The following is a 49,737-nucleotide window of genomic DNA, read 5'->3' as shown; positions in this document are numbered from 1 at the left end:
GCTCCTCTGGGGAGACTGCTTCCTTGTCCAGCAGCAACAACTGCCCATTCGTCGCGGTCAGTTGCGTGGTCGCCGACAGGAGCACCGCGTCGAGCTGACCGGCGGTCGTGGTCAGGGACTCGATGGACCCGAGGAGCGCCTGACCGCGGGCCACGACCGAGGGTTGCTCATCGGTCGTGGCCACCGTCGCGCACGCCAGCGCGACATCAGTGAGTGCCTGGACCATCGCCTCGTCCACGCCGAGGTCGCCCAGGGCAACCCGCAGACGTCCCGTCGCGTCCGTGCCCTGCTCGTCGGTGGCCTTCCCCCGACTGCGGCCATCAGAACCGGCGTCAGCTGGCTGCTCCGGGGGCAGGAGGTCCGCGAACGACGTCACCCACAACTGACCACTGAACCCTGACGCGGCACTGGCCTCCCGCACGGCGGGCGGACGGCGCAGACACTGGCGGATCTGCTCCCGCACAGCCACGGTGTCCATCACGTCCCCCTTCCGCCTCATCGCGGAGCCTGCCAACTGAGACCAAACTTAGCACAGGTGTACGACAGAGTTGCAAGGGCGCGCCGCGCCTGTGGAAACAAGTCGCACCTGCTGGGCGTCGTCCTGCAGCAGTTGCCCGCACAGCCCTCGGGCCAGGGTGGCCGACCGTGTTGTCGTGGTGCAGCAGCTGCCCGAACAGCCCTCGGGCCAGGGTGGCCGACCGTGTTGTCGTGGTGCAGCAGGTGGCCCGGCACAGCCCTTGGGCAGGGGGGCCGACCGTGTTGCCGGCGTGCAGCAGTCACGGTGGTCGCCAAGGTCCCTCGCCGCGTCGCAGACTGGAAAGTGTCGACAGGGACACCCGACCTGCAGTGCCCCAGACCACGGCAGAGCGCCGGCACCCCAGTTGGGATGCCGGCGCTCAGCGGGTCAGCGAGGCGTCAGCTCAGCCGCTCGAGGATGACGGCCATGCCCTGGCCGCCGCCGACGCACATCGTCTCCAGACCGAACTGCTTGTCGTGGGTGCGGAGCGCGTTGATCAGCGTGGTGCTGATGCGGGCACCTGTGGAGCCGAAGGGGTGGCCCAGGGCGATCGCGCCTCCGTGGACGTTGAGCCTGTCGAAGTCCATCCCGAGGTCGTCCGCACTGGGGAGCACCTGGGCGGCGAAGGCCTCGTTGATCTCATAGAGGTCCATGTCACCGATCGACATGCCGGCGCGGGCCAGTGCCTGGCGCGAGGCCTCGACCGGGCCTAGGCCCATGATCTCGGGCGAGAGGGCGGAGACGCCGGTGGACACGACGCGGGCGAGCGGCGTCAGGCCGAGCTCCTTGGCCTTCGTGTCGCTCATGATCACCAGGGCGGCCGCACCGTCGTTGAGGGCGCAGCAGTTGCCGGCGGTGACGGTGCCGTCCTCGCGGAAGACCGGTTGCAGCTGGGAGACCTTCTCGAGGGTGACGCCCGCTCGCGGTCCGTCGTCGGTGCTGACGACGGTGCCGTCGGCGAGGGTGACCGGTGCGATCTCCCGCTCGAAGACCCCAGCGGCGATGGCGGCCTCGGCACGGTTCTGGCTGGTCACGCCCCACTCGTCCTGCCGCTCGCGGGAGATGCCGCGAGCGGTGGCGACGTTCTCGGCGGTCTGCCCCATGGCGAGGTAGATGTCGGGCAGCAGCCCCTCCTCGCGCGGGTCGGTCCACGTCTGGTTGCTCTCGGCGATCGTGGCGCTGCGGGCGATGGCGTCGGCGAACGTCGGGTTCTGCCACTCCGCCTTGCTGCCCCCGGCGCCGGAGAAGTCGGCATACCGGGAGACGGCCTCGACACCGGCGCTGATGAAGACGTCGCCCTCACCTGCGCGGATGGCGTGCAGCGCCATGCGGGTGGTCTGCACGGAGGAAGCGCAGAACCGGTTGATGGTGGCGCCGGGCAGGGTGTCCAGGCCGAGCAGGACCGAGACGACGCGGGCCATGTTCTGGCCGTGCTCTCCCCACGGCTCGGCGCAGCCCAGGTAGAGGTCGTCGATCGTGGTGGGGTCCAGCGCCGGCACCTGGTCCAGGGCCGCCCGGATCGCGCCGGCGGCGAGGTCGTCGGGGCGGACGGTGGTCAGGGATCCCTTGAAGGCACGCCCGATCGGGGTGCGGGCGGCGGCAACGATGACGGCCTCGGGCATGGTTCCTCCTGATAGTCGGTGCTCCTGAGTCTAGGAGGCGCTGTGCCGTGGCCCGTCGGCGGTCCCACCGGGTGGAACGGCGCTGGTATGCCGTCACCTGGGCCTGCAGGGCGGCCCACCGTGGGGTGGCTGCCCCGGGCCGACCAGCGTGGCTGCCCCGGGCCGACCAGCGTGGCTGCTGGTATGCCGTCACCTCGGCCTGCAGGGCGGCCCACCGTGGGGTGGCTGCCCAGGTAGATCAGCGTGGCCGTCCCGGAGGATCAGCGAGGCTGCTGGTGGTCGTCCTGGTAGACGTCCGGGATGCCGTCCTGGTCGGCGTCCGTCGCCTCCTCGGCGGCGAGGGTGGCGTAGTGCCGGTTGCGGGCGGTCAGGATGACCGCGCCGGCAACGGCCGCCAGGAGCGAGGCGAGGAAGATGCCCACCTTGGCGTGGTCGCCCATGTCGGTGCCCACCCCGAAGCTGAGCTCGGCCACGAGCAGGGACACCGTGAAGCCGATGCCCGCGAGGCCGGCGACCCCGACGACGTCGATCCAGCGCAGCGACGGGTCGAGGCTGGACCGCGTCACCTTGGTGACGAGGAAGGTGACACCCGTGATGCCGATGATCTTGCCGACGACGAGGCCGAGGACGATGCCGAGCGTCACGGTCGAGCCGAGTGCCGAGGCCAGTCCCTCGCTCCCGCCGATGGCTACGCCGGCTGAGAAGAAGGCGAACACCGGCACCGCGAACCCCGCGGACAGGGGTCGGATCCGGTGCTCGAAGACCTCGGCCAGGCCGTGGTGCCCCTCCCCGGCGGGCTCGCCGCGGTCTGCACGCAGCCGTGCCGGGACAGTGAAGCCGAGAACGACGCCGGCGATGGTCGCATGGATGCCCGACGCGTGGATCAGCGCCCAGAAGCACGCACCGATGGGCAGCAGCAGGAGCCAGGCGGGCAGGTGCCGGTAGCGGAACAGCAGTCGCTGCCGCCGGGCCAGGAGGGCGTAGGCGGACAGCGGGATCAGCGACCACAGGAGCATGCTGAACTCGATGCCGGAGGAGTACACGAGCGCGATGATGAGGATCGCGATGAGGTCGTCCACCACCGCGAGGGTCAGCAGGAAGATCCGCAGCGCCGGAGGCAGGTGGGAGCCGATGATCGCCAGCACGGCGACCGCGAACGCGATGTCGGTGGCGGTCGGGATGGCCCAGCCACGGAGCGCCTCCGCGTCGCCCCAGTTGATGACGGCGTAGATCACCGCCGGCACGAGCACCCCGCCGAACGCGGCCGCGACCGGCACGATGGCCCGGTCCCACTGGCGGAGGTCGCCGATCATGATCTCGCGCTTGAGCTCGAGCCCGACCAGGAAGAAGAAGATCGCCAGCAGCCCGTCGGCAGCCCAGGCACCGATGCTCAGGTTCAGGTGCCACGGCTCGTAGCCGATCGTGGTGTCGCGGATCGAGAAGTAGCTGTCGGCGAAGGGTGAGTTGGCCCAGATGATCGCGATGACGGCGGCGCCCACCAGCAGCATGCCGCCGACCGTCTCCCTCCGGAGGATGTCGCCGATGCGGACGACCTCGGAGTAGCTCCCGCGACCAAGGGTCGTGCGAGGCGCCAGCTCGGTGGGCGGGGGGCCGGAAGTGTCAGACAACGGTGTCTCCTGGGGTCGGTCAGCATGACGCCGACCAGACTTCCCGGCACACCACTGTCCACTGTAACGGCACAGGGCGGTCCCTCCGACCACGGCAGGTCGCCGTGCGCTGGCGCCCGCTGCGCGAGCCGGGTGTGGCGCTGGCCGGTCAGGCGGTATGCCGAGGGGTCCGGTCAGGTGTGGCGCTGGCAGGTCAGGCGGTATGCCGAGGGGTCCGGTCAGGTGTGGCGCTGGCCTTTCAGGCGGTATGCCGAGGGGTCCGGTCAGGTGTCCCTGTCGCCGGTCCCGGTGGCTGGCTCCTCACTGCTGCCGGTCACCGCTCCCGACGCGTCGTGGGCGGGCGTCGCAGTGGAGACGGCGGCGTGTGCCCCGACCGGCTCCGTGGGGGCGGAGTCCGGCGTGCGGTGCCTCCTCAGGAGCTGCGCCCAGCGGCCGCGCTCGCTGCGGGAGCGGCCGTCGACGTCCACGGCGCTGACCTCGCTGCCCGGGTCCAGGACCGCGCGCTCGGCGGCCTCGGGGAGCGGCTCGACGCGCTCGCCGCGGCGGTGGTCGGGCGTCCGGCCGGTGTCCAGCGTGCGCAGGCCGAGGGCGTCCACGACGCTGGGCAGCAGGGCGGCTGCGGCCCGGGCATAGCCGGCCGAGGAGGGGTGCAGCCCGTCCGCGCTGAACATCTGGTGGGGGGACTCCCGGAAGGTCGGGCCGAGCAGGTCCCCGGTCGACACGGTGCGTCCGCCCGCCTCGACGACCGCGACGGTCTGCGCGGCGGCCAGGTCGCGGCTCCACCGCTGCACCAGGGCGCGGAGCGGCTGCGGGATCGGACGGACGGTGCCCAGGTCGGGGCAGGTGCCCACCACGACCTTCACCCCCTGGCCCACGAGCCGGGTCACCGTCTCGCTGAGGGCCCGGACCGACACGGCCCGGTCGATCCGCTCCTTGACGTCGTTGGCGCCGATCATGATGATGGCCACCTCGGGCTCGGGCATGTCCCGCAGACCGCGCTCGAGCTGACCGAGCAGCTGCGGGGAGGTGGCGCCGCTGCGGGACACGTTGTGCAGCTCGACGGGGTGCCCGCTGAGCGCAGCGACGCCCGTGGCGACGATCGCGCCGATGGCCTCCTCGGGGCGGCTGGCGCCGACACCCGCCGCCGTGCTGTCACCCAGCACCAGGATCCGGTGCGGCTCGCCGAAGCCGGCGCCGTAGGTGCCGTTGCGGACCTGTGCCTCGCCGGGGCCGTCACCGATGACCTTCTTGGCCACGAGGACCTCGGCCCGCAGCAGTGCCCAGCCCGCGAGGCCGGCAGCGGCGACCCCACCGCCTCCGTAGGCGGCAGCAGCCGCGACGCGGCGTGCGCGTGATGCCCTGCTCATCCTCGGCCCCAGTCCCTCGTGTCATCGCCACCGCACGGGTGGCGGCGGAGGCGGTGGGTCGCCTCGGTGCCGCCATCGGTGACTCCGGCGGGACCCACGCTACTGGTTCCGTGACGCGGAGGCAGCAAGCAGCTCCAGACCCTCGTCGAGGGTTACCCGCGGCGTCCAGTCCAGCACCCGGCGGGTGTGCCGCTGGTCGAACCAGTGGGCGGTGGAGAGCTGCTCGGCGAGGAAGCGGGTCAGGGGCGGCTCGGTGATCTCCGGCACACCGGGCAGGACGTGCGACAGCGCCATGGCGCCCTCGACGGCGGCACCGGCGGCCCAGGCGACCCGGGCCGGTATGTGCAGGCGCGGCGCGGGGACGCCGCCGGCAACGCAGATGTCCCTCATCAGCTCACCGATCGGGCGGGGCTCGCCGTTGGTCACCACGAGCGCCCGGCCCCGGGCGACGTCGGCGCGATCGAGGGCGGCGACGATGGCATCGGCCGCGTTCGTCACATAGGTCGTGTCGACCAGGCTGGTGCCGCGCCCCAGCACCGGCAGCCGACCCGCCCGCGCCCGCTCCAGGATCCGGCCGATGAGCTGGGTGTCGCCCGGGCCCCACACCAGGTGCGGCCGGACGGCGGTCACCACGAGATCGTCGCTGTCCGCGCCCAGCGCGATGAGCTCGGCGGACGCCTTGCTGCGCGCATAGTTGCCCCGGGCCCGGTCCGGGTCCGCCGGCTCGGCGCCGGCGCCGGCGAGGGAGGAACCCGCGTGGGCCACCGACGGTGACGAGACCTGCACGAAGCGCTGCACGCTCCCGCGGCAAGCCCCCTCGACGAGGGTCCGGGTGCCCTCGATGTTGGCGCGTCGGTAGCCCTCCCAGGGGCCCACGACATCGACCTTGGCCGCGAGGTGGACGACCCCCTCCTGTCCGGCCAGGGCACGGGTGACGGCGGACTCGTCCGCGACGTCACCCAGCAGCTCCCGGTAGGGGCTCCCGGACGGCCTGCGCTGCAGGACCGTGACCTCGTCGCCGCGGCCGGCCAGGGTGTCGGCGACGGCTCGGCCCAGCATGCCGCTCGCTCCGGTGACCAGGACGCGCATCAGCGGCTCCGGCGGCTCGGCGCCCTCGACTGGCCACCGAAGGCCTCGCGGGCGGCCCTCGGACCGTGCAGCAGCGTGGTCGCCCAGCGGGCCAGCTCGGTGCGGTCCACCTTGGCGGCGTGCCGGATGTCGACCGGCAGCCAGTCCCTCCGTAGCACGGCCGCGACAGGCACACCCGCCGCGGTGCGCACACGTGCGGCCACGTCGGCGGGCACGTCGGTCTCGGCCCCGCGCAGGCCACGGACCCGCTCCCACAGCGCGGCCCGTCTCCCGGAGCCCGACGGCGCGGCACCCTCGGGCACCACGACCGCCACGACCTGCTGGGTGCCGGTCGGGCCGACCCCGACCACGGCGGCCCTGCGCACACCCGGCACGGACTCGATCGCCTGCTCCACGGCATACGGCGCGACGGGGCCGTCCGCGGTGGTGACCACGTGGGTCAGCCGACCCTCCACCCAGAGCCGGCCCCGGGCGTCGAGGTGTCCCACGTCGCCCGTGCGGTGCCAGCCGGCCGGCCGTGCGCTGGCGCGCTGGGTGCCCCAGAGCCGGTCGTAGCGGTCCTTCACGTGCGGTGCGCGCACGACGATCTCACCGAGCTGCCCGGGCTCGTCGGTCAGCTCCTCGGAGGCGGTCCCGTCCGGCAGCAGGGCGGCGGTCCGCACGGTGACGCCCGGGAGCGGGGCACCGACGCACACCCCGCGCTCGCGGTCCGCCGGGTCGTCCGGGTCGAGCGTGGTGGGGTCGGTGGTGGCGACGGGCAGTGCCTCGGTCATGCCGTAGGGCGTGTGCGTCGCCGCGGCGGGGAGGAGCTCCTTGAGCCGTCGTAGCAGTGCTGCCGGGACCGGTGCCCCGGCCGACAGGACCAGCTCGGGGCGGCGCAGCTGCTCGCGCTGGCCCGCCGTCAGCTCGCTCGCCGTGGCCACGACGTTGGACAGTGCTGCGGGGGAGGCGAACACGATGCTCGCCCCGACCGCCTCGACGGCATCCGCCAGGGCCGCGGCAGTGAGGGTGTCGGGGGCGGTGACGTCCATGTCCGGGACCGCCGAGGTGAGTCCGAGCGCCGGACCGTAGAGCGCGAACGGCGCGAACGCGGCGACGAACCGGCCGCCCGGACGGAGCGCGAAGGCGTCGCGCAGCAGCGCGACCTGTGCACCGACCTGCCGGCGGGTGTAGACGACGCCCTTGGGTGGCCCGGTGGCGCCGGAGGTGAACAGCACCGCGCCGTCGAGGTCCAGCTCCGCCGTCGGGCTGAACAGCTCCGTGGGGCTGAGCGGGTGCCCCAGTCCCTCGGCGATCAGCCCCGCGACGTCGTCGCGACCGAGCCGGATCCACTGCCCGGGGATGCCGGTCGCGAGCACGAGGGCGCGCGCGGCGGGGAACCCGACCACGTGGTCGGGCGCCGCTCCGCGCAGCGCGGCCCCCAGCCGGCGACGCCCCAGCCCCGCGTCGGCGACCACGGCGACGGCACCGAGCCGCCACACGGCATACAGCACAGTGGTGAGGTCGATCCCCGGCCTGACCAGCAGGGCGACGCGCTGCCCCCGCCGGACCCCGCGGGCGTGCAGCCCCCGGGCGAGACCGTCGACGCGCTCGGCCAGGGCGCCGAAGGTGATGTGCCCGCCCTCGCCGGTGAGCTCCACGATGGCGGTGCGTCCGGGGACGGTCGCATCGACCTGGATCGGCACCACCTCCGCGGAGGCGGCCGCGACCTCCGTCGGGCGGCTCGTCAGCCAGTCCCAGATGAGCGAGACACCCTCGGGACGGTCCTCGAGCACCAGGTGGGAGGCGTCGGGATAGGTGTGCACGTCGGCGTGGGGGAGCCGTCGTTGCAGGTCAGCCAGGTAGCGGCCCGAGAAGACGGGGTCCGACAACCCCCAGACCATCAGGGCGGGCACGTCGGCCAGGGCGTCCAGGCCCTCGGCGATGGCGGTGAGGGCGGCGTGGCTGGGGTGGCTGGCGGAGACCGGGATGTCGGCCACGAAGTCACGCACCGCGGTCCTGCGGGCCGGGCTGGAGTAGGGCGCGGCGAAGGCGTCGCGGACCGGTGTCGGGAGGGCGGGGCGACAGGTCGCTGTCGCGGCCCGCACGAAGCCGGGCGTGCGGCGGGTCACCAGGTCCAGCAGCGGAGGCGTCCGGGCGGCGGCGATGGCGCCGGGCAGCGGCGAGCCCGCGGGCTGGTGCACCGCAGTATTGGTGAGCACCACGCGAGCCAGCTGCTCGCGGTGTGCCAGCGCCCAGCCGAGACTGATCGGCCCGCCCCAGTCGTGGGCCAGGATCGCGACCGGCCCGTCGATGCCCAGGGCGGTGGTCAGCCGCGACAGGTCCTCCACGCGCTGTGGAAGGCTGCGGGGGGTCTCCGTGCGCTGGGAGTAGCCCATGCCCAGCTGGTCGACGGCGACCACGCGCCACCCGGGCGGGGCGGACTCCAGGACCCGCCGCCACAGGTAGGACCAGGTGGGGTTGCCGTGCACGCACAGCAGCGTCTGCTCGGTCGGGACGCCGGCGGCGGCCAGCTGCGGGCCGTTGTCCAGGACGTGCCAGGTGCGGGGGGTGCCCTCGGCGTCAGGGGCCTCGAGGGTGCGGGACCAGGCCGGGTCGACACCCGGGAGCCCGCGCGGGAGTGGTGACCCGGCGGTCACCAGGCCAGTTCCAGGCAGGTCATGTTGAGCCCGGAACCGATCCCCATCATGAGGACGCGGTCCCCGGGCGTGAGGTTCTCCACCTGCTTGGCCAGGGTCACGGCCACCGCGGCCGGACCGATGTTGCCGAACGTGGGGAAGGTCAGCGGGATCCGGTCCTTCGGCAGGCCCAGCACCTGTGCGGTGCGGCCCGTGTGCACGGTGGAGACCTGGTGCACGACATAACAGTCCATGTCGGTCCAGTCGAAGTCGTCCTTGGCGTCCTCCCAGAGGTCGCCGGCCAGCTGCATACCGGCGCGGAGCAGCCCCTTGGTGTCGGTGCTCATCTTCTCGTAGTCGCCGACGCACAGCTCGTGGTGCTGGGTCGCGGCGCGCGAGGCGCCCCCGACGACCCGGTGCCCCTCGGGGTGGTCGCTGGCGCGGCCGAGCACCATCGCGGCGGCACCGGAGCCGAGCGTGAGCGTCGCGAACTCGTTCTGCAGATCCTCCGCGGTCGCCTCCGGGCTGGCCAGCCGGGCCAGCGCGCTCTCCTGCGCGGGGCGGGAACCCTCACCGTCGACGATCACCGCGTAGTCGATCTGCCCGGCGTCGATCATGGTGGCCGCCAGCTGCATGCCGTTGACGAACCCGAGGCAGGCGTTGGTGAGGTCGAAGTTGAGGCAGCTCGACGGCAGGCCCAGCTCGGCATGGATCTTGACCGCGATCGAGGGCTCGAGGTGCTCGCGGCTCACCGACGTGTTGATCATCAGGCCGATCCTGGCCGGGTCGACGCCAGCCTCGGCGATCGCCTTGGCCCCCGCCTCGATGGCGCCGTCCACGAACGTGGTGCCCTCCGGCCACCAGCGACGTTCCCGGATCCCCGCCAGGCGGGACAGCATGCCCGAGCGCATGTTGGTGCGTCGGTAGGTCTCTGCGAGCCGTTGGTCGAACTCCGCCGAGGTGACCACCACCGGTGCGTCGACGGCCGTGACGGAGAGCACGGCCGTGTCGTGGTGCCGGAAGATGGTGTTGCCGTTCATGGAACCTCAGGGCTCTGCGAGTCGTCAGTCAGTTGGATCAATAAGAACACAGCCCAGCCGGTGGCTGTGAAACCATAGGGTGCTCAAGGCAGCTGATGCCGCACCGGAGGGAAGGCACACATCATGCGTAGGAACACCACGACGTGGGGGATGATCGCCGCCAGCGGAGCCCTCGTGCTCACGCTGGCCGCGTGCGGCGACGACTCGCCCGAGGTCGAGGAGCCGGACACGAACACCCAGGCCCAGACCGAGGATGACACCGACGCCGGTGCCGAGACCGAGGGCACGGACGCGGGGGCGGAGACGGAGGGCACTGACACCGGTGCCGAGACCGAGGGCACCGACGCGGGCACCGAGACCGAGGGAGCCGAGGGTGGGGACGCCGGTGGCGACGCCGCGGCAGGCTCCGAGATCACCCCGGCCGACTTCGTCACCCAGCTGAAGAGCCCGGGCATGGAGAACCTGTCCTCGTTCACGATGGACATGGACATGCAGATGGAGGGCCAGGCGGTCACCATGGTCGGCAAGGCCGACTTGGGTGGTGACACCCCTGCCATGGACATCACGATGGAGATGGCCGGGCTCGGCAACGTCCACATGATCATGGTCGACGGCCAGGCCTACATGTCCATGCCGGGCGTCACCGAGGAGGGCCAGTTCATCCAGATGCCCCTCGAGGAGATGATGGGCGAGGACGCCGACCAGTTCACCAACCAGGTCGACATGACCTCGCAGTGGGACGACTGGGAGGCCGGCGCCCAGAAGGTCACCTTCGTCGGTGCCGAGGACGTGGACGGTGAGTCGCTGAACCACTACGAGCTGCTCCTGGACACCACCAAGATCGAGGGTGGCGACACCGCCGGTATGCCGCCCGAGCTCACCTACGACGTGTGGCTGGACGACCAGAACTACATGCGGCAGGTGACCTTCGACATCCAGGGCGCCGAGACCGTCATGAAGATGGCCGACTGGGGCCTGCCGGTGGACGTCACCGCGCCGGACCCCTCCTCGATCGTCGAGATGCCGGGGATGCCGACCTCCCCGTGACCGGACGGTCGGGGTGACCCGGCCCCGCGTCATACGGCCGGAGCCTTTCCCTGCCGCTGACGCGCACGACCGAACCGCCCCCGCGACCTCACTGGTCGCGGGGGCGGCTCCGTCTCCCGGGCTTCCCGGGCCGTTCGGGGTAGCGTGGGCCCTCGCGTCCGACACGGTTGCCTGGCCGGTCCTCGGGGCGTCGACTAGCGAGTAGTCACCCGAACGTGGCACCGTCAGTACGCACGCCTGCTACCGGCCCCGCACCCGACCGAGTTGGAGACGGATTGTTCTCTCGTATTGCCATCGTCAACCGTGGTGAGGCCGCGGTCCGGCTCATCCACGCAGTGCGGGACCACAACGCCGCCGGGGGACCGCGGCTGCAGACGATCGCGTTGTACACCGACGCCGAGCGCACTGCCATGTTCGTCCGCGAGGCCGACATCGCCCACCCGATCGGCCCGGCCTCGGCCCGCCCCTACCTCGACCTGGCGGTGCTGGAGCGCGCCCTGGTCGACACCCGCGCGGACGCGGTGTGGGTGGGCTGGGGGTTCGTGGCCGAGGACCCCGCGTTCGTCGACCTGTGCGACCGGTTGGGCGTCACCTTCATCGGCCCCGGTGCCGACGCGATGCGCAAGCTCGGCGACAAGATCGGCTCCAAGCTGATCGCCGAGGAGGTCGGTGTCCCGGTCGCGCCGTGGAGCCGCGGGGGCCTGGACACGCTGGAGGAGGCCCTGGCCTCCGCGGACCGGATCGGTTACCCGCTCATGCTCAAGGCGAGCGCCGGCGGCGGCGGGCGGGGGATCCGCAAGGTGGCTGACGCCACGGAGCTGCGCGATGTCTACCAGCGCACCCGCGACGAGGCGCAGCGCGCCTTCGGCAGCGGCGTGGTGTTCCTGGAGAGCCTGGTCACCGGGGCGCGGCACGTGGAGGTGCAGGTCATCGCGGACGCCCACGGCACCGCGTGGGCCGTCGGTGTGCGTGACTGCTCGGTGCAGCGCCGCAACCAGAAGATCATCGAGGAGTCGGCCTCGCCGCTGCTGACCACCGAGCAGGCGGACGAGCTCAAGAGCGCCGCCGAGCGGCTGGTGCTCGCCGTGGGCTACCAGGGTGCTGGCACCGTCGAGTTCCTCTATCAGCAGGAGAGCCGGCAGTTCGCCTTCCTGGAGGTCAACACGCGCCTGCAGGTGGAGCACCCGATCACCGAGTCCACGACCGGGCTCGACCTGGTCCAGGCGCAGCTGCACGTCGCGGCCGGTGGACGGCTGGAGGGGGAGCGGCCGGTCGAGCGGGGCCACGCCGTCGAGGCCCGGCTCAACGCCGAGGACCCGGACCGGGACTTCGCGCCCGCGCCCGGGCGGATCACGCTGCTCGAGCTGCCCACCGGGCCGGGCATCCGCGTCGACACCGGCGTCGGTGAGGGAGACAGCATCCCCGCGGACTTCGACTCGATGATCGCCAAGATCATCGCGCACGGCCGCACGCGGCAGGAGGCGCTGGCGAGGCTGCGCCGGGCCGTGGCCGAGACCACCGTCGTGATCGAGGGTGGCGCGACCAACAAGAGCTTCGTGCTGCAGCTGCTCCGCGAGCCGGAGGTCGTCGGTCCGGATGCCAGGGGTCTGGGGGCGGAGCCCTCAGCGGGGGAGTCCGGGGGCGGAGCCCCTGGATGGGCTGACACCGGCTGGATCGACCGGGTCCGTGCGGATGGCCGCCTGGTCAGCCACGAGCACTCTGGGGTGGCCCTGGTCCAGGCGGGCATCGACGCCTACCTCGACGAGCTGCAGGTCGAGATCACGCGCCTGATGGAGACCGCGCGCGGTGGCCGCCCGCAGGTGCAGCACCAGGTCGGACGACCGGTCGACCTCAAGCTGCGCGGCGTGACCTACCAGGTCACCGCGGTGCAGACCGGACCCCACCGGTTCCGGGTCACCATCGTCGGAGCCGGCCAGGAGCAGACGGTCGACGCCGACGTCGAGCGGCTCGGCACCTTCCACGGCCGCCTGACGATCAACGGCCGGCGGCACCGCATCGTCAGCGCGATCCACGGCCCGACCCACCTGGTGGAGGTCGACGAGGTCATCCACCGGGTCAGCCGTGACGAGGGCGGCGTCGTGCGGGCCCCCTCGCCCGCGCTCGTGGTGGCCACGCCCGTCGCCGTCGGTGACGAGGTCGCTGCCGGGGCGCAGGTGCTGGTGCTCGAGGCGATGAAGATGGAGACGGTCGTCCACGCGCCGTTCGCTGCCCGCGTCCGGGAGCTCATGGTCCGCACCGGCAGCCAGGTGGAGACCGGCGCCCCGCTGGTCCGCCTCGAGCCCACGGGTGAGGAGGAGCCCGAGGTAGGGGCGGCCACGACCGCCGAGGGGCCCGACCTCGACCTGCCCTGTGAGCCGGTGGCGCCCTCACTGCGGGACCGGGCGGACGGCATACGGGCTGCCCTGGTGTCCCGGGTGCTCGGCTATGACGTGCCGCCGGGGGAGGACCGCGACCTGCTGGCCACCTATCTGGAGGTGCGCAGCGAGCTGCGTGAGCAGGGGATCGACCTGCTCGAGGGCGAGATGGAGCTGCTGGCGACCTTCGCCGACCTGGCGGAGCTCAGCCGCAACCGGCCCAGCGAGGCCGAGGAGCGCACCGAGCTGCGGGTGCACAGCCCCCGGGAGCACTTCCACACCTACCTGCAGAGCCTCGACCTGGAGCGCGGGGCGCTCCCCGAGACCTTCAGCGCACGGCTGCGGCAGGTCCTGTCCCACTACGAGATCACCGAGCTCGAGCGCACCGAGGCGCTCGAGGACGCGGTGTTCCGCGTCTTCCTGGCCCAGCAGCGCACCGCCAGGGACCTGCAGGTCGTGACCGCACTGCTGCAGGCGTGGCTGGCCGAGCCGCCGCCCCCCAACGGGTTGGCGACGGAGGCGCGCGCGGTCCTCGAACGGCTGGTCCGCGCGACACAGCTGCGGCACCCCGTCATCGGCGACATGGCCCGCAGCATCCGGTTCCGCTGGTTCGACCAGCAGATGGTCGACGCGGTGCGCACCGAGGCGCTCGCGGGCCTCGACGAGGAGGTCGCTGCGCTCGCGGCGACCGAGGACGCCCCGCACCGCGCCGCCCGCATCGAGGCGATCGCTGCCATCCCCGTGCAGATTGCCGGGATCCTCTCCGACCGGCTCGAGCAGGGCGTGCCCCGCTTGGAGCCGTTGCTCGAGGTGCTCGTGCGCCGGCACTACCGGGAGTTCGACCTGCACGACGTGCAGCGCCGCACCGCCGCCGGCCGCGAGCTGGTGCTGGCCGACTATGTGCTCGACGAGCGGCCGACCCGCCTGATCACCACCGTCGGCACCCTCGACGAGCTGCGTGACCCCGGCTCGCCGCTCGTCGCGGCGCTCACCGAGCAGGTCACCGCCGGGCACGAGGTCGGCGAGGTCGTCATGGACCTCTACCTGCACTGGCCCGGTATGCCGGAGGCTCCCGACAGTGCGAGCGCGCAGCTGGCGGGGGTGCTGGCCGGGCTCGACTTCGCGTCGGACTGCCGTCGCGTCGCGGTCGGGGGCTGCCCGGGAGGCGGCCGCGAGGTCGAGTACCTCACGTTCCGTCCGGACGGGACGGGCGGCACCCGCGAGGACATCCTGGTGCGCGGCGTCCACCCCATGGTCGGCCGCCGGCTGGACCTGTGGCGGCTCCGGGAGTTCGACATCACCCGCATCGACGCACCGGACGACGTGCTGCTCTACGAGTGCGTGGCCCCGTCCAACCCCGCCGACCGACGACTGGTGGCGCTCGCCCAGATCCGCCAGCTGTCCGTCATCCGCGACGAGCACGGTGCCGTCGTGAGCATCCCCCAGGGGGAGCGGGCGGTCGAGAGCTGCCTGGAGGCGATCCGCCGGGCCCGCACCGCGCGCGGCGCCGAAGGGGTCCAGCTCGACACCAACCACGTGTGGGTGCAGGTGTGGCCGGTGATCGAGGCCGCCCCGGAGGAACTCGCCGCGCTGCAGCACAAGATCACTCCGCTGACCGAGCGGGCCGGGCTGGAGGAGGTCGTCGCCCAGGGGCGGGTGGCCCGTCCCGACGGCCCACCGGTCCCCATCGCCATCCGGTTCCACGCCAAGTCGGGTGCCGGGGTGGTGGCCTCCTTCGAGGCACCGCCGACCGAGCCGCTGCAGCCGCTGGACGACTACGCCGGCAAGGTGCTGCGTGCGCGCCGTCGCGGGCTGGTCTACCCCTACGAGCTGGCCGACGCGCTCACGGGACCGACGGGCAGCCTGGTCGAGCACGACCTGGACGGGCACGGCACGCTCGTGCCGGTCGACCGTCCGCACGGGCTCAACCGGTCGGCGATCGTCGCCGCCGTCGTGAGCACGCCCACGGACCTGCACCCCGAGGGCATCACGCGGGTCGTGCTGTGCGGTGACCCGACCAAGGCGCTGGGCGCGCTGTCCGAGCCCGAGTGCGCCCGCGTGATCGCGGCCATCGACCTCGCGGAGGAGCTGGGGGTGCCGCTGGAGTGGTACGCCCTGTCCGCCGGTGCCCGGGTCTCCATGGACTCCGGCACCGAGAACATGGACTGGGTGGCCGCCGCCCTCAAGCGGATCGTGGAGTTCACCCAGGCCGGTGGCGAGATCAACATCGTCGTCGCCGGGATCAACGTCGGCGCCCAGCCCTACTGGAACGCCGAGGCGACGATGCTCATGCACACCAAGGGCATCCTGGTGATGACGCCGGACAGCGCGATGGTGCTCACCGGCAAGCAGTCGCTGGACTTCTCCGGTGGCGTCTCGGCCGAGGACAACTTCGGCATCGGCGGTTATGACCGCGTGATGGGGCCGAACGGGCAGGCGCAGTACTGGGCCCACGACCTGGCCGGGGCGGTCGACGTGCTCATGGCGCACTACGAGCACACCTACCGCGCGCCGGGGGAGGCCGGGCCGCGCCGCATGCCCACGACCGACCCCGCGGAGCGGGACGTCACGGCCTACCCGCACCAGCACCCGGCGGCGCCGGACTTCACCACCGTGGGCGACATCTTCTCCGCGGAGAAGAACCCTGACCGCAAGAAGCCGTTCGACATCCGCACGGTGATGGCGGCGCTGGTGGACCAGGACCTGCCCACCCTGGAGCGGTGGGCCGGGATGGCGGACGCGGACACCGCGGTCGTCCAGGACGCCCACGTCGGTGGACACCCGGTGTGCCTGCTAGGCATCGAGTCGCGGCCGGTGCCGCGGCACGGGTTCCCGCCGACGGACGGTCCGGACACCTACACGGCCGGCACGCTGTTCCCGCGCTCGTCCAAGAAGGCGGCGCGCGCGATCAACGCGGCCAGCGGCAACCGGCCCCTGGTGGTGCTTGCCAACCTGTCCGGGTTCGACGGCTCACCGGACTCGATGCGTCACCTGCAGCTGGAGTACGGCGCCGAGATCGGCCGTGCGATCGTCAACTTCGACGGCCCGATCGTCTTCTGCGTGATCTCCCGCTACCACGGCGGCGCGTTCGTGGTCTTCTCCAAGCGGCTCAACCCCCGTATGACGGTGCTCGCCATCGAGGGCTCGTTCGCCTCGGTCCTGGGCGGGGCGCCGGCGGCGGCGGTCGTCTTCGCCGGCGAGGTGGAGAAGCGGGCGGCGGCCAGCCCCGAGGTCCGGGAGCTCCAGGAGCGGATCGACGCCGCCCCGCAGGACGAGCGGGCTGCGCTGATGGTCGAGCTGACCGAGGTCCGCGCCGGCCTGCGTTCGGACAAGATCAGCGAGATCGCCGCCGAGTTCGACAGCGTGCACAGCATCCACCGGGCCGTGCAGGTCGGTTCGGTCGATGCCGTCATCGCGGCCGCCGACCTGCGGCCCGCCGTGATCCGCGCGATCGAGGGCCGCCCCGCATCCTGACGCCTTTCGTCCGCAATGGCCCCTACCGTGGCGACATGGCGCGGGATCAGGTGACGAGCTGGTTGTTGGCCGGTGACCCGGCGATCCGGTGGCAGGTGCTGCGGGACCTGACCGGTGCCTCGGCGCAGGAGGTGGCCGCGGAGCGTGCCCTGGTGGCAGGCACCGGCTGGGGGAGGCGTCTGCTCGACCTGCAGGCGGACGGTCAGTGGGCCGGCGGCGCCTGCTTCCCGAGCCGGGACTGGCGGCCGCCGGGGCAGGCCGTCGGTGACCCCGAGGGGCAGCCGTGGACCGCCACCCTGCCGACCCTGCGGCTGCTGCGCGAGTGCGGCGTCGACCCCGCCGACCCGACGGTGCGGGCGGCGGTGGAGGGGGTCCGGGACCACTGCCACTGGGAGTACGCAGGTGAGCCCTTCTTCGACGGAGAGGTCGAGCCGTGCATCAACGGGGGCACGGTGGCGCTCGGTGCCTACTTCGGGCAGGACGTCGAGGGCGTCGTCAGCCGGTTGCTGACCGAGCAGCTCCCGGACGGTGGCTGGAACTGCGAGGCGGAGAACGGCTCGGTCCGGTCCTCCTTCCACACCACCCTCTGTGTCCTGGAGGGGCTGCTGGAGTACGAGCGTGCGGGTGGTGTCCAACCGGCCGCTCCCGCGCGAGAGCGAGGAGAGGAGTACCTGCTCAGCCGGGGACTGTACCGCCGGGCGAGCACGGGCGCTGTGGTCGATCCCGACTGGCTGAGGTTCTCCTTCCCGCCGCAGTGGCACTACGACGTGCTGCGCGGGCTCGACTACTTCCGAGCGGTGGGCGGCACACCGGACCCACGCCTGGCCGACGCGGCGGACCGCGTGCGGGACCGGCGACAGCCGGACGGCACCTGGCTACAGGAGAACACCCATCCCGGCCTCGTCCACTTCGAGCTGGAGGACGGTGACGGCGCCCCGAGCCGGTGGAACACGCTGCGCGCGCTGCGCGCGTTGCGTTGGCACGACGCCACCTGACCTGAGCGCTGGGGCGCCGGTCGCTCTGGCGCCGGTCGCTCTGGCGCCGGTCGCTCTGGCGCCGGTCGGTGCGGGGACCGAGCGGGGTGCTCAGCGGGAGACCGGGACCGCGGCACGCCTCGCGACGAGCGAGGTGACCGTGGCGACGACCATCGAGAGCACGATGACGACCAGGGAGAGCCAGGTCGGCACGGTCGGCACCCAGAGGAGGGGCTCCCCGCCGTTGAGGAACGGCAGCTCGTTGTGGTGGAGGGCGTGCAGGGTGAGCTTGACGCCGATGAACGCCAGCAGGAACGCGATGCCGTAGTGCAGGTAGACGAGGCGATCGAGCAGGCCGCCGAGCATGAAGTAGAGCTGACGCAGCCCCATGAGAGCGAAGATGTTGCACGCGAACACCAGGAACGGGTCCTGCGTCACCGAGAAGATGGCGGGGATGGAGTCGACGGCGAACAGCAGGTCGGTGGTGCCGAGCGCGATGAGCACGAGCAGCATCGGCGTGAAGGCGCGCATCCCGCTCTCCTGCACCCGGACCCGGCCACCGTGCCAGTCGTCGGTGAGGTTCACCCGCCGACGGAGCAGGCGCACCAGGGCATTGTCCTGCAGACCCTCGTCCTCGTCGGGCCCGAAGGCCTGTCGCCACGCCGCATAGATCAGCCACGCCGCGAAGAGATAGAAGATCCAGGACAGGTTCTCGATGAGCTGCACACCGAGCAGGATGAAGATACCGCGCAGCACGATCGCGATGATGATGCCCGCCATCAGCACCCGCTGCTGCAGCACGCGGGGCACGCCGAAGCGCGCGATCAGGATGACGAAGACGAACAGGTTGTCGATCGAGAGGGAGTACTCCAGCAACCAACCGGTCAGGAAGTCCCCGCTGTGCCTGCCTCCCGCCACGAAGAACAGGATGCCGGCAAAGACCAGGGCGAGGGAGACGTAGAACGCCACCCAGAGCGAGGACTCGCGCATCGAGGGCACGTGCGGGCGGCGGACGACGAGCAGCAGGTCCAGGGCGAGGATGAGCAGGAGGATCGAGAGCGAGGCGATCTCAAAGATCTGGTAGGCAGTCACGAAGGAGCTTTCCGGTGGAGGGACGTCGGGCACGAACGTCTCTCCCACGCACCGTGTGTACGCCGCCGCGACCGGGAGCCGTGGCTCCGTAGTGACGATCGCGGTGTGTCGGGATACTCCCTCTCGCTGCCCCGAGGATACCCGAGCCGACGCCGCGGACCCGAACGCACATCCGCCGGGCGGCCCCGCATGCCGTGCTGTCGGGGGGCCCCGCACGCCGTGCCGCCGGGCGGCCCCGCACGCCGTGCTGTCGGGTGGGTGCGGGGCGGCCCTGGCACACTGTGACCGATGGGCTGGTGGAGTGGGTGAGTGCCGACCTGCGCCGGATCGGTGAGGGGCTGCCGTTCGCTGCGTCGCTCACCGACCTGCGGGAGGCGGTCCGGGAGCGGGGCGCCGCCGTCGTCCAGGCGCCGCCGGGGACCGGCAAGACGACGCTCGCACCGCCGGCTCTCGCGGACCTGGTGACGGGCCGGGTCGTCGTGGTCCAGCCGAGGCGGGTCGCCGCCCGCGCGGCGGCACGGCGCCTGGCCACGGTCACCGGCACCCGGCTCGGAGGGTTCGCCGGGTTCACGGTGCGCGGCGAACGGGCCGTGGCCGCGTCGACGCGTGTCGAGTTCTGCACGCCGGGGGTCCTGCTGCGCCGGCTGCTGTCCGACCCGGACCTGCCCGGCACCGACGCGGTCGTGCTCGACGAGGTCCACGAGCGGTCCCTGGAGACCGACCTCCTCGTGGGGATGCTCGCCGAGGTCCGCAGCCTGCGCGAGGACCTCGTGCTGGTGGCGATGTCGGCGACCCTGGACGCCCCGCGCTTTGCCGCGCTGCTCGGCGACGCGGAGCTGGGCAGCGTGCCCGTCATCGCCTGTCCCTCGGCCCTGCACCCGCTCGAGCTGAGGTGGGTTCCGCCGCCGGGCCCGCGCACCGACGCCAGGGGAGTGGCAGACGTCTTCCTCGACCACGTGGCCGGCGTCGCCGCCGACGCGTTCGCAGCTGGGACAACCACCCTCGGGCTGACCACGCCCCCCGACGCCCTCGTCTTCCTCCCCGGTGTCCGCGAGGTCGACCGCGTCGCCCGACGGTTGCGCCACCTCGTGCCGACGGCCGAGGTCCTGGAGCTCCACGGGCGGCTCGACCCGCGGTCGCAGGACCGGGTGACCGGCGGTCCCGGCCCGGGTGACCCTCCGCGCATCGTCGTGTCGACCGCCCTGGCCGAGTCGTCCCTGACCGTGCCCGGCGTCCGCGTCGTGGTCGATGCGGGCCTGGCGCGAGTGCCTCGCCGTGACGCCGCCCGCGACATGTCCGGTCTGGTGACGGTGGCGACGTCCCGGGACGCCGCGATCCAGCGTGCCGGCCGGGCGGCCCGTCAGGGACCCGGGCTCGCGGTCCGTTGCTACGACGAGACGACCTTTGCCGCGATGCCTGCCCACGTCACGCCGGAGATCGCGGTGGCCGACCTGGTCGGAGCCGCGCTGACCCTGGCCTGCTGGGGCGCGCCCCGCGGCGAGGGTCTCGCCCTGCCCGACCCGCCCCCGCCCGCCGCGGTCCGCGACGCCGAGAGTGTGCTGCGCCGTCTCGGTGCCGTCGACGGGGAGGGACGTGCCACCGACCTGGGTCGCCGCCTCGCCGGGGTGCCCGCCGACCCACGCCTGGCCCGGGCGCTGCTCGACGGGGCTGAGCTGGTCGGCAGCCGCACCGCAGCCGAGGTGGTGGCCGCGCTGGCCGACGACCACCGGCCCGAGGGCGCCGACCTGGGCGCACTCCTGCGCGCCCTGCGACGCGGCACGGCACCGGGAGCGAGCCGCTGGAAGGACGAGGTGCGGCGCCTGCGCGACCTGGCCGAACGGCATACGAACAGGTCCGGGACAGACCGTGCTGCTCCGGGGTCTCCCGCCGGGACCGGGTCCGGGTCACCCGAGACCAGGTCCGGGACACGGGTCGGCCTCAGCACATCCGCCGCCGGTGCCACGGGACTGGTCGTCGCCCTTGCACACCCGGACCGGGTCGCGCGCCGCGTGGGCGAGGTCTATCTCCTCGCCTCGGGCACCCGGGCCGCGCTCCCGCCGGGCAGCCTGCACGGTCACGAGTGGCTCGCCGTCGCCGAGGTCGCCCGGGCGCAGGGGCGGGTGGCTGCCGGGACCGGTGCGGTGATCCGTGCCGCTGCGCCGCTCGACCCGGAGGTCGCGGAGCTCGCCGCGGCAGCACTGCTCACCGACCGCACCTCGGCGACCTTCCGCGACCACCGGGTGACCGCCCGGCGGGTCCGGGCCCTCGGCGCGATCGAGCTCTCGTCAGTCGCAGTCCCTCCCGGCCCGGAGGACGCCCGCCGGGCGGTGGAGTCGGCGCTCGCGACCCACGGGTTGGGGATCTTCACCTGGTCGCCGGCAGCGGCGGGACTGCGCCGGCGCCTGGCTCTGCTGCACCGCCTCCACGGGGCACCGTGGCCGGACGTCTCGGACACCGCCCTCGTCGCGCGGTGGCCGGACTGGCTGGGCCCCGAGGTCGACGCGCTCGCCGGCGGTGGGCGCGCGGACCGGATCGACCTGCACGACCCGCTGCGCAGGCTGCTGCCCTGGCCCGAGGCGGGCCGGCTGGGCGAGCTCGCACCGGAGCGACTGGGGGTCCCGAGCGGACGTGACGTGCGCATCGACTACCCGGAGGTGGGCGATGCCGACGGCCGGCCCGTGGTGGCGGTGAAGCTGCAGGAGTGCTTCGGCTGGGCGGAGACACCGCAGGTGGCCGGGGTGCCGGTCCTCTTCCACCTGCTCTCACCGGCCGGGCGGCCGCTCGCGGTCACCGACGACCTCGCCTCGTTCTGGTCGGGCCCCTACGCGCAGGTCAGGGCTGAGATGCGGGGACGCTATCCCCGGCACCCCTGGCCGGAGGACCCGTGGACGGCACCAGCCACCGCCCGCGCCCGGAGCCGACGCTGAGACGGCCAGCACCGGTGGCACACTCGGGGCCCGGGTGACCGGACCCGGTGCATCACGGGGGCCCTGGTCTCACTTGTCGATCGTCAGCGTGTGGTCGTCACCGTGCAGCACCGTGAGTGGCCCCTCCGCGGGCACCGGCACCTCGAAGTGGTCGAAGTAGGCGGCGGCCACGTCCTCGGACAGCCTGAAGTCGTCGGCGTGGTCGACCCCGCGGGCCCGCACCCGGCTCAGGCACGTGCCCCGGTCGGTCGCGAGGTAGATCGTCTCCGGCTCGACACCGAGCGGGCGCAGCAGTGCGCGGTAGTCCTCGCGCATCGCCCGCGACCAGAAGGAGAAGTCCAGGACGACGTCAGTGCCCTGCGCCACGAGGTCCGTGAGCCGCCGCCGCAGGTGGGCCTCGATGTCCTGACGGGTCCGGTCCGGCAACGGCATCGTCCGGATCCCGCGGGACCACGCCTCCTCATCGAAGGACAGCCGCACCAGGCCCTCCCGCTCGAGCCGGCGCGCGACCGTCGACTTGCCTGAGCCGGCGGGCCCGCACATGAAGATGACACGACCGGGGTGGGCCGGTGCCGTGCTGCCCGACCCCACCTCCGCCGACTCCCCGCCGAGGCTCACTCCCGGCCGAGCACCGACTCCTGGCTGGGCAGCTGGTCCTGGCGCACGAGCCCCACCGGGCAGGTCAGGCCGTTCGGGCCGTGGTTGCAGTAGCCCATCGGGTTCTTGTGCAGGTACTGCTGGTGGAACCCCTCGGCGTAGTAGAACGGGCCGACCTCCGAGGCCGGCGCGAGCTCGGTCGAGATGTCGCCGTAGCCGTTGTCCGTGAGCACCTGCTGGAACGCGTCGTGGGTGGCCAGCGAGGCCTGCTCCTGCTCCTGGCTGGTCCAGTAGATCGCCGAGCGGTACTGCGTGCCGCGGTCGTTGCCCTGCCGGTCCTGGGTCGTGGGGTCGTGGTTCTCCCAGAACGCCTTGAGCAGGGTCTCCGGGTCGGTCTGCGAGCGGTCGTAGGCCACCAGCACCGCCTCGGCGTGCCCGGTGCGGCCGGAGCAGACCTCCTCATAGGTCGGGTTCGGCGTGACTCCGCCCATGTAGCCCGCGGCGGTCGTGAGCACGCCCGGCAGCTGCCAGAAGATGCGCTCGGCACCCCAGAAACAGCCCATCGCGACATAGAGGATCTCGGCGTGCTCACCCCACGGACCGTGCAGCGGCGTGCCCAGGACCTCGTGCGTCACCGGGACGTCGGGGAGCGCCTCGGGGCGACCGGGCAGCGGCGGACCAGGGATCTCGGGACGGGAGGTGCGCATGCCCCCAGTATGCGCCGAGCGCGACTCGCGAACACCCTCGGCCACCGGGCCCGGACGGTGGTCGAGGTGCGCGTGCCGGTGGGTCCCGGCGTGATGGACCCCGTATGCCGGACACTCCCGTCGCGGTGGCGGCGCACCTGTGCCTGTGGCAGGTTTCCCCCATGGACGTTGCGCTGCGGTTCGGGCTGCCGGTGCTGTTGATCCTCCTCGGTGCGGGACTGTTCCTCTGGGGCCGCCGCGAGCGGGACCGGGTCCGGTCCGAGATCGGCACGAGGGGTGGCTTCGGTGGCCCTCCGGGCACGCTGGACATCGGCACCGAGATCGGGTTCGGGGTCGAGGGCCCGGGCCCCGACCCCGCGGCCGCGCGCCCCAAGATCCTGGGTGGCCTGGTCCTGATGGCCGTCGGTGCCGCGCTCCTTGTCATCATGGCCGTGTGGCAACTGCTGGACTGACCCTGCTCTGCGTCGACGTCGGCTCGACCTTCACCAAGGCTGCGCTGCTCGGCCCCGACGGTGAGCTCCGCGCCAGAGCCGCGACGCCCACGACCCTGGACCGGGACGTGCTCACCGGGGTGCGCACGCTCGCCGAGGGCTTCGAGGCGGCCGGGCACGACGTGCCGGACCTGACGGAGCGGGAGCGGGTCCTGCTCTGTTCCAGCGCGGGTGGCGGGCTGCGCCTGGCGGTCGTCGGCTACGAGCGACAGGTCACCGCCGAGGCCGGGCACCGGGTCGGCCTGAGCGCCGGCGCCAAGGTGGTGCACGTCGCCGCGGGTGCCCTGCGCACCGCCGACGTCGCGGCCCTGCGCGCCGACCGCCCCGACATCGTCCTGCTGGTGGGCGGCACCGACGGCGGCAACGCCGAGGTGCTCCTGCACAATGCGCGGCGCCTGGCGAGCTCGCGCGTGGGCGCGCCCATCGTGGTGGCCGGCAACCGGGAGGCCCGGGAGGCGGTCGTGGCCGAGCTGGAGCGGACCGGCCGGGCCTTCGTGCTCGCCGACAACGTGCTGCCCCGCATCGGGGTGGTGGAGCCGGCCTCGGCGCGCTTCGCGATCCGTGAGGTGTTCCTCGAGCACGTCATCGGTGGCAAGCGACTCTCGAAGGGTCCCCTGTTCGGCTCCCTGGTCCGGGCCGCCACCCCGGACGCCGTGCTCACCGGGGTCGAGACGCTCGCCGACGCCAGCGGCAGCGACGTCATGGTGGTCGATGTCGGCGGTGCCACGACCGACGTCTACTCGGTCATCACACCGGAGGGCGAGGACGCGAGCCTGCGCAAGGAGGTGGTGGCTCCGCTCTGGCACGCGCGCACGGTCGAGGGCGACCTGGGCATGCGGTGGAACGCGCCGGGGATCCTCGAGGCGGCCGAGGTGGAGGCGCTCCCGCCGCAGCAGCGGGCGGCGCTCACCGAGTGGGTGCTCCGGGTGCACGAGCGACCGGCGTCCCTGCCCGGTGAGGGCGACCCCGCGCGGGCCGCGGCCGAGCAGCAGCTGGACCTGGAGCTGGCCCGGCTGGCCGCGACGACCGCCGCCCGGCGACACGGGCGACCGGCGCACCCGGGAGGTGCCCCGCGGCCACTGCACAATGTGGGACACCTGCTCGGGTCCGGAGGCGTGCTGCGGCACGCGCAAGAGGGCGGCGCGGACGCGGTGCTCCGCGCGGTCCTGGCCGACCACGGCGGCGGGTGGCGCCCACCGGAGGATGCCCGCCCGGCGGTCGACACGGCATACCTGGTCTTCGCTGCCGGTCTGCTGGCCGCCGACCACCCCGAGGTCGCCCGCCGCGTGGCCGGGCAGATTCTTGACGAGTCCGTGGACGCCATAGGTGTCGACGAAGAAGGCCGGTCGGTCACACTCCGGGTGGCCACTGGCGCATCAATCGGCCTCGCCGAAGGGTGAGGTCGACTCCCGCACGGCGAGGTGGACTGCCATCTCAACCGTCCGGGGCTCCACCGAGGCGTCAGCCAGACCAAGACGCACCGCCGCCCGTCCCATCTCCCTGAGGGGTAGGTGCACGGTCGTCAAGGCGGGGTGGGCATCGACCGCGCCCGCAATGTCGTTGCACCCGACCACCGACACGTCTTCCGGCACCGACAGGCCACGGACGCGGAGCGCGGCCATCGCGCCGATTGCCATCTGGTCGGCAGTGCCGAATACTGCATTGAGACCGCAGCGGCTCCGACCTGAACCTGCACCCCATGTGTGAGAAAGGGCCTGGTCGAGCAGCACACCCAAGGCTTGAGCGCCCCCATCGCGAGTTGCAGCCGGCACATCGACCGCCAGCACCTCCCCACCAGCCGCAGTCACGACCGAGGTCAACCCCGCCAGCCGGTCAGTCGTTGATGTGACCCGGCGGTCCCCGACGAGGGCACCCACCCTACGTCGACCGAGTCGGACGAGGTGCTCGCCCACCAGTCGGCCGACCAGGACATTGTCAACGAGTATCTGGTCAGCCTCGCCGAGCGGGTGACGCCCGATGGTGACCATCCGGTTGCCGTTGGCTCGCAATGCCGCGGCCCGGACCCTGACCCCCTCTGCGTAGGCGGGCACGTCCAGCCCGCTGCCAGCCACGATGAGCGCCCGACAACGCTGGGCCTGAAGGAGGCGGAAGTAGGAAAGCTCGGTCTCCGGGTCACGATGGGTGGCACAGATTGTCACCGGGTAGCCCTGCAGGGTGGCTGCTTCCTCGACTCCCTCGGCCATCGCGTTGAAGTACGGATCGGAGAGCGATCCGAGCACCAGGCCGATCGTCCGCGTACTCCCGACGTGGAGCGCCTGAGCGGAGGCATTGGGCACATAGTCGAGGCGGCGTGCCACGCCCTCGACCTTCTCGCGGAGGTCGAGGGCCACTGGGTAGTCGCTGCCGGAGAGGACCCGTGACGCGGTCGAGAGCGAGACGCCAGCCTCGGCCGCAACTTGTCTCAGGGTCACCACGAGGTCAGCCTAACGCGCCGTAAGAAAACGTTTCGCCTCAGGTCTTGACAGAGGTGGAGAAAGGCGATTAGCGTCCCGTCCCGACTACTGAGAGAAGGTTTTCTGAATGGCGACACAGACCTCAGCGACCACGAGCGCTGTCAGGCCGAGCGGCGTGCTCGGAGCCCTCGGGCCCACAGTGATCACCGCCGCCCTCATGTTCGGTCCGGGCTCCATCACGCTGGCCAGCACCGCAGGCGCGCTCTACGGCTACCAGCTCCTCTGGGTGCCAGTCGTCGCCACGATCCTGATGATCGTGTTCTGTGACCTGGCAGTTCGGATCGGCCTCGGGGCCGCGATGGGGGCTGACGAGGTGCTCCGACATCGCTTTGGCGCACCCCTGGCTGTACTGGCCGCACTGAGCGCCGCTCTCGTTTGCTCCTCGTTCCAGGCGGGCAACAGCATCGGGACTGGGATCGCTGCCGGCATCGCGGTGCCCGGTGACATCCGCATCTATGCGGGCATCTTCACGGCACTGGGTATCGGAATGGTGTGGCTGCCCCGCTTCTACACCGCTCTTGAGCGGCTGATGACCTGGATCGTGGGTGTCATGCTCGTCGTCTTCATCATCACCATGGTCGCCGCCACTCCCGACCTGGGCGGCATCCTCGGTGGGCTCGTGCCCAGCGTGCCCAGTGCAGGCGTCGCGATCGTCGTCGGCATCACGGCCACGACGTTCTCCGTGGTCGGTGCGCTTTTCCAGATCCAGCTGGTTCGGGAGAAAGGCTGGACAGCCGAGGACTACCCGACCGCCCGGCTCGGCGTCGTCGCCGGCATCACGATCCTCGGGCTGCTGTCGGTGATCGTCATGATCACCGCTGCAGCGGTCCTCCACCCCGTCGGCCACGTGGTCCAGTCGCCTGCGGACCTGGCCGAGATGATGCGCCCCGTCGCGGGCACGTGGGCGGCTGTGCTTTTCGCGGTAGGACTGTGGGGAGCAGCGTTCAGTTCTCTGGTCGGCAACGCCACCATCGGCGGCGGCATGCTATCGGCCGTGTTCGGATGGGGGCAGGAGGTCAACGCCACCCGGGTTAAGTCCTGCATCACCGTAGTCATGGCGGTGGGCGGAGTGGTCGCGATGATCTTCGGCTCGGTGCCGCTGGAGCTCATCACCACTGCGCAGGCGGTCACCATCTTCGGAGTGCCTCTCATCGGCGTCCTGCTCGTTATCCTGGGTCGGAGCTCGGTGATCCGTCAGTTTCGGGTTGGTACGACGCAGTGGGTGCTCTCAATCATCGGGGTCGTTTTCCTGCTCTACCTCGCCAGCACCTATGTCCAGAAGTTGCTCGCGTGAGTGCCATGAACGCGGAATCCCCGACGGACGACCGGGCGCTCGAGGATCTGCTCAGCAGGCCGCGGGACCGCGTCGGTGCCTCTTTGGCGGAGTTGGACGGTCCCCTGGTCGTGCTGGGGGCCGGTGGCAAGATGGGGCCGACATTAGCCCTGATGGCGCGGCGTGCGCTCGTCGAGGCTGGAAGTCGTTCCGAGGTCATCGCGGTTTCCCGGTTCAGTGATGCGGCGGTGCGCAAGGCACTGGAGTCCCAGGGCGTCTGCACGGTGGCTGCTGACCTCACTGACCCCGGTCACGTGGCCGACCTTCCCGATGCTGGCGGTGTGGTCTTCATGCTTGGCATGAAGTTCGGCAGCACGGGCCAGGAGCCCGAGACATGGTGGTCCAATGCCGCCGTCCCGGCATTCGTGGCTTCCCGGTATCGGGGTGTGCCGACTGTCGTCTACTCGACGGGCAACGTCTATCCAATGGTGCCCCTCCACCGCGGGGGCAGCCGCGAGGGTGATCGGCTTGCCCCTGTAGGAGAGTACGCCCAGTCCTGCCTTGCGAGGGAACGCCTGTTCATGCGCGCCGCCCAGGACTGGGAGACACCGACCGTCATCTTTCGACTGAACTATGCCTGTGAACTCCGCTACGGCATCCTGGTCGACTTAGCGCTCCAGATCAGCCGCGGCGAACCGGTCGACATCACCATGCCGGCGGTGAACTTGGTGTGGCAGCGGGATGCGGTCGCCTGGTCCCTCGCGGCCTTCGACATGGCGGATGTGCCCGCCAGGGTGCTCAACGCCACTGGGCCGGAGCAGGTGCCGGTGTCGCGCCTGGCAACCTGGTTGGGAGAAGACCTCAACCTCGACATCAAGACCACAGGCACTCCAGCTGCCGATGGTCTGCTGTCGGATGCCTCCCTGTGCGTGGAACGCTACGGCTATCCCTCTGTCCCCCCGCGCCAACTCGCCCGGTGGGTTGCCGAGTGGGTCCGCTCGGGTGGAAGTCAACTCGACAAACCGACGAAGTTTCAGCAGCGGGAAGGACGGTTCTGATGACCGACTCGGCGCCGTCACCGACTTCTCACCATGGGTCAGGACCGATCTCCTACGACCTGTTCCCAGAGGGAACCGTCATCCCGGCCCACCCTCTGGCTGTCACCTCGGCCGGCAACCTCGATGAGGAGGGCCAGAACGCGCTGACGGACTACTACCTGAGATCTGGTGTGACCGGCCTCGCGGTGGGTGTCCACACCACCCAGTTCGCGCTGCACGAGGATCAGACCCTGCTGAGGCACGTATGGCAGATGGCGGCCGAGCCGAGCAGGAACGCCGGGGTCACACTCGTCGCCGGGGTTATGGGCGACACGGCTCAGGCCGTGTCGGAGGCTCAGGTCGCACGTTCACTCGGTTACGAGGCCGTGCTCCTGGCGGGGGTGGGTGCGGATCAGGACGAGTCGCGCCTGCTCGAGCGGGCCATCCACGTCGGCAAGGTGCTCCCTGTGGTGGGCTTCTATCTGCAGGAAGCCGTCGGTGGCCGGTACCTTTCGCCAGCCTTCTGGGGGCGATTCTTCGACATCGAGTCCGTCGTCGGCATCAAGACTGCCCCCTTCGACCGCTACCGTACGCACGAGGCCGCACAGGCGCTCCTGGAATCAGACCGGTGGGCGCAGATCGCGCTCCTGACGGGCAACGACGACACGATCGTTCCTGACCTGGTCACGCCCGTCCGGCGCGAGGTCAGCGGGACGACGCGTGAGGCGTGGTTCCGGGGAGGTCTGCTGGGGCAGTGGGCGGTCGGCACCCGGGCCGCTGCGCAGTTGGTCGCAGCGATCATCCGCACCCGCCGCGTCGGCGTCGCTGCCGAAGTGCTCGCTGCTCACTCAGCCCTGGTCGAGGTCAATGCTGCACTCTTTGATGTGCGGAACAACTTTGCGGGTTGTGTCGCCGGCGTCAACGAATGTCTGCGCCAGCAGGGGCTCATTGGAACCGCGCGGTCGCTCGGTGACCTCGAGATCCTTTCCGAGGGGCAGGCGGAGTTGATCCGCGATGTTCGTCAGCGGTTCCCCGATCTGCTCGACGAGCCCTCGGGCCAGGCCGCGGGACAAGCTGCCGGCTGGGTGGCTACGGCAGGCTAGCCGTAGCTAGGAGCCGCCGGGCCCCCGGCCGTTGTGCGCCGGGCAGCCTCCCCGAGCGCGGTGAGCGCGGTGGCGATGAGAGGCTGCCGCCGGCTGCCGCGGCGGATGCTGCTGCGGATGTGCCGCGCCGGCGTCGGGTCCCCACGCAGCGGCACGCGGGTGATCCGGTAGCCACCCGGCAGCCGCGCCAGACGCGGGACCAGCGACACGCCCAGTCCCGCGTCGACCAGCGCGGCACCGGTCTCCCACTCGGCGGCCTCGTGCGCGACGAAGGGGGAGAAACCGGCCGTCGCACAGGCGGTCTGGGTGAGCTGGTGGAAGGTGCTGCCCGGACGGTCCAGGATCCAGGACTCGTCGGCCGCCTCCCGCAGCAGGACCGACGACCTGGCCGCCAGCGGGTGGTCCGCCGGCACGAGCAGGTCGAGCGGGTCGTCCAGCACGCTCTCCTGCTCGAAGCGCGGATCGGTGGTCGATGGCAGACCCGGGACCGCGATCACGACCGCGAGGTCGGCCTGCTCGGCGAGCAGCAGGTCGAAGCACTCGGCGGGGTCGGCCTCGATGATCCGCGCGGTGCTCTGCGGGTGGACGAGGCGGACCCGCGCCGCCACCGACGGGAGGAGGGCGGCCGCGGCGGTGGAGAACCCGCACAGGCGCACGGCCCCGGAGGCCTCCGGGTCGGCCTCGGCCACCTCGGCGTGGATCTCCTCCCACCGGGCGTAGAGCTCGTCGGAGCGCTCCAGCAGGATCCGGGCCGCCGCGGTCAGTCGGACACCGCGCCCGTCCGGCTCCAGCAGGGTCACCCCGAGGTCGCGAGCCAGCCCGCGCAGCTGGTGCGAGACGGCCGAGGGTGTGTAGCTCAGGTCCCGCGCTGCTGCTGTCACCGTGCCCCGGGTGGCCACGACGCGGAGCACGTGGAGCCGCGAATCGATCATGCAAGATGATTGCACGATCTCGTGCGATTACCTTTGATTCCCTTCAGGAGTGAACGCCGTCACACTGGCGGTGTGGAGCACCTGGACCCGCTGCTGGAGCCGTTCCGGCTGAAGAACCTGACGCTGCGCAACCGCGTCGTCAGCACCTCGCACGAGCCGGCCTACGCGGAGGACGGTCTGCCCAAGGACCGTTACCGCCTGTACCACGTCGAGAAGGCCCGCGGCGGCGTCGGGCTCACCATGATCGGTGGCTCGGCCGTCGTGTCGCCGGACAGCCCCCGTCGTTCGGCAACCTGCTGCTCTATCGGGACGAGGTGGTCCCCTGGCTGCGCCGCCTCACGGACGACGTGCACGAGCACGGCGCCGCGGTGATGACCCAGGTGACCCACCTCGGCCGGCGCACGAGCAACTTCTCCGGCGACTGGCTCCCGCTGGTCTATCCCTCCGCCCTGCGCGAGCCGGCCCACCGCTCGTTCCCGAAGATCGCGGAGGGCTGGGACCTGGACCGGATCGTGCAGGACTACGCCGACGCCGCCGCCCGCTGTGCAGAGGCCGGTCTGGACGGCATCGAGCTGCAGCACTACGGCCACCTGCTCGACGCCTTCCTCTCCCCGGCGACCAACCAGCGCACGGACGAGTACGGCGGGAGTCTCGAGCACCGGATGGCGTTCCCGCGCAGGGTGATCCAGGCCGTGCGGAAGGCCGTGGGCGAAGACTTCGTGGTGGGGATCCGGATGTCCATGGACGAGGACCGCGCCGACGGGCTGCAGCGGGAGGAGGCCCTGGAGGCGCTGCGGCGCTACGTCGCTGACGGCATCGACTTCCTCAGCGTCATCAGGGGCACCATCGACCGGGACGCCACGCTGGCCCGGGTCATCCCGTCGATGGGGACACCCGCCGCACCGTTCCTGGACTTCGCGGGCGAGATCCGTCACGCCGTGCAGGTGCCCGTGATGCACGCCTCCCGGATCTCCGACGTGGCCACGGCCCGGCACGCCGTCCGGGCGGGGCTGCTCGACCTGGTCGGCATGACCCGTGCGCAGCTCGCCGACCCCTACCTCGTGGCCAAGCTCGCCGCGGGTGAGGAGGACCGCATCCGTCCCTGCGTGGGCGCGAACTACTGCCTGGACGCGATCTACGAGTCCGGTGACGCCAAGTGCCTGCACAACCCCGCGACCGGCCGCGAGGGGGAGCTGCCGCACCGCATCCGGCGCAGCACGGGTCCCCGGCGCCGGGCGGTGGTCGTGGGCGCCGGCCCCGCCGGGCTCGAGGCGGCGCGGGTGCTCGGGGAGCGGGGACACCAGGTCGTCGTGTTCGAGGCCGCGGACACCCCCGGGGGCCAGCTGCGGCTGGCCGCCTCGGCGCCGCGCCGCCGGGACCTGATCGGGATCGTCGACTGGCGGCTGGCCGAGGCCAAGCACGCCGGGGTGAAGTTCCGGTTCGGTGCCCTGGCCGAGGCCCGCGACGTCCTGGCCGAGGACCCGGACCTGGTGATCGTCGCGACCGGGGGGATGCCGAACCGCACCTTCCTCACCGAGGGCCAGGACCTGGTGCACGACACCTGGGACGTGATGGACGGCAGCGTGCGGGCCGACGGCGAGGTCCTCGTCTACGACGACAACGGGGCGGAGCCGGGGCTGGAGGCCACCGAGAAGCTCGCCCGGGCGGGAGCCCGGGTCACCTATGTGACCCCGGAGCGCACGGTGGCACCGCTCGTGGGAAGCATGAACTCACCGGCCTACCTCGCGGCCCTCGCCGAGCACGACGTCACCGTGACCCTGGCCCAGCGCCTGGTCGCCGTGCGCCGGACCGGCGGCCGACTCACCGCGCACCTCTACAGCGAGTATGCCGACCGGCACCTCGAGCAGACCGTCGACCGGGTGGTCGTCGAGCACGGCACGCTGCCCAACGACGAGCTGTACCGCGACCTCGCGCCGGGGTCGAGCAACCTCGGCGAGGTCGACTACGAGGCCCTGCTCAGCGGGCGGACCCAGGAGGTCCGGGCCGATCGAGAGGGCCGCTACCAGCTGTTCCGCATCGGCGACGCCGTCGCGAGCCGCAACGTCCACGCCGCCATCTACGACGCCCTGCGTCTGTGTCACACCGCCTGAGGAGGAGTTCACCCATGACTGCAGTTGATGAGACCCTCACGTCTCCGGGAACCACCGCCGCACCGGCGCCGGAGCCCACCCGGCCGGCTGTCGGCATACCGGATCCTGCGGCGCTGGTGGCCCGGCACAGGCCGGGCCATGCCCTCGAGGGGCCGTTCTACACCAGTCCCGAGATCTTCGACCTGGACATCGAGGCGGTCTTCGCCAGGCACTGGACCTTCGTGGCCACCGAGCCGCAGATCCCCGAGCCGGGAGACTTCGTCACCGTGGAGCTGGGCCGCTACTCGGTCATCGTGCTGCGCGACGACGACGGGGAGGTCCGCGCGCTGCACAACGTGTGCCGACACCGTGGCTCCCGGGTGCTCCACGAGGAGCGCGGGTCCGTGGGCAACCTGGTGTGCGGCTACCACCAGTGGACCTACGCGACCGACGGTCGGCTGCTGCACGCCGGCCAGCAGCCCCCGGACTTCGACAAGAGCTGTTTCGGGCTCCGGCAGGTAGCGGTCCGCGTCGTGGAGGGGCTGATCCTCATCTGTCCGTCGCCGACGCCGCCGACCGACATCGACGACGTCGTGGACCGGCTCCGGCCCTATCTGGCACCGCACGCGCTGGCGCACACCAAGGTGGCGGCACAGGTGGACCTGGTGGAGCACGGCAACTGGAAGCTCGTCATGGAGAACAACCGGGAGTGCTACCACTGCGAGGCCGGCCATCCCGAGCTGACCTGCACGTTCTTCCCCACCTACGGCTATGCGCTGGACGAGATCCCGCCCCGGCTGATGCCGGCCCACGCGCGCTACCTCAAGGCCGAGGCCGACCTGGCCCGGGCCTGCGACGAGCGCGGTATCCCCTGTGCCGCCATCGAGGAGCTGAGCGGGCAGCCGACCGCCTTCCGGGTGCAGCGCGAGCCCCTGGACGGGGCCGGTGAGTCCTACACCCGCGACGGGAGTGCCGCCTCCCGGAAGCTGCTCGGGGACCTGGACACGGCGCGACTCGGTCGGCTGACCCTGCACGTGCAACCCAACTCCTGGTTCCACTTCCTCGCCGACCACGTGGTGACGTTCACGGCGTTCCCGCTGGCGGCGGACCGCACCCTGGTCCGGACGACCTGGCACGTGCACCGGGACGCGGTCGAGGGCACCGACTACGACCTCGACAACCTCACCGAGGTCTGGGCCAGGACCAACGAGCAGGACGCCGCCTTCGTGTCCCGGACCCAGGCCGGGGTCAGCAGCCCCGCCTACGTGCCCGGCCCCTACTCGGCGAACGAGTACCAGGTCGACCTGCTGGTCACCTGGTACCTCGAGCGGCTGCGGGAGCACCTGGGCCGATGACCGAGCTGCTGCGCCGCGTCTCCGAGCCCGCGCTGAGTGACGACTTCAGCGGGCTGCTCACCTGCGTGGGCACCACCCAGGTCACCCACGATGTCCGGAGCCTCGAGTTCGCACTGCCCGGCGCCGCCGGACTGCGCTTCGCGCCGGGGCAGTACCTCACCCTCACCGTGCCGGGAGAGGAGGGTCCCCTCGAGCGCTGCTACACGATCTCCTCGTCCCCGGCGGAGCCCCATCGGCCCACGATCACCGTGAAGCGGTCCGGCCCGGTGTCCTCCTGGCTGCACGACCACCTGCGGGTGGGTGGCACGGTGGAGGCCTCCGGCCCGTTCGGGATGTTCAGCACCACGACGCACCCGGCGGACAGGTACCTCTTCCTGTCGGCCGGCAGCGGGATCACGCCGCTCATGTCGATGACCCGTGCCCTCCGGGACCTCGGTGACGCGGCGGACATCGTCTTCGTCCACTGCGCCCGCACCCCGGACGACATCATCTTCCGCGACGAGCTGGACGAGCTGGCGGCCCGGGGCGTGGCCGCGGTCACGGTCCTGTGCCAGGAGGACTCGCCGCGCGAGACCTGGCAGGGGCCGCGTGGTCGGCTGACGCTGCCGGCACTGCTCACCGCGGCCCCGGACCTGCTCGACCGGGAGGTCTTCACCTGCGGGCCACCGGGATTCATGTCGGCCGTGAACGAGCACCTCGAGCTGGTCTCCGCGGACCCGGCGCGCTGCCACCAGGAGTCCTTCGTGCTGGACGCGGGCACCCCGCGCGCGGAGCCGGCGGCGGGGGCCGGGACGACCACACGTCAGGTCGTGTTCCGCCGCAGCGGGCGCACCATCGAGTGCGACAGCGCCACGACGGTGCTCGCGGCCGCGGCGTGGGCCGGCCTGACCGTGCCCTCCTCGTGCGGGGAGGGAGTCTGTGGCACGTGCAAGAGCCTGCTGCTCTGTGGCAGCGTGGACATGCAGCACGCGGGTGGCATCCGGCCGCGCGAGATCGACGAGGGGAAGATCCTGCTGTGCTGCTCCACCCCGCTGGAGGACCTCGAGATCGACGCATGAGGTGCCACGGCGCGGGTGGCGCCGTGGCACTGTCACAAAGGTCGGCGGCACTGTCACAAAGGTCGGCGGCACCGTCAACCAGGTCGGCGGCACCGTCAACCAGGTCGGTGGTGCGGCAGCCTCAGGCCTGCTGCTCCAGGAACTGGAGCACCTCGGTGTCGTCGACACCGGGGAAGACGCCGGGCGGCATGGCCGCCAGGAGGTGGGAGTGGACCCGGGCGCTGGGCCAGGCCATGCCGGCCCACCGCTGGGCCAGCTCGGCCGGCGGCTGCGCGCAGCAGGTGGGGTCGGGGCAGCGCGACTGTGACCGGGACGTCGTCTCGCGGCCGCGCATCCACTTCACCGAGGCATAGGGCACGCCGACGCTGACCGAGAAGGTGCCGTTGGCGGTGCGGTCCACCACGGCCGAGCACCAGTAGGTGCCGGACTTGGTGTCGGTGTACTGCTGGTAGGCGTTGGACAGGTCGGGCTGCTCGAAGACCACCCGCGCCGTCCAGTGCCGGCAGACCCGTTGTCCCTCGATGGCGCCTGTCGCGTCGCTGGGGAACCGCACGCCGTCGTTCTCGTAGGCCTTGTAGATCAGCCCGGCCTCGGAGATCCGCATGAAGTGCACCGGCAGGTCCAGGTGCCGGGTCGCCAGGTTGGTGAACCGGTGGGCCGCCGTCTCGTAGGACACCGCATACGCGTCGCGCAGGTCCTCGATGGCGATGTCCTTGGCGGCCTTGGCGCGGGTGAGCAGGTGCACGGCACTGGTCTCCGGGATGAGCAGGGCCGCGGAGAAGTAGTTGATCTCGACGCGCTGGGAGAGGAACTCCGCGTAGTCGGCAGGCACATCGTGACCCAGCACGACGTGGCCGAGGGCCTGGAGCGCCAACCAGCGCGAGTCGCTCTGCCCGGCGTCCGGCTGCGGCAGGTAGATCCGGCGGTTGGCCAGGTCAGTCACCGACCGGGTCGAGCTGGGCAGGGCCGTGGTGTGCACGAGGTGGAAGCCCAGGTGCGCCGCCAGCTTGTCGACCGCGGTGCGGGTGATCGGTCCGCCGCGGTGGTCGATCGCCCGGAGCAGTCCAGCCGCCTGGGCCTCGATCTCCGGGAAGTAGTTGTCGGCCGCCCGCATCCGGTCGCGCAGCTCGGCATTGGCCCGCCGGGCCTGCTCGGGGGTCGCCGCCCGCTCGGCCTGCACCGCGGCGAGGGCCTCGTGCATGCCGACCAGCGCCTCCAGGGCCTCGGTCGGCAGTCGCGGCCCGATCTTGACGGCGGGCACGCCGAGCGCCTCGAAGGAGTCCGCGCGCTGGGCCTTCTCCAGCGCGATCTCCAGCGCGGCCCGACGGCTCGGTGGACGCGCCTGGAGCAGGTCGGACAGGTCCGTGCCCAGGGCCTGGGCGAGGGCGGCCAACGTGGACACCTTGGCCTCGCGCTTGCCGTTCTCCAGCAGCGACAGCGCCGACCCGGAGATGCCGGCCGCGCCGGCCACGTCGTCGAGCGTCCGGCCCGAGCTCCGACGGACGTGCCGCAGCTGGCGACCGATGGTGATCGGGTCCGGAGCGCTCGCGAGATCTGTCATTGCGCCACGGTAGCGCAAGAATCGCGAAAATTGACCACCACATTCGGTGCAAAGGGGGTTGATCTTGACTCAATGATGGGTCATCGCACCAGAACGGCGCTTCTGCTGAAGGGCACCACCAGCACGCGCCCACCGACCCGAAGGGACGTCTCATGACTGTCACGCTGAACACCCCGGACGCCACCACCGAGCCCACCGACGCCCCCACGGCGATCACGTCGGCCGCCGAGGCGCTGCGCACCGAGTGGGCCGCCAACCCGCGCTGGTCCGGCATCGAGCGCACCTACTCGGCCGAGGACGTGGTGCGACTGCGGGGCAGCGTGGTGGAGGAGAACACCCTCGCCCGCCGGGGTGCGGAGAAGCTCTGGGAGCAGCTGCAGACCAAGACCTTCACCCGCGCCCTCGGTGCGCTGACCGGCAACCAGGCCGTGCAGCAGGTCCGCGCGGGGCTCGAGGCGATCTACCTCTCCGGGTGGCAGGTCGCGGCCGACGCGAACCTCGCCGGGCAGACCTACCCGGACCAGAGCCTCTACCCGGCCAACTCGGTCCCGGCCGTGGTCCGTCGCATCAACAACGCGCTGGTGCGCGCGGACCAGATCGACTGGGCCAACGGTGAGAACGGCACCGACTACCTGGTGCCGATCGTCGCCGACGCCGAGGCCGGCTTCGGCGGCCCGCTCAACGCCTTCGAGCTGATGAAGTCGATGATCGTCGCCGGCGCCGCCGGGGTGCACTGGGAGGACCAGCTCGCCTCGGAGAAGAAGTGCGGCCACCTCGGCGGCAAGGTCCTGGTGCCGACGGCGCAGCACGTCCGGACCCTCAACGCGGCCCGCCTGGCGGCCGACACGCTCGGTGTGCCGAGCCTGGTGATCGCCCGCACCGACGCGCTGGCCGCCGACCTGCTGACCAGCGACGTCGACCCCATCGACCAGGAGTTCGTCACCGGCGAGCGCACCAGCGAGGGCTTCTACCGCGTGCGCAACGGCATCGAGCCGGTGCTGGCCCGCGCCAAGGCCTACGCCCCGCACTCCGACCTGATCTGGGTCGAGACCGGCACCCCGGACCTGGGCCTGGCCCGCGAGTTCGCCACCGAGCTCCACAAGGAGTTCCCCGGCAAGATGCTCGCCTACAACTGCTCGCCATCCTTCAACTGGAAGTCGGCGCTGTCCGACAGCGAGATCGCCGCCTTCCAGGACGAGCTGGGTGCGCTGGGCTACCGGTTCCAGTTCATCACCCTGGCCGGTTTCCACGCCCTGAACCACTCGATGTTCTCCCTCGCCCACGGCTACGCCCGCACCGGGATGTCCGCCTACGTCGAGCTGCAGGAGGCCGAGTTCGCCGATGCCGAGCGCGGTTACACCGCGGTCAAGCACCAGGCCGAGGTCGGCACCGGCTACTTCGACCAGGTCTCCACCGCGATCAACCCCACCAGCGGCACCCTCGCGCTGACCGGCTCCACCGAGGCAGAGCAGTTCCACTAGACCGCCGCGGTCACCCCACACCCGGCCACACCGCATACGAGAAGGAGACCCAAGATGAGCACCACCCCACCCCGCGGCACGAACGGCGCCGTCCAGGTCCGCGGCTCCGACCACCCCCGCTTCGCGGAGATCCTCACGCCCGAGGCGCTGGACTTCGTGCGCCAGCTGGACGGCGCCTTCGCCGGGCGCCGCGCCGAGCTGCTGCAGGCGCGTCGCGAGCGCTCCCGCCAGATCGGCGCCGGCCGCGAGAGCCTGGACTTCCTGCCCCGCACCCGGCCGGTCCGGGAGGACACCACCTGGCGCGTGGCCGAGCCCGCCCCCGGCCTGACCGACCGCCGCTGCGAGATGACCGGCCCGGCCACCCGCAAGCTGACCGTCAACGCGCTCAACTCCGGCGCCCGCGTGTGGATGGCTGACCTGGAGGACGCGACCGCGCCCACGTGGTTCAACGTGATCGACGGCCAGGTCAACCTCTATGACGCGATCCGCGGCCAGCTCGACTTCACCGACGAGAACGGCAAGGAGTATGCCGTGGGGCAGCAGACCCCGACGATCGTCCTGCGTCCGCGTGGCTGGCACCTGTGCGAGAAGCACCTGTCCGTCGACGGCCGGCCGCTGCCGGCCTCGCTCGTCGACTTCGGGCTCTACTTCTTCCACAACGCCCGGGAGCTGGTCGAGCGGGGCGCCGGTCCGTACTTCTACCTGCCCAAGCTCGAGTCGCACCTGGAGGCCCGCCTCTGGAACGACGTCTTCGTCCTCGCCCAGGAGCTGCTCGGCATCCCGCGGGGCACCATCCGCGCCACGGTGCTCATCGAGACCGTGACGGCGGCCTTCGAGATGGAGGAGATCCTCTACGAGCTGCGCGAGCACTCCTCCGGTCTCAACGCGGGGCGCTGGGACTACATCTTCAGCTACATCCGCACCTTCGCGCAGCGGGGCCCGGAGTTCGTGCTGCCGGAGCGCGCCGAGGTCACCATGACGACGCCGTTCATGCGGGCCTACACCGAGCTGATGGTCCGCACCTGCCACCGCCGCGGCGCCCACGCCATCGGCGGGATGGCGGCCTTCGTGCCGGACCGCACCGACGAGGAGGCGACCCGGTCGGCGCTGCAGAAGATCCGTGCGGACAAGGAGCGCGAGGCCGGTGACGGCTTCGACGGATCCTGGGTGGCCCACCCCGCCCTGGTCCCCACCTGCACCGAGGTCTTCGACCAGGCCCTCGGCGAGCGACCCGACCAGCGTGACCGGCAGCGGCACGACGTGCGGGTGACCGCCGCCGACCTGCTCGCCGGCGTGCCGGACCCCACGGTCACCGAGGCCGGTGTGCGCACCAACATCACGGTGTCGCTGCGCTACCTGGCCGCGTGGACCTCCGGCACGGGCGCCGTGGCGATCGACAACCTCATGGAGGACGCGGCCACCGTCGAGATCTCCCGGGCCCAGCTGTGGCAGTGGATCCGCAACCGCACCCCGCTGGAGGACCTCCGCGTCGTCACCCGCCAGCTGGTCAGCGACCTGATCGAGGAGGAGGCCGGACGGTTGGTGAGCGAGCTCGGCCCCGAGGCGGCCGAGCCGCTGGCGCGGGCCCGCGAGGTGCTGACCGAGGTGGCACTGGGTGACTACCTGCCCGGGTTCTTCACGCCCTACGCCTACGTCCGTTACCTGATCGACAAGCCGCTGCGGATGAGCGGTCCGCTCGACAAGGAGGACCTGCGGATGTCCGAGCGCGTGCCCGGCGCCGGCCGTGCGGAGGACGCCGCCTGAGCAGGTCGGCGGGCGCCGGTCACCGACCGTCAGCCCGAGCCGGGTGACCACGAGGTGCGCGGTGTGATGTCCCGGACGTCGCACCGCGCACCTCTGCGCGTGGCCGGATCTCTTCTCGTAGCGTTGCCATGACGACTTGCAGCAGCTTGTGCTTCTTCGAGCTGGCTCTGTCCGGCTCGAAGAAGCACAAGCTGCTGTCAGACGCGGCTGCGGGGAGCGAGCACCACTGCGTCCGGCTGCCACGACGGACACACCTGCGCACGGCCCGGCCCCGCCCGGTCGCGACTAGGGTGACCTCGTGACAACGACGCCACCTGTATCCCCAGCCGACATCGAGGCCGCCAAGGAGCTCCTGGCCGGCGTCATGAAGCCCACCCCGATGGAGTTCAGCCAGGCGCTGAGCACCCTCGCGGGGGTCCCGGTGCACCTGAAGTGCGAGAACATGGGGCGCGCGGGGTCCTTCAAGATCCGCGGGGCCTACACCCGCATGGCCGCGCTCTCGGCGGAGGAGCGCGCCAGGGGAGTGGTGGCCGCGAGCGCCGGCAACCACGCGCAGGGCGTCGCCCTCGCAGCACAGCTGCTCGACATCGAGGCCACCGTGTTCATGCCCAACGGGGCCTCCATGCCCAAGCTGCGGGCCACCCGAGGCTACGGCGCCACGGTCGAGCAGGTCGGCACCACGATCGACGACTGCATCGAGCGGGCCCGGCAGTTCGAGCAGGAGACGGGCGCCGTGTTCATCCCGCCGTTCGACCACCCGGCCATCGTCGCCGGCCAGGGCACCTGCGGGCTGGAGATCCTCGAGCAGGTCCCGGACGTCGGCACCATCCTCGTCTGCCTCGGGGGTGGCGGGCTGCTCGCCGGCATCGCCACGGCGGTCAAGGCGGTGCGCCCCGATGTGCGGGTCATCGGGGTCCAGGCCGAGGAGGCGGCTGCCTGGCCCGGCTCGCTGGCCGCCGGTCACCCCGTGCCGGTCGAGAAGATGACGACGATGGCCGACGGCATCGCCGTGGGCCGCCCGGGCGACGTCCCGTTCGCGCTGGTGCGTGACCTCGTCGACGGCGTCGAGACGGTCGGCGAGGACGCGATCGCCCGCGCCATGCTGTTCCTGCTCGAGCGGGCCAAGCTCGTCGTGGAGCCGGCCGGTGCCGCCGCCGTGGCGCACCTGATGGACCGCGCCGCCGACGGCGGCGAGCCGCTGGGCGACCCCGACCGGCCCGTGGTGGCGGTGCTCTCCGGTGGCAACATCGACACGCTGCTGATGCTGCGGATCATCCGCACGGGGCTCGGCATCGCCGGGCGCTACCTGCAGTTCCGGGTGACGGTCCCGGACCGCCCCGGCTCCCTCTCAGGGCTGCTGGCCCTGCTCGCGCAGGAGCGTGCCAACGTCCTGGAGGTGCAGCACGGACGCACCACACCCTCCCTGCACGTGCACGAGGTGCAGATCGGGGTCACGGTCGAGACGGACGGGCACGAGCACTCCGAGCACGTCGTGCACACCCTCACCGCACACGGATACCGCCCCGTGCTGGCCGGCTGAACCGACCGCACGGGGCGGCATCTGGGGTGCTGTGCTCCGACGCCGTGCGTCGGTCGGGACTCAGGACGAGTAGGGCGTCGCGGAGATGATCTTGACCTCGAAGCTCTTGCCGTTCGGGGCCTGGTAGGTCGTGACGTCGCCCGGCACGTGGCCGACGATCGCCGCGCCCATGGGGGACTTCTCGCTGTAGACGGTCAGCGTCTCGTCGTCCCCGATGATCTCGCGGCTGCCGAGGAGGAACTTCTCCTCCTCGCCGAACATCTCGACGGTGACAACCATGCCGGGCTCGACGACGCCGTCGTCCGCCGGGGCACTGCCGATCGTGACGTTCTGGAGAAGCTGCTCGAGCTGGCGGATGCGGGCCTCCATCTTGCCCTGCTCCTCCTTGGCCGCGTGGTAGCCGCCGTTCTCCTTGAGGTCACCCTCCTCGCGGGCCTCCTCGATGCGCCGGGAGATCTCGCTCCGGCCCTCGCCCTTGAGGGTGGCCAGCTCCGCCTGCAGGCGAGCATGCGCCTCAGGCGTCAGGTAGGTAGCCGTCTGCTTGGTGGTGGTGTCGGTCACTTCAGTCACTCCTCGGGTCACGCGCCAGGGCTGGGTCACGCAGGTGCGGTCCCTGTCACGATCAAACAGTGAGGTCCGGGCAAATGGATTTGCTGAGATCTTCGTCTCAGGGGTGTCCGGCCCGGACCTTCGCGAACCCCAAGTCTAACAAGGAAACGGCTGGTGGCCATATGTCCAGGTCACGATCCGGTCACGAGTATGCCGCTCGGCCGGGGGCCGCGGATCAGCGCTGGTCGGCGTAGGAGCAGGTGTCGACGTAACCGGTCGTCGCGCGGGACACCGTGCGCAGCGACTCGATGTGGCGGGTGGGTGACTTCTCTGCCGGGGGCACCGTGACCTGCCCCGTCCCGACCCGGGCGTGGTGGGCGTCCAGCGCGTGCAGGTCGCAGACCACCGCACGGCTCGGGTCCCGACGGACGTCGAAACGGATGTCGACCTGTTCGTCGGAGACCACGTCGAAGCCGGCGTTGAACCAGTGGACCTTGCCCGCGGTCGCGGCGATCCCGAACCAGACGGCCAGCGCCGTCATCGCGGCGACACCGAGGGTGCCGACGATCCACCAGGTGCGCCTGTTCGCCGGGGGCCGGGTGGTCGTGCTCACTGGTGGTGCTCCGTCTGCTGCGGTCGGGGAGGTCTGGGGGACGGGAGGTGAGAGGATAGGTGACTGTGTCGCGCCGGGGCGCGTCACCATTGTCCGCCACACGAGAGCACGAGGAGCGCAGGGTGTCCCAGGAGCTTCGACTCATGGCCGTTCACGCCCACCCGGATGACGAGTCCAGCAAGGGGGCGGCCACCACGGCGAAGTACGTCGCCGACGGGATCCGCGTGCGCGTGGTCTCGTGCACCGGCGGGGAGCGCGGCGACATCCTCAACGACAAGCTCAAGGGCGACCCGCACATCGCCCGCGACCTGGCCCAGGTCCGGCGGGACGAGATGGCGCGGGCGGCCGAGATCCTCGGGGTGGAGCACACGTGGCTCGGCTTCGTGGACTCCGGCCTGCCGGAGGGCGACCCGCTGCCGCCGCTGCCCGAGGGCTGCTTCGCGCTGGAGCCGGTCGACGTCACCGCCGAGGCCCTGGTGCGCGTCATCCGGGAGTTCCGACCGCACGTGCTGACGACCTATGACGAGAACGGTGGCTACCCCCACCCCGACCACATCATGACCCACGTGGTGTCCATGGCGGCGTTCCGCGCGGCCGGTGACCCGGCGGCATACCCCCACGCCGGTGAGCCGTGGCAGCCCCAGAAGGTCTACTACTCCGGCTGGTCGATCAAGCGCATCCGCGCGATCCACGAGGCGATGGAGGCCGAGGGGCTGGAGTCGCCCTACAAGGACTGGATCAGCGGGATGCGCCAGCGCCCCGAGCGTGACATCCGCACGCACGTGGAGTGCGGGGAGTACTTCGCGGTGCGGGACGACGCGCTGCGGGCCCACGCGACGCAGGTCGACCCGGACGGCTTCTGGTTCCAGGTGCCGCTGGACCTGCAGCGGCGGGTGCACCCGGCCGAGGACTGGGAGCTGGCCGTCTCGCTGGTCGAGCCGACCTTCCCCGAGGACGACCTGTTCGCCGGGCTGCGGGACCTCGACCTGGAGACCGTATGCCGTCAGGCACCGGAGCGGGATGCCGACGGCGAGGTGGTGGCCGTGTACCGGACGGTGCCCCCGCCCCCGCTCGACCAGGATGCCGACGGCGTCGATGACGCACGGCAGACCGACGACCTCGAGGACGAGATCACCGAGCTCGAGGGCCACCACGACAGCGACGAGCAGGCCTCGTGAACAGCACCGGTGTCGAGATCACCGCAGGGCTGGGTGGCTTCCTGGTCGTCTTCTTCCTGGCGATCGCGCTGGTCCTGCTCGGCACCGACCTGAACCGCCGCCTGCGCAGGCTGAAGCACCAGGAGGAGCTGCGCCTGGAGGAGGAGCGCCGGGCCCGCGAGGCCGGTGGGCGGGACCCCGGCACGGACGGCGGCCCCGGTGGCGACGGCCGCCCCGGAGACGAGGGTGACGACGAGGACGAGGGCTCGGTCGAGCCGCGCCCCTGAGTCGCAGGTCGAGTCGTGCGTGCAGGGTCAGCCGACCGGCGTCAGCCGGCGGCTGCCGGAATCGCGCCGTAGACCGAGAACGACACCGCGACGTAGTGCGCCGCGAATGCCACGACGGTGAACGCGTGGAAGATCTCGTGGAACCCGAACCAGCGCGGTGACGGGTTGGGCCTCTTGGTGCCGTAGACGACGGCGCCCAGCGTGTAGAGCAGCCCGCCCGCCGCGATCAGGGTGACCACGACGGCGCCGCCGTTGCGCCAGAACCCGGGCAGGTAGAAGACGGCCACCCAGCCGAGGGCGACGTAGACCGGGGTGTAGAGCCAGCGCGGCGCGCCGACCCACAGCACCCGGAAGAGCACGCCGAGGATCGCCCCGCCCCACACCAGCCACAGCAGCGTGCGTGCCTGGCCGTCGGGGAGCAGCAGCACGGCGAACGGCGTGTAGGTGCCGGCGATGATCAGGAAGATGTTGGCGTGGTCCAGTCGCTTGAGGAGCCGGCTGGTGCGCTCACTGAAGTGCCCGCTGCCGCGGTGGTAGACCGCCGACGTGCCGAACAGCAGCACCGCGGTGATGGCGAAGACGGCGGCAGCGATCCGCGCGGAGGTGGTCGGGGCGAGCGCGATCAGCACGATGCCGGCGGCCAGCGCCAGCGGGGTGGTGCCCAGGTGGAGCCAGCCGCGCAGCCGGGGCTTGATCGCGGCGACGGCGTCCTTGGCGGACTCCCGGACGGAGTCTGCGGTCTCCCGGACGTGCATCGCGGACCCGGAGGCCTGGTGCATCCGGGCGCGGGAAGTGCGGGGTGAGCGGTCTGCCATCCGCCAAGGGTAACCTACGTTGGCGTAAGTTACGCAACGGTAACCAGATGTTCACGTCCGCGGGCGGGCGGGCAGGGGCCGGGAGGTCCGGAGCCGCGCCCGGCGTGGACCACGCGCCGTGACTTCTCTGTCGGGTTCGTGAGGAGTTCCGGGAGAGACGGTGGGGATCACCACGGGGCGCGGGTGCGGCGAGTAGGTTTGCCGGTATGCGCTCTCCCCGCGACCTGCTCTATCGCGCGTACAACCGGTCGCTGACCAAGCACCTGCCGGTCGACCGCATGCCGCGGCACGTGGGGGTCATGCTCGACGGCAACCGCCGGTGGGCACGGCTGCGGGGGGCGGACACGGCGCACGGACACCGGGCGGGGGCCGACAACATCGCCCCCCTGCTGGAGTGGTGCGAGGAGGCGGGGGTCGAGGTCGTGACCCTGTGGCTGCTGTCCACCGACAACCTGCACCGTGACACGCAGGAGGTCGAGCCGCTGCTGCGCATCATCCAGGACGTGGTCACCGAGCTGGCCGAGCGCCGCTGCTGGCGGATCAACCTGGTCGGCGCCGCGCACCTGCTGCCGGAGGAGACCGTGCAGGTCCTGCACGACGCGGTGGACCACACGGCCGATGTGGACGGCATGGTCGTCAACGTGGCGATCGGCTACGGCGGTCGCCAGGAGATCGCCGACGCCGTGCGCTCGCTGCTGGCCGAGGCCGCCGAGAAGGGGACGGCGATCGAGGAGCTGGCCCGCACCCTGGAGGTCGAGGACATCGCCGAGCACCTCTACACCAAGGGGCAACCGGACCCGGACCTGGTGATCCGCACCAGCGGCGAGCAGCGCCTCGGCGGCTTCCTGCTCTGGCAGAGCGCGCACAGCGAGTTCTACTTCTGCGAGGCCTACTGGCCGGACTTCCGCAAGGTGGACTTCCTGCGCGCTCTCCGGGCCTACGCCGAGCGCGAGCGCCGCTTCGGCAGCTAGCCACGCGGCATACTGCCGGACTGCCCAGCCGTATGCGGATCGGCCGGCCGATCCTCCCGGGGAACCTGGGGTGGCGGGCTGGTGAATGGTCAACGACCGCGGGGCGGACGTTTACGCCACGCCGCGCCGATTGGCGTGTCGGCGCCGGAAGTGGTCCTAACGTCGGGAGGGACGCAGGACACCCGTCCTCGTCCGGGAGGCCAACCAGATGGAGCGACTGCTCTGGGCGGGGGGCCGGCACCGGCACCTCGACCACCTGGTGAGGGCCCGGTCCCGGTCAGCCCACCGTCACCACGCGTAGCGCGAGCGCGCGTGCAGGGAGAGTCGACATGGCACCAACCACCAGCCGATCCGCCACCCGTTCCACGCGCGCCGCTGCGGCGCAGCCCGCCGAGGTCAGGACCAAGACCTACGTCCTGGACACCTCGGTCCTGCTGTCCGACCCGCGGGCGCTGCTGCGCTTTGCCGAGCACCAGGTCGTCCTGCCGATCGTGGTCATCACCGAGCTGGAGGGCAAGCGGCACCACCCGGAGCTGGGCTACTTCGCCCGCGAGGCGCTGCGGCTGCTGGACGACCTGCGGGTGGCGCACGGCGGCCTGAACGAGCCGGTCCCGGTCGGCGACGACGGGGGCACCCTCAAGGTCGAGCTCAACCACACGGACCCGTCCTCCCTGCCCGTCGGGTTCCGACTGGGCGACAACGACTCGCGCATCCTGGCCGTGGCCTGCAACTTCGCGGGCGAGGGGCACGAGGTGACCGTGGTCAGCAAGGACCTGCCGATGCGCGTCAAGGCCTCGGCGTGCGGTCTGGACGCCCAGGAGTACCGCGCCGAGCTGGCCGTCGAGTCCGGCTGGACCGGCATGGCCGAGCTGGAGGTCGACGACGCGGGCATGGCGACGCTCTATGAGACCGGTCGGCTGGAGCACGAGGGGGCCCGGGAGCTGCTCGTGCACACCGGGCTCACGGTCCTGGGGCCGTCCGGCAGCGCGCTGGCCCGGGTCACCCCCGACCACGCGGTCAAGCTGGTCCGCGGGGACCGGGACGCCTTCGGGCTGCACGGTCGCTCCGCCGAGCAGCGGATCGCGCTCGACCTGCTGCTGGACCCGGACGTCGGCATCATCAGCCTGGGTGGCCGGGCCGGCACCGGCAAGTCCGCCCTGGCCCTGTGCGCCGGGCTCGAGGCGGTCATGGAGCGGCGCCAGCACCGCAAGGTCATCGTCTTCCGCCCGCTGTATGCCGTCGGTGGCCAGGAGCTGGGCTACCTGCCGGGCAGTGAGAACGAGAAGATGGGCCCCTGGGCCCAGGCCGTCTTCGACACCCTGGGGGCGGTTGTGTCCAAGGAGGTCGTCGAGGAGATCATCGACCGCGACATGCTGGAGGTGCTCCCGCTGACCCACATCCGGGGCCGCTCGCTGCACGACGCGTTCGTGATCGTCGACGAGGCGCAGTCGCTGGAGCGCAACGTCCTGCTCACCGTCCTGTCCCGGATCGGCCAGAGCTCGCGGGTGGTGCTGACCCACGATGTCGCCCAGCGCGACAACCTCCGGGTCGGCCGGCACGACGGGGTCGCTGCGGTGATCGAGACGCTCAAGGGGCACCCGCTGTTCGCGCACGTCACGCTGCACCGCAGTGAGCGCAGCCCGATCGCGGCGCTGGTGACCGATCTCCTCGAGGGCGGGGAGAGCCTGGTCTGACTCGCGGGCGGAGAGGGCCTGGTCCGACTCGCGGGCGTTCCTTGCCTCCGGCCCCCGACGTCCAGCAGGCGCTGAGTCCCACTAGCACCATCCGCCCCGGCAGCACCAGAAATGGCGCTGCCGGGGCGGTGTGACGTTGGCCACGGATCGGCCTGTGAGTTTGCGATCTGTTGACCCGTGCTGCCACGGTGGACCGGTTCAAGATCACGAATTCATAACGCTCGTGACCGTTGCCCCCGCTGTTCCCCGCAGCTGACGGTGCCCCGGGCGTGGAGGAAACCCTGTGCCCAACACCCCCGAGATCCCTGTGCTGCCCGCCGGGCAGGACCGCAAACACCGGTCCGGCCGTCGCCTGCACCGCGGCGCGACCGCCGTGACCGCAGTCCTCGCGGCAGGCGCCGTGGCCCTGGCCACCTACGCCGGCCAGCCCGGCGACCCGACCCTGGACGTCAGCGGGGTCGCGGCGAACCTCAGTGACGTCACGCCGTTCGTCGGCGACTCCGCGCTGGGCCACATCGCCGAGGCGAGCCAGTCGACCCTCGAGCAGTCCGTCACCGCGGTCGAGGGCCAGGTGGCTGACGCCAGCATGAACTTCTCGGCCTGGAGCGCCCGCAAGGGTGGCGACGCCGCGACCGAGCGCTCCGCGGAGATCGCCGCCGAGCGCGCCGCTGCCGAGCGGGCTGCCGCCGAGCAGGCAGCGGCCGAGCAGGCGGCCGCCGAGCGCGCCGCCGCCGAGGAGGCCGCGGCCCGCTCCGAGGAGCGCCCCGAGGCGCCGGTCGAGGAAGCCGCTCCGGCCCCCGCCCCCGCGCCGTCCGGCTCCCCCCGCGACATCGCCGCCGGCATGCTCGGCAGCTACGGCTGGGGGCAGGACCAGTTCAGCTGCCTCAACTCGCTGTGGAACCGCGAGAGCGGCTGGAACACCTACGCCCAGAACCCGTCGTCGGGCGCCTACGGCATCCCGCAGGCCCTCCCGGGCAGCAAGATGGCCACGGCCGGCTCCGACTGGCAGACCAACCCGGCCACCCAGATCCGCTGGGGCCTGGGCTACATCCAGGGCCGCTACGGCAGCCCCTGCGGTGCGTGGGCGCACTCGCAGTCCGTCGGCTGGTACTGATCCCGCACCGACCGCGCCAGATCTCTCCCGGACCCCGGTCCGCCCCCACGGGCGACCGGGGTCCCTCGCGTCCGCCGGAGGGCTGGAGGACACTGGGAGCATGAGCACCGAGCGCCCCACCACCGCCCAGGACGTCCCGATGCGCACCGAGCGCGACTCGATGGGGGAGGTGCAGGTCCCGGCCGACGCGCTGTATGCCGCACAGACGGCTCGGGCGGTCGAGAACTTCCCCATCTCGGGGCAACCGGTCCCGGCCCAGATCGTGCACGCGCTCGCCCTCATCAAGTCTGCCGCCGCCGGCGTGAACGCCGAGCTCGGCGTGGTGGACCAGACCCGGGCGCGGGCCATCAGCGCCGCCGCCGACGAGGTCGCCTCCGGCCAGCACGACGGCAACTTCCCGATCGACGTCTTCCAGACCGGGTCGGGCACCTCGACCAACATGAACGTCAACGAGGTCGTGGCCACCCTGGCGAACCGTGCCCTCGGCGGTGACCCGGTCATCCACCCCAACGACCACGTCAACGCGGGGCAGTCCAGCAACGACACCTTCCCCTCGGCGATCCGGGTCGCCACCGTGCGGCTGGTCCACGACGAGCTCCTGCCGGCCCTGGCACGGCTGGAGGAGGCCCTCGCGGAGCGGGCGACCGAGTTCGCCGACGTCGTGAAAGCCGGCCGCACCCACCTGATGGACGCCGTGCCGGTCACCCTCGGTCAGGAGTTCGCGGGCTATGCCCGGCAGATCGCCCTGGGCCGCCAGCGCGTCGAGGAGGCTGCCGGGCCGGCCGCCGAGCTGCCGCTGGGCGGCACGGCCGCCGGGACCGGCCTCAACGCCCAGCCCGGGTTCGCCGCGCAGGTGATCGCCGAGGTGTCGCGCCGCACCGGTGTGGAGTTCGTCGAGGCCGTCGACCACTTCGAGGCGCAGTCCACCCAGGACGCGCTGGTCGCGCTCAGCGGTGCCCTGCGGGTCGTCGCCGTCTCGCTCACCAAGATCTGCAACGACCTGCGCTGGATGGGGTCGGGCCCCCGCGCCGGCCTGGGCGAGGTGCAGCTGCCGGACCTGCAGCCCGGGTCCTCGATCATGCCGGGCAAGGTCAACCCGGTCCTGCCCGAGGCCGCCCTCATGGTCTGCGCGAAGGTGATCGGCAACGACACGACCATGACGGTCGCCGGGGCCAGCGGCACCTTCGAGCTCAACGTCATGCTGCCGGTCATGGGTCAGGTGCTGGTGGAGTCGATCACGCTGCTGGCCAGCTCCTCACGCGTCCTCGCCGACCGCTGCATCAGCGGGATCACGGCCAACGTGG

General features: G+C 71.9%; 38 protein-coding genes (1 of these 38 running past the window's edge). 22 read left to right on the top strand and 16 right to left on the bottom strand.

The features are described 5' to 3' along the window. The 7 genes from DA085_RS15580 to DA085_RS15550 form a co-directional block, all read right to left on the bottom strand. On the bottom strand, window positions 1-478 hold a 478-nt coding region (locus DA085_RS15580), incomplete at its 3' end, for a hypothetical protein (protein ID WP_154402226.1). 437 nt (window positions 479-915) lie between these two features. Further along, entirely contained in the window at window positions 916-2,139 is a 1,224-nt protein-coding gene (locus DA085_RS15575) for an acetyl-CoA C-acetyltransferase (RefSeq protein WP_109473893.1), read from the bottom strand. Between the two features lie 260 nt (window positions 2,140-2,399). Next, window positions 2,400-3,767, bottom strand: coding sequence for a Na+/H+ antiporter NhaA (gene nhaA, locus DA085_RS15570; protein ID WP_109473892.1), 1,368 nt, complete (start codon window positions 3,765-3,767; stop codon window positions 2,400-2,402). 263 nt (window positions 3,768-4,030) lie between these two features. After that, complete coding sequence (locus DA085_RS15565; protein WP_109473891.1) at window positions 4,031-5,134, bottom strand: SGNH/GDSL hydrolase family protein; 1,104 nt, start codon at window positions 5,132-5,134, stop codon at window positions 4,031-4,033. A 99-nt stretch (window positions 5,135-5,233) separates the two neighbouring features. After that, complete coding sequence (locus DA085_RS15560) at window positions 5,234-6,223, bottom strand: NAD-dependent epimerase/dehydratase family protein (RefSeq protein WP_109473890.1); 990 nt, start codon at window positions 6,221-6,223, stop codon at window positions 5,234-5,236. Continuing rightward, a complete protein-coding gene (locus DA085_RS15555) occupies window positions 6,223-8,862 on the bottom strand; it encodes an alpha/beta fold hydrolase (protein WP_237565559.1) in 2,640 nt (879 codons plus the stop codon). Before DA085_RS15555 ends, DA085_RS15560 begins: the two co-directional genes overlap by 1 nt. Next, complete coding sequence (locus DA085_RS15550; protein WP_109473910.1) at window positions 8,859-9,881, bottom strand: 3-oxoacyl-ACP synthase III; 1,023 nt, start codon at window positions 9,879-9,881, stop codon at window positions 8,859-8,861. Before DA085_RS15550 ends, DA085_RS15555 begins: the two co-directional genes overlap by 4 nt. A 123-nt stretch (window positions 9,882-10,004) precedes the next feature. On the opposite strand from DA085_RS15550, the gene DA085_RS21035 reads away from it, so the two are divergent. The 3 genes from DA085_RS21035 (at window position 10,005) to DA085_RS15535 (ending at window position 17,772) form a co-directional block, all read left to right on the top strand. Beyond that, on the top strand, window positions 10,005-10,928 hold the full coding sequence (locus DA085_RS21035; protein ID WP_154402225.1) for a DUF7537 family lipoprotein: 924 nt from the start codon (window positions 10,005-10,007) through the stop codon (window positions 10,926-10,928). A gap of 275 nt (window positions 10,929-11,203) precedes the next feature. Beyond that, window positions 11,204-16,777, top strand: coding sequence for an ATP-binding protein (locus tag DA085_RS15540; RefSeq protein ID WP_109473889.1), 5,574 nt, complete (start codon window positions 11,204-11,206; stop codon window positions 16,775-16,777). Between the two features lie 35 nt (window positions 16,778-16,812). After that, window positions 16,813-17,772 carry a hypothetical protein gene (locus DA085_RS15535; RefSeq protein ID WP_109473888.1) on the top strand — a complete coding sequence of 320 codons (960 nt, stop codon included), beginning with the start codon at window positions 16,813-16,815 and terminating at the stop codon, window positions 17,770-17,772. Window positions 17,773-17,862: 90 nt separating this feature from the next. Here DA085_RS15535 and DA085_RS15530 read toward each other — a convergent pair whose 3' ends face one another. Next, window positions 17,863-18,843: a TerC family protein gene (locus DA085_RS15530; RefSeq protein ID WP_109473908.1), complete on the bottom strand. Its 981-nt coding sequence runs from the start codon at window positions 18,841-18,843 to the stop codon at window positions 17,863-17,865. Between the two features lie 296 nt (window positions 18,844-19,139). Between DA085_RS15530 and hrpB the strand changes: the two genes are divergently transcribed. Then, entirely contained in the window at window positions 19,140-21,770 is a 2,631-nt protein-coding gene (gene hrpB / locus DA085_RS15525; protein ID WP_237565558.1) for an ATP-dependent helicase HrpB, read from the top strand. A 69-nt stretch (window positions 21,771-21,839) separates the two neighbouring features. On the opposite strand, the gene DA085_RS15520 is transcribed toward hrpB, so the two are convergent. Both DA085_RS15520 and msrA read right to left on the bottom strand, forming a co-directional pair. After that, entirely contained in the window at window positions 21,840-22,388 is a 549-nt protein-coding gene (locus DA085_RS15520) for a P-loop nucleotide/nucleoside kinase family protein (protein WP_237565557.1), read from the bottom strand. Next, the gene (gene msrA, locus DA085_RS15515; RefSeq protein WP_109473886.1) at window positions 22,385-23,074 is read right to left on the bottom strand and encodes a peptide-methionine (S)-S-oxide reductase MsrA; all 690 of its coding nucleotides are present in this window, start codon (window positions 23,072-23,074) and stop codon (window positions 22,385-22,387) included. The genes DA085_RS15520 and msrA overlap by 4 nt, the downstream gene beginning before the upstream one ends. Window positions 23,075-23,178: 104 nt before the next feature. Between msrA and DA085_RS15510 the strand changes: the two genes are divergently transcribed. Both DA085_RS15510 and DA085_RS15505 read left to right on the top strand, forming a co-directional pair. Next, complete coding sequence (locus DA085_RS15510; protein WP_154402224.1) at window positions 23,179-23,526, top strand: hypothetical protein; 348 nt, start codon at window positions 23,179-23,181, stop codon at window positions 23,524-23,526. Next, window positions 23,508-24,965, top strand: coding sequence for a glutamate mutase L (locus DA085_RS15505; protein ID WP_237565556.1), 1,458 nt, complete (start codon window positions 23,508-23,510; stop codon window positions 24,963-24,965). The genes DA085_RS15510 and DA085_RS15505 overlap by 19 nt, the downstream gene beginning before the upstream one ends. Here DA085_RS15505 and DA085_RS15500 read toward each other — a convergent pair. After that, window positions 24,942-26,000 (bottom strand): LacI family DNA-binding transcriptional regulator, encoded by a 1,059-nt coding sequence (locus tag DA085_RS15500; RefSeq protein WP_109473884.1) that lies wholly within the window; start codon window positions 25,998-26,000, stop codon window positions 24,942-24,944. The genes DA085_RS15505 and DA085_RS15500 overlap by 24 nt on opposite strands. Before the next feature lie 106 nt (window positions 26,001-26,106). On the opposite strand from DA085_RS15500, the gene DA085_RS15495 reads away from it, so the two are divergent. From DA085_RS15495 to DA085_RS15485, 3 genes are read left to right on the top strand one after another with little or no spacing between them, the layout of a single operon-like run. Beyond that, window positions 26,107-27,333, top strand: coding sequence for an Nramp family divalent metal transporter (locus tag DA085_RS15495; RefSeq protein ID WP_109473883.1), 1,227 nt, complete (start codon window positions 26,107-26,109; stop codon window positions 27,331-27,333). A 5-nt stretch (window positions 27,334-27,338) separates the two neighbouring features. After that, on the top strand, window positions 27,339-28,370 hold the full coding sequence (locus DA085_RS15490; protein ID WP_109473882.1) for an NAD-dependent epimerase/dehydratase family protein: 1,032 nt from the start codon (window positions 27,339-27,341) through the stop codon (window positions 28,368-28,370). Further along, window positions 28,370-29,452 carry a dihydrodipicolinate synthase family protein gene (locus DA085_RS15485; protein ID WP_109473881.1) on the top strand — a complete coding sequence of 361 codons (1,083 nt, stop codon included), beginning with the start codon at window positions 28,370-28,372 and terminating at the stop codon, window positions 29,450-29,452. The genes DA085_RS15490 and DA085_RS15485 overlap by 1 nt, the downstream gene beginning before the upstream one ends. On the opposite strand, the gene DA085_RS15480 is transcribed toward DA085_RS15485, so the two are convergent. After that, a complete protein-coding gene (locus DA085_RS15480; protein WP_109473880.1) occupies window positions 29,449-30,384 on the bottom strand; it encodes a LysR family transcriptional regulator in 936 nt (311 codons plus the stop codon). The genes DA085_RS15485 and DA085_RS15480 overlap by 4 nt on opposite strands. A 72-nt stretch (window positions 30,385-30,456) precedes the next feature. On the opposite strand from DA085_RS15480, the gene DA085_RS21885 reads away from it, so the two are divergent. Genes DA085_RS21885 through DA085_RS15465 form a run of 4 tightly spaced genes read left to right on the top strand, consistent with a single transcriptional unit; the run spans window position 30,457 to window position 34,887 of the window. Continuing rightward, a complete protein-coding gene (locus DA085_RS21885) occupies window positions 30,457-30,756 on the top strand; it encodes a hypothetical protein (protein WP_272914496.1) in 300 nt (99 codons plus the stop codon). Continuing rightward, window positions 30,699-32,495, top strand: coding sequence for an oxidoreductase (locus DA085_RS15475; protein WP_272914495.1), 1,797 nt, complete (start codon window positions 30,699-30,701; stop codon window positions 32,493-32,495). Before DA085_RS21885 ends, DA085_RS15475 begins: the two co-directional genes overlap by 58 nt. Before the next feature lie 14 nt (window positions 32,496-32,509). Next, window positions 32,510-33,829 carry an aromatic ring-hydroxylating oxygenase subunit alpha gene (locus tag DA085_RS15470; RefSeq protein WP_109473879.1) on the top strand — a complete coding sequence of 440 codons (1,320 nt, stop codon included), beginning with the start codon at window positions 32,510-32,512 and terminating at the stop codon, window positions 33,827-33,829. Then, window positions 33,826-34,887, top strand: a complete 1,062-nt coding sequence (locus DA085_RS15465) for an FAD-binding oxidoreductase (protein ID WP_109473878.1) — start codon at window positions 33,826-33,828, stop codon at window positions 34,885-34,887. Before DA085_RS15470 ends, DA085_RS15465 begins: the two co-directional genes overlap by 4 nt. Before the next feature lie 121 nt (window positions 34,888-35,008). Here the strand turns inward: DA085_RS15465 and DA085_RS15460 are convergent, their stop codons facing one another. Beyond that, on the bottom strand, window positions 35,009-36,448 hold the full coding sequence (locus DA085_RS15460) for a helix-turn-helix domain-containing protein (RefSeq protein WP_109473877.1): 1,440 nt from the start codon (window positions 36,446-36,448) through the stop codon (window positions 35,009-35,011). Between the two features lie 152 nt (window positions 36,449-36,600). Here DA085_RS15460 and aceA point away from each other — a divergent pair, with 152 nt between their 5' ends. The 3 genes from aceA to ilvA all read left to right on the top strand — a co-directional run bounded on the left by aceA (window position 36,601) and on the right by ilvA (window position 41,233). Continuing rightward, a complete protein-coding gene (gene aceA, locus DA085_RS15455) occupies window positions 36,601-37,929 on the top strand; it encodes an isocitrate lyase (RefSeq protein ID WP_109473876.1) in 1,329 nt (442 codons plus the stop codon). 54 nt (window positions 37,930-37,983) lie between these two features. Next, window positions 37,984-39,693 carry a malate synthase A gene (gene aceB, locus DA085_RS15450; RefSeq protein WP_109473875.1) on the top strand — a complete coding sequence of 570 codons (1,710 nt, stop codon included), beginning with the start codon at window positions 37,984-37,986 and terminating at the stop codon, window positions 39,691-39,693. Window positions 39,694-39,991: 298 nt separating this feature from the next. Further along, the gene (gene ilvA / locus DA085_RS15445; protein WP_419866517.1) at window positions 39,992-41,233 is read left to right on the top strand and encodes a threonine ammonia-lyase; all 1,242 of its coding nucleotides are present in this window, start codon (window positions 39,992-39,994) and stop codon (window positions 41,231-41,233) included. A 60-nt stretch (window positions 41,234-41,293) separates the two neighbouring features. Here ilvA and greA read toward each other — a convergent pair whose 3' ends face one another. Then, complete coding sequence (gene greA, locus DA085_RS15440) at window positions 41,294-41,794, bottom strand: transcription elongation factor GreA (protein WP_109473873.1); 501 nt, start codon at window positions 41,792-41,794, stop codon at window positions 41,294-41,296. A gap of 223 nt (window positions 41,795-42,017) precedes the next feature. After that, entirely contained in the window at window positions 42,018-42,395 is a 378-nt protein-coding gene (locus tag DA085_RS15435; RefSeq protein ID WP_161958518.1) for a DUF4307 domain-containing protein, read from the bottom strand. Window positions 42,396-42,538: 143 nt separating this feature from the next. On the opposite strand from DA085_RS15435, the gene mca reads away from it, so the two are divergent. Further along, the gene (mca, locus tag DA085_RS15430) at window positions 42,539-43,573 is read left to right on the top strand and encodes a mycothiol conjugate amidase Mca (protein ID WP_109473871.1); all 1,035 of its coding nucleotides are present in this window, start codon (window positions 42,539-42,541) and stop codon (window positions 43,571-43,573) included. Next, window positions 43,570-43,839 (top strand): hypothetical protein, encoded by a 270-nt coding sequence (locus DA085_RS15425; protein WP_109473870.1) that lies wholly within the window; start codon window positions 43,570-43,572, stop codon window positions 43,837-43,839. Before mca ends, DA085_RS15425 begins: the two co-directional genes overlap by 4 nt. A 41-nt stretch (window positions 43,840-43,880) precedes the next feature. Here the strand turns inward: DA085_RS15425 and trhA are convergent, their stop codons facing one another. Then, the gene (gene trhA, locus DA085_RS15420) at window positions 43,881-44,594 is read right to left on the bottom strand and encodes a PAQR family membrane homeostasis protein TrhA (RefSeq protein WP_109473905.1); all 714 of its coding nucleotides are present in this window, start codon (window positions 44,592-44,594) and stop codon (window positions 43,881-43,883) included. Between the two features lie 266 nt (window positions 44,595-44,860). Here trhA and DA085_RS15415 point away from each other — a divergent pair, with 266 nt between their 5' ends. From DA085_RS15415 to DA085_RS15400, 4 genes are all read left to right on the top strand, one after another. Continuing rightward, a complete protein-coding gene (locus DA085_RS15415; RefSeq protein ID WP_109473869.1) occupies window positions 44,861-45,625 on the top strand; it encodes an isoprenyl transferase in 765 nt (254 codons plus the stop codon). Between the two features lie 329 nt (window positions 45,626-45,954). Further along, window positions 45,955-47,319, top strand: coding sequence for a PhoH family protein (locus DA085_RS15410; protein ID WP_109473868.1), 1,365 nt, complete (start codon window positions 45,955-45,957; stop codon window positions 47,317-47,319). 283 nt (window positions 47,320-47,602) lie between these two features. Beyond that, window positions 47,603-48,433 (top strand): aggregation-promoting factor C-terminal-like domain-containing protein, encoded by an 831-nt coding sequence (locus DA085_RS21705; protein WP_237565555.1) that lies wholly within the window; start codon window positions 47,603-47,605, stop codon window positions 48,431-48,433. A gap of 100 nt (window positions 48,434-48,533) precedes the next feature. Further along, window positions 48,534-49,737: the 5' portion of a class II fumarate hydratase gene (locus DA085_RS15400; RefSeq protein ID WP_109473867.1), read on the top strand. Its footprint extends 227 nt past the window's final position; the window shows 1,204 of its 1,431 coding nt (coding positions 1-1,204); the start codon lies at window positions 48,534-48,536; its stop codon lies off the right edge, out of view.

It is taken from the genome of Ornithinimicrobium cavernae (assembly GCF_003121625.1).
GTDB lineage: Bacteria > Actinomycetota > Actinomycetes > Actinomycetales > Dermatophilaceae > Ornithinicoccus > Ornithinicoccus cavernae.
This window is presented reverse-complemented; position numbering and strand designations above follow the sequence as displayed.

What these genes read in the sequence shown, in the direction of transcription:
- DA085_RS15575 (WP_109473893.1), bottom strand. Translation starts at nt 2,139, where the DNA reads ATGCCCGAGGCCGTCATCGTTGCCGCCGCCCGCACCCCGATCGGGCGT.
- DA085_RS15565 (WP_109473891.1), bottom strand. Translation starts at nt 5,134, where the DNA reads ATGAGCAGGGCATCACGCGCACGCCGCGTCGCGGCTGCTGCCGCCTAC.
- DA085_RS15560 (WP_109473890.1), bottom strand. Translation starts at nt 6,223, where the DNA reads ATGCGCGTCCTGGTCACCGGAGCGAGCGGCATGCTGGGCCGAGCCGTC.
- DA085_RS15550 (WP_109473910.1), bottom strand. Translation starts at nt 9,881, where the DNA reads ATGAACGGCAACACCATCTTCCGGCACCACGACACGGCCGTGCTCTCC.
- DA085_RS21035 (WP_154402225.1), top strand. Translation starts at nt 10,005, where the DNA reads ATGCGTAGGAACACCACGACGTGGGGGATGATCGCCGCCAGCGGAGCC.
- DA085_RS15535 (WP_109473888.1), top strand. Translation starts at nt 16,813, where the DNA reads ATGGCGCGGGATCAGGTGACGAGCTGGTTGTTGGCCGGTGACCCGGCG.
- msrA (WP_109473886.1), bottom strand. Translation starts at nt 23,074, where the DNA reads ATGCGCACCTCCCGTCCCGAGATCCCTGGTCCGCCGCTGCCCGGTCGC.
- DA085_RS15510 (WP_154402224.1), top strand. Translation starts at nt 23,179, where the DNA reads ATGCCGGACACTCCCGTCGCGGTGGCGGCGCACCTGTGCCTGTGGCAG.
- DA085_RS15495 (WP_109473883.1), top strand. Translation starts at nt 26,107, where the DNA reads ATGGCGACACAGACCTCAGCGACCACGAGCGCTGTCAGGCCGAGCGGC.
- DA085_RS15490 (WP_109473882.1), top strand. Translation starts at nt 27,339, where the DNA reads ATGAACGCGGAATCCCCGACGGACGACCGGGCGCTCGAGGATCTGCTC.
- DA085_RS15485 (WP_109473881.1), top strand. Translation starts at nt 28,370, where the DNA reads ATGACCGACTCGGCGCCGTCACCGACTTCTCACCATGGGTCAGGACCG.
- DA085_RS15480 (WP_109473880.1), bottom strand. Translation starts at nt 30,384, where the DNA reads ATGATCGATTCGCGGCTCCACGTGCTCCGCGTCGTGGCCACCCGGGGC.
- DA085_RS15470 (WP_109473879.1), top strand. Translation starts at nt 32,510, where the DNA reads ATGACTGCAGTTGATGAGACCCTCACGTCTCCGGGAACCACCGCCGCA.
- DA085_RS15465 (WP_109473878.1), top strand. Translation starts at nt 33,826, where the DNA reads ATGACCGAGCTGCTGCGCCGCGTCTCCGAGCCCGCGCTGAGTGACGAC.
- DA085_RS15460 (WP_109473877.1), bottom strand. Translation starts at nt 36,448, where the DNA reads ATGACAGATCTCGCGAGCGCTCCGGACCCGATCACCATCGGTCGCCAG.
- aceA (WP_109473876.1), top strand. Translation starts at nt 36,601, where the DNA reads ATGACTGTCACGCTGAACACCCCGGACGCCACCACCGAGCCCACCGAC.
- aceB (WP_109473875.1), top strand. Translation starts at nt 37,984, where the DNA reads ATGAGCACCACCCCACCCCGCGGCACGAACGGCGCCGTCCAGGTCCGC.
- mca (WP_109473871.1), top strand. Translation starts at nt 42,539, where the DNA reads ATGGCCGTTCACGCCCACCCGGATGACGAGTCCAGCAAGGGGGCGGCC.
- trhA (WP_109473905.1), bottom strand. Translation starts at nt 44,594, where the DNA reads ATGCACGTCCGGGAGACCGCAGACTCCGTCCGGGAGTCCGCCAAGGAC.
- DA085_RS15415 (WP_109473869.1), top strand. Translation starts at nt 44,861, where the DNA reads ATGCGCTCTCCCCGCGACCTGCTCTATCGCGCGTACAACCGGTCGCTG.
- DA085_RS15410 (WP_109473868.1), top strand. Translation starts at nt 45,955, where the DNA reads ATGGCACCAACCACCAGCCGATCCGCCACCCGTTCCACGCGCGCCGCT.